The sequence below is a fragment of the bacterium genome, from assembly GCA_041649255.1.
In the GTDB taxonomy this organism is placed as follows: domain Bacteria; phylum Hydrothermota; class UBA3073; order JACQXS01; family JAQTXJ01; genus JAQTXJ01.
In genome coordinates, this window is record JBAZNK010000021.1 from 1 (window position 1) to 51,071 (window position 51,071).

57 protein-coding genes and 2 tRNA genes are annotated in these 51,071 nt (G+C 35.3%); 19 read left to right on the top strand and 40 right to left on the bottom strand.

All coding sequences use genetic code 11. The features are described from left to right. Nucleotides 1-177, top strand: a 177-nt coding sequence (locus WC614_12145) for a M23 family metallopeptidase (protein MFA5033754.1), incomplete at its 5' end; no start/stop codon positions are given. Nucleotides 178-190: 13 nt separating this feature from the next. Here the strand turns inward: WC614_12145 and WC614_12150 are convergent. From WC614_12150 to WC614_12185, 8 genes are all read right to left on the bottom strand, one after another. Beyond that, nucleotides 191-1,888 (bottom strand): ferrous iron transporter B, encoded by a 1,698-nt coding sequence (locus WC614_12150; GenBank protein ID MFA5033755.1) that lies wholly within the window; start codon nucleotides 1,886-1,888, stop codon nucleotides 191-193. Then, entirely contained in the window at nucleotides 1,885-2,664 is a 780-nt protein-coding gene (gene uppP, locus WC614_12155) for an undecaprenyl-diphosphatase UppP (GenBank protein MFA5033756.1), read from the bottom strand. The genes WC614_12150 and uppP overlap by 4 nt, the downstream gene beginning before the upstream one ends. A 17-nt stretch (nucleotides 2,665-2,681) precedes the next feature. Next, nucleotides 2,682-3,644: a hypothetical protein gene (locus WC614_12160; protein MFA5033757.1), complete on the bottom strand. Its 963-nt coding sequence runs from the start codon at nucleotides 3,642-3,644 to the stop codon at nucleotides 2,682-2,684. Nucleotides 3,645-3,740: 96 nt separating this feature from the next. After that, nucleotides 3,741-3,983, bottom strand: a complete 243-nt coding sequence (locus WC614_12165; protein ID MFA5033758.1) for a FeoA family protein — start codon at nucleotides 3,981-3,983, stop codon at nucleotides 3,741-3,743. A gap of 9 nt (nucleotides 3,984-3,992) precedes the next feature. Continuing rightward, nucleotides 3,993-4,385, bottom strand: coding sequence for a hypothetical protein (locus tag WC614_12170; protein MFA5033759.1), 393 nt, complete (start codon nucleotides 4,383-4,385; stop codon nucleotides 3,993-3,995). 37 nt (nucleotides 4,386-4,422) lie between these two features. Then, nucleotides 4,423-4,788 (bottom strand): NifB/NifX family molybdenum-iron cluster-binding protein, encoded by a 366-nt coding sequence (locus tag WC614_12175; protein ID MFA5033760.1) that lies wholly within the window; start codon nucleotides 4,786-4,788, stop codon nucleotides 4,423-4,425. A 41-nt stretch (nucleotides 4,789-4,829) separates the two neighbouring features. After that, the gene (locus WC614_12180; protein ID MFA5033761.1) at nucleotides 4,830-4,997 is read right to left on the bottom strand and encodes a hypothetical protein; all 168 of its coding nucleotides are present in this window, start codon (nucleotides 4,995-4,997) and stop codon (nucleotides 4,830-4,832) included. Between the two features lie 31 nt (nucleotides 4,998-5,028). Next, entirely contained in the window at nucleotides 5,029-5,520 is a 492-nt protein-coding gene (locus WC614_12185) for a transcriptional repressor (GenBank protein ID MFA5033762.1), read from the bottom strand. Between the two features lie 184 nt (nucleotides 5,521-5,704). Here WC614_12185 and WC614_12190 point away from each other — a divergent pair, with 184 nt between their 5' ends. The 10 genes from WC614_12190 to rpmB all read left to right on the top strand — a co-directional run bounded on the left by WC614_12190 (nucleotide 5,705) and on the right by rpmB (nucleotide 13,786). After that, nucleotides 5,705-6,859: an aminotransferase class V-fold PLP-dependent enzyme gene (locus tag WC614_12190; GenBank protein ID MFA5033763.1), complete on the top strand. Its 1,155-nt coding sequence runs from the start codon at nucleotides 5,705-5,707 to the stop codon at nucleotides 6,857-6,859. Between the two features lie 100 nt (nucleotides 6,860-6,959). After that, nucleotides 6,960-8,054 (top strand): carboxypeptidase-like regulatory domain-containing protein, encoded by a 1,095-nt coding sequence (locus WC614_12195; protein ID MFA5033764.1) that lies wholly within the window; start codon nucleotides 6,960-6,962, stop codon nucleotides 8,052-8,054. A 146-nt stretch (nucleotides 8,055-8,200) separates the two neighbouring features. After that, nucleotides 8,201-9,091: an SDR family oxidoreductase gene (locus WC614_12200; protein ID MFA5033765.1), complete on the top strand. Its 891-nt coding sequence runs from the start codon at nucleotides 8,201-8,203 to the stop codon at nucleotides 9,089-9,091. Beyond that, nucleotides 9,092-9,964, top strand: coding sequence for a glycosyltransferase family A protein (locus WC614_12205; GenBank protein MFA5033766.1), 873 nt, complete (start codon nucleotides 9,092-9,094; stop codon nucleotides 9,962-9,964). Then, a complete protein-coding gene (locus WC614_12210) occupies nucleotides 9,948-10,964 on the top strand; it encodes a radical SAM protein (GenBank protein MFA5033767.1) in 1,017 nt (338 codons plus the stop codon). Before WC614_12205 ends, WC614_12210 begins: the two co-directional genes overlap by 17 nt. A 159-nt stretch (nucleotides 10,965-11,123) precedes the next feature. Beyond that, nucleotides 11,124-11,459 carry a hypothetical protein gene (locus WC614_12215; GenBank protein MFA5033768.1) on the top strand — a complete coding sequence of 112 codons (336 nt, stop codon included), beginning with the start codon at nucleotides 11,124-11,126 and terminating at the stop codon, nucleotides 11,457-11,459. Between the two features lie 17 nt (nucleotides 11,460-11,476). Beyond that, nucleotides 11,477-11,551: transfer RNA gene (locus WC614_12220), tRNA-Glu, on the top strand. Between the two features lie 124 nt (nucleotides 11,552-11,675). Further along, entirely contained in the window at nucleotides 11,676-12,899 is a 1,224-nt protein-coding gene (locus tag WC614_12225) for a glycosyltransferase family 39 protein (protein MFA5033769.1), read from the top strand. A gap of 73 nt (nucleotides 12,900-12,972) precedes the next feature. Beyond that, nucleotides 12,973-13,605: a ribulose-phosphate 3-epimerase gene (gene rpe, locus WC614_12230; GenBank protein ID MFA5033770.1), complete on the top strand. Its 633-nt coding sequence runs from the start codon at nucleotides 12,973-12,975 to the stop codon at nucleotides 13,603-13,605. After that, complete coding sequence (gene rpmB / locus WC614_12235) at nucleotides 13,595-13,786, top strand: 50S ribosomal protein L28 (GenBank protein MFA5033771.1); 192 nt, start codon at nucleotides 13,595-13,597, stop codon at nucleotides 13,784-13,786. Before rpe ends, rpmB begins: the two co-directional genes overlap by 11 nt. An 89-nt stretch (nucleotides 13,787-13,875) precedes the next feature. Here rpmB and WC614_12240 read toward each other — a convergent pair whose 3' ends face one another. The 5 genes from WC614_12240 to WC614_12260 all read right to left on the bottom strand — a co-directional run bounded on the left by WC614_12240 (nucleotide 13,876) and on the right by WC614_12260 (nucleotide 18,603). After that, nucleotides 13,876-14,583 carry a UDP-2,3-diacylglucosamine diphosphatase gene (locus WC614_12240; protein ID MFA5033772.1) on the bottom strand — a complete coding sequence of 236 codons (708 nt, stop codon included), beginning with the start codon at nucleotides 14,581-14,583 and terminating at the stop codon, nucleotides 13,876-13,878. Between the two features lie 4 nt (nucleotides 14,584-14,587). After that, entirely contained in the window at nucleotides 14,588-15,496 is a 909-nt protein-coding gene (locus WC614_12245) for a bifunctional riboflavin kinase/FAD synthetase (protein MFA5033773.1), read from the bottom strand. A 32-nt stretch (nucleotides 15,497-15,528) separates the two neighbouring features. Beyond that, the gene (locus WC614_12250; GenBank protein MFA5033774.1) at nucleotides 15,529-16,569 is read right to left on the bottom strand and encodes a PorV/PorQ family protein; all 1,041 of its coding nucleotides are present in this window, start codon (nucleotides 16,567-16,569) and stop codon (nucleotides 15,529-15,531) included. Between the two features lie 137 nt (nucleotides 16,570-16,706). After that, nucleotides 16,707-17,429: a class I SAM-dependent methyltransferase gene (locus tag WC614_12255; GenBank protein MFA5033775.1), complete on the bottom strand. Its 723-nt coding sequence runs from the start codon at nucleotides 17,427-17,429 to the stop codon at nucleotides 16,707-16,709. Between the two features lie 193 nt (nucleotides 17,430-17,622). Next, nucleotides 17,623-18,603 carry a glycosyltransferase family 2 protein gene (locus WC614_12260; GenBank protein MFA5033776.1) on the bottom strand — a complete coding sequence of 327 codons (981 nt, stop codon included), beginning with the start codon at nucleotides 18,601-18,603 and terminating at the stop codon, nucleotides 17,623-17,625. 205 nt (nucleotides 18,604-18,808) lie between these two features. Here WC614_12260 and glmS point away from each other — a divergent pair, with 205 nt between their 5' ends. Further along, nucleotides 18,809-20,635 carry a glutamine--fructose-6-phosphate transaminase (isomerizing) gene (gene glmS, locus WC614_12265; protein ID MFA5033777.1) on the top strand — a complete coding sequence of 609 codons (1,827 nt, stop codon included), beginning with the start codon at nucleotides 18,809-18,811 and terminating at the stop codon, nucleotides 20,633-20,635. A gap of 22 nt (nucleotides 20,636-20,657) precedes the next feature. Beyond that, nucleotides 20,658-21,068: an NUDIX hydrolase gene (locus WC614_12270; GenBank protein MFA5033778.1), complete on the top strand. Its 411-nt coding sequence runs from the start codon at nucleotides 20,658-20,660 to the stop codon at nucleotides 21,066-21,068. Nucleotides 21,069-21,096: 28 nt separating this feature from the next. On the opposite strand, the gene WC614_12275 is transcribed toward WC614_12270, so the two are convergent. The 25 genes from WC614_12275 to WC614_12395 all read right to left on the bottom strand — a co-directional run bounded on the left by WC614_12275 (nucleotide 21,097) and on the right by WC614_12395 (nucleotide 43,403). Further along, nucleotides 21,097-22,608, bottom strand: a complete 1,512-nt coding sequence (locus WC614_12275; GenBank protein MFA5033779.1) for a bifunctional response regulator/alkaline phosphatase family protein — start codon at nucleotides 22,606-22,608, stop codon at nucleotides 21,097-21,099. Continuing rightward, complete coding sequence (locus WC614_12280; GenBank protein MFA5033780.1) at nucleotides 22,605-23,726, bottom strand: ATP-binding protein; 1,122 nt, start codon at nucleotides 23,724-23,726, stop codon at nucleotides 22,605-22,607. Before WC614_12280 ends, WC614_12275 begins: the two co-directional genes overlap by 4 nt. Then, the gene (locus tag WC614_12285; protein MFA5033781.1) at nucleotides 23,711-24,217 is read right to left on the bottom strand and encodes a hypothetical protein; all 507 of its coding nucleotides are present in this window, start codon (nucleotides 24,215-24,217) and stop codon (nucleotides 23,711-23,713) included. The genes WC614_12280 and WC614_12285 overlap by 16 nt, the downstream gene beginning before the upstream one ends. An 88-nt stretch (nucleotides 24,218-24,305) precedes the next feature. Continuing rightward, nucleotides 24,306-24,632, bottom strand: coding sequence for a holo-ACP synthase (gene acpS / locus WC614_12290; GenBank protein ID MFA5033782.1), 327 nt, complete (start codon nucleotides 24,630-24,632; stop codon nucleotides 24,306-24,308). Nucleotides 24,633-24,650: 18 nt separating this feature from the next. After that, complete coding sequence (rplU, locus tag WC614_12295) at nucleotides 24,651-24,965, bottom strand: 50S ribosomal protein L21 (GenBank protein ID MFA5033783.1); 315 nt, start codon at nucleotides 24,963-24,965, stop codon at nucleotides 24,651-24,653. A gap of 1 nt (nucleotide 24,966) precedes the next feature. Beyond that, nucleotides 24,967-25,299, bottom strand: a complete 333-nt coding sequence (gene secG / locus WC614_12300; GenBank protein MFA5033784.1) for a preprotein translocase subunit SecG — start codon at nucleotides 25,297-25,299, stop codon at nucleotides 24,967-24,969. A 145-nt stretch (nucleotides 25,300-25,444) separates the two neighbouring features. Further along, nucleotides 25,445-27,799: a C25 family cysteine peptidase gene (locus WC614_12305; GenBank protein ID MFA5033785.1), complete on the bottom strand. Its 2,355-nt coding sequence runs from the start codon at nucleotides 27,797-27,799 to the stop codon at nucleotides 25,445-25,447. A gap of 205 nt (nucleotides 27,800-28,004) precedes the next feature. After that, a complete protein-coding gene (locus tag WC614_12310) occupies nucleotides 28,005-30,497 on the bottom strand; it encodes a tetratricopeptide repeat protein (protein ID MFA5033786.1) in 2,493 nt (830 codons plus the stop codon). A 50-nt stretch (nucleotides 30,498-30,547) separates the two neighbouring features. Continuing rightward, nucleotides 30,548-31,933 (bottom strand): FlgD immunoglobulin-like domain containing protein, encoded by a 1,386-nt coding sequence (locus WC614_12315; GenBank protein MFA5033787.1) that lies wholly within the window; start codon nucleotides 31,931-31,933, stop codon nucleotides 30,548-30,550. After that, a complete protein-coding gene (locus tag WC614_12320) occupies nucleotides 31,903-32,703 on the bottom strand; it encodes a hypothetical protein (GenBank protein ID MFA5033788.1) in 801 nt (266 codons plus the stop codon). Before WC614_12320 ends, WC614_12315 begins: the two co-directional genes overlap by 31 nt. Next, nucleotides 32,673-33,470, bottom strand: a complete 798-nt coding sequence (locus WC614_12325) for a hypothetical protein (protein ID MFA5033789.1) — start codon at nucleotides 33,468-33,470, stop codon at nucleotides 32,673-32,675. Before WC614_12325 ends, WC614_12320 begins: the two co-directional genes overlap by 31 nt. A 146-nt stretch (nucleotides 33,471-33,616) precedes the next feature. After that, a complete protein-coding gene (gene amrS / locus WC614_12330) occupies nucleotides 33,617-34,660 on the bottom strand; it encodes an AmmeMemoRadiSam system radical SAM enzyme (protein ID MFA5033790.1) in 1,044 nt (347 codons plus the stop codon). Nucleotides 34,661-34,724: 64 nt separating this feature from the next. After that, a complete protein-coding gene (gene truB / locus WC614_12335) occupies nucleotides 34,725-35,603 on the bottom strand; it encodes a tRNA pseudouridine(55) synthase TruB (GenBank protein MFA5033791.1) in 879 nt (292 codons plus the stop codon). A 134-nt stretch (nucleotides 35,604-35,737) separates the two neighbouring features. Further along, nucleotides 35,738-35,811 (bottom strand) — tRNA-Ile (locus tag WC614_12340). A gap of 187 nt (nucleotides 35,812-35,998) precedes the next feature. Then, nucleotides 35,999-37,006 carry a tyrosine-type recombinase/integrase gene (locus WC614_12345; protein MFA5033792.1) on the bottom strand — a complete coding sequence of 336 codons (1,008 nt, stop codon included), beginning with the start codon at nucleotides 37,004-37,006 and terminating at the stop codon, nucleotides 35,999-36,001. Nucleotides 37,007-37,057: 51 nt separating this feature from the next. Further along, on the bottom strand, nucleotides 37,058-37,276 hold the full coding sequence (locus WC614_12350; protein ID MFA5033793.1) for a helix-turn-helix domain-containing protein: 219 nt from the start codon (nucleotides 37,274-37,276) through the stop codon (nucleotides 37,058-37,060). 51 nt (nucleotides 37,277-37,327) lie between these two features. Continuing rightward, on the bottom strand, nucleotides 37,328-38,437 hold the full coding sequence (locus WC614_12355) for a ThiF family adenylyltransferase (protein ID MFA5033794.1): 1,110 nt from the start codon (nucleotides 38,435-38,437) through the stop codon (nucleotides 37,328-37,330). Beyond that, nucleotides 38,373-39,389: a Mov34/MPN/PAD-1 family protein gene (locus tag WC614_12360; protein ID MFA5033795.1), complete on the bottom strand. Its 1,017-nt coding sequence runs from the start codon at nucleotides 39,387-39,389 to the stop codon at nucleotides 38,373-38,375. The genes WC614_12355 and WC614_12360 overlap by 65 nt, the downstream gene beginning before the upstream one ends. Then, entirely contained in the window at nucleotides 39,371-39,796 is a 426-nt protein-coding gene (locus tag WC614_12365) for a hypothetical protein (protein MFA5033796.1), read from the bottom strand. The genes WC614_12360 and WC614_12365 overlap by 19 nt, the downstream gene beginning before the upstream one ends. A gap of 64 nt (nucleotides 39,797-39,860) precedes the next feature. Then, on the bottom strand, nucleotides 39,861-40,124 hold the full coding sequence (locus WC614_12370) for a hypothetical protein (protein ID MFA5033797.1): 264 nt from the start codon (nucleotides 40,122-40,124) through the stop codon (nucleotides 39,861-39,863). Nucleotides 40,125-40,145: 21 nt separating this feature from the next. Continuing rightward, nucleotides 40,146-40,640 (bottom strand): hypothetical protein, encoded by a 495-nt coding sequence (locus tag WC614_12375; protein ID MFA5033798.1) that lies wholly within the window; start codon nucleotides 40,638-40,640, stop codon nucleotides 40,146-40,148. Further along, nucleotides 40,637-41,461: a helix-turn-helix domain-containing protein gene (locus WC614_12380; protein MFA5033799.1), complete on the bottom strand. Its 825-nt coding sequence runs from the start codon at nucleotides 41,459-41,461 to the stop codon at nucleotides 40,637-40,639. The genes WC614_12375 and WC614_12380 overlap by 4 nt, the downstream gene beginning before the upstream one ends. Then, a complete protein-coding gene (locus tag WC614_12385; protein ID MFA5033800.1) occupies nucleotides 41,461-42,783 on the bottom strand; it encodes a DEAD/DEAH box helicase family protein in 1,323 nt (440 codons plus the stop codon). The genes WC614_12380 and WC614_12385 overlap by 1 nt, the downstream gene beginning before the upstream one ends. A 12-nt stretch (nucleotides 42,784-42,795) precedes the next feature. Beyond that, a complete protein-coding gene (locus WC614_12390) occupies nucleotides 42,796-43,182 on the bottom strand; it encodes a hypothetical protein (protein ID MFA5033801.1) in 387 nt (128 codons plus the stop codon). After that, complete coding sequence (locus tag WC614_12395) at nucleotides 43,164-43,403, bottom strand: hypothetical protein (GenBank protein ID MFA5033802.1); 240 nt, start codon at nucleotides 43,401-43,403, stop codon at nucleotides 43,164-43,166. Before WC614_12395 ends, WC614_12390 begins: the two co-directional genes overlap by 19 nt. Nucleotides 43,404-43,589: 186 nt before the next feature. Between WC614_12395 and WC614_12400 the strand changes: the two genes are divergently transcribed. Then, on the top strand, nucleotides 43,590-44,189 hold the full coding sequence (locus WC614_12400; protein MFA5033803.1) for a hypothetical protein: 600 nt from the start codon (nucleotides 43,590-43,592) through the stop codon (nucleotides 44,187-44,189). A gap of 23 nt (nucleotides 44,190-44,212) precedes the next feature. On the opposite strand, the gene WC614_12405 is transcribed toward WC614_12400, so the two are convergent. Together WC614_12405 and WC614_12410 are read right to left on the bottom strand one after the other, a co-directional pair. Continuing rightward, nucleotides 44,213-45,877 (bottom strand): hypothetical protein, encoded by a 1,665-nt coding sequence (locus WC614_12405; GenBank protein ID MFA5033804.1) that lies wholly within the window; start codon nucleotides 45,875-45,877, stop codon nucleotides 44,213-44,215. Between the two features lie 258 nt (nucleotides 45,878-46,135). Then, nucleotides 46,136-46,339 carry a hypothetical protein gene (locus WC614_12410; protein MFA5033805.1) on the bottom strand — a complete coding sequence of 68 codons (204 nt, stop codon included), beginning with the start codon at nucleotides 46,337-46,339 and terminating at the stop codon, nucleotides 46,136-46,138. 190 nt (nucleotides 46,340-46,529) lie between these two features. On the opposite strand from WC614_12410, the gene WC614_12415 reads away from it, so the two are divergent. The 5 genes from WC614_12415 (at nucleotide 46,530) to WC614_12435 (ending at nucleotide 50,414) form a co-directional block, all read left to right on the top strand. After that, a complete protein-coding gene (locus WC614_12415) occupies nucleotides 46,530-46,955 on the top strand; it encodes a hypothetical protein (protein MFA5033806.1) in 426 nt (141 codons plus the stop codon). 97 nt (nucleotides 46,956-47,052) lie between these two features. Further along, nucleotides 47,053-47,322, top strand: a complete 270-nt coding sequence (locus WC614_12420; protein MFA5033807.1) for a hypothetical protein — start codon at nucleotides 47,053-47,055, stop codon at nucleotides 47,320-47,322. Between the two features lie 78 nt (nucleotides 47,323-47,400). Beyond that, nucleotides 47,401-48,099: a hypothetical protein gene (locus tag WC614_12425; GenBank protein MFA5033808.1), complete on the top strand. Its 699-nt coding sequence runs from the start codon at nucleotides 47,401-47,403 to the stop codon at nucleotides 48,097-48,099. Nucleotides 48,100-48,118: 19 nt separating this feature from the next. Beyond that, nucleotides 48,119-50,008 carry a hypothetical protein gene (locus tag WC614_12430; GenBank protein MFA5033809.1) on the top strand — a complete coding sequence of 630 codons (1,890 nt, stop codon included), beginning with the start codon at nucleotides 48,119-48,121 and terminating at the stop codon, nucleotides 50,006-50,008. Between the two features lie 61 nt (nucleotides 50,009-50,069). Beyond that, entirely contained in the window at nucleotides 50,070-50,414 is a 345-nt protein-coding gene (locus WC614_12435) for a DUF488 family protein (protein MFA5033810.1), read from the top strand. Nucleotides 50,415-51,071 lie beyond the last annotated feature (657 nt).

Here is a 51,071-nt window from a genome sequence, read left to right on the forward strand (position 1 = left end):
CGACATCTTTCGCGCACTAAAGTCAATCTTTCTCAAAAAATAAATAGAAACGAAGTCATAGGTTATATAGGAAATACAGGACGTTCAACGGGTCCTCATCTTCATTATGAAGTAAGAGTAAGTGGAGAATCTTCCCCTCCTGCGAACTATATAATTCCGGGTGCTACTACATATTAATCCCTCTTTTTTTTCAAAGTATAAGATTGAGCAATGCGCCTAAAATAATTGAAGTAAAAAACATAATAAAAACAATTTTTAACGTATTCTTAATTCCCAACTCTCTTGACATCGTAAAAAATGTCGCTATGCACGGAAGATATAAAACCATAAAGATAGATGCAATCATAAGCTGTTTTATACTCAAGTGATATGGCGCAAGTAATGCTATGGAAACGTCTTTTCTTAAAACTCCCAATAACATTACAGAAATTGTTTCTTTTGGAAGTCCTAAAATACTCAATATTGGCTTTCCTAAAAAATTGGCAATAAAACTCGTTACTCCCAGACTATCTAAAATACCTACTATAAATATACCAACAATTATTAATGGCATTGCTTCCAAAATAAATGCTTTTAATCTTATCCATAGTTTTTTCATTACCATCGGCATATATGGAACACGATAAGGCGGTATTTCAACAAAAAGTTCCGGCGTTTCACCCTTGAGAATCTTGTTAAGAAAAAAACCGGTTAATACGGCAATAAGACAAAGTATCAAAAATATAAGCAGTAAATATTTAATCCCGTAAGGCGCAACAAGACTTATTATCATAGCGGTTTGGGGCATACAGGGAGCTATCATAAGAATTAAAGCCGTAGCAATTATCTTTTCTCTGTTTGTTTCCAATAGGCGTGTGGAAAGCATTGCCGGTACCTTACAACCAAACCCCAGAAGCACGGGGATTGCTCCGTATCCGTGAAGGCCTATTTTATGAAGCAAAGAGTCCAATAAAACTGCTACCCGTGGCAGGTATCCCGTATCTTCCAGAAAACTTAACATAAGATAAAATGAAAACATATAAGGCAAAACTATTACAAGAGGAATATATATACCGGTAGTTAATAAACCAAAGGATTCCATAACTTCAGATGTTGTTCCCAGAAGTAAATTTCTTAAAAACTCAAATGGCAGAATTTTATCTACGATGTTAATAATCGCCGGATGATAAAAGTTTTTAAATATCGGGTCAAGTATATAATTTATTAAACCTTCTCCTACGAACCTTACTATTAAAAAAGTAACAACAAGAACTACTAAAGCAAAGGGTATTCCTGTTAACGGATGCGTGGATACCTCTTCTATTTTATCAAGAAAAGTATGGTGTCTATGCGATAATTTTTGTACCCGGTTAACAATATTTCCTATTTCCTTCCATTTTTCTTCTAGTTTATACTCATAACCTTTAACTTTCGCTTCGGGGAATCTATTTATTAGCTCTTTTATGCCCTCACCTGTTATGGCACAGGTCGGGATGACCGGAACGCCCAAAACTTTTTCCAATTCTTTCATATCAATAGAAACGCCAAAATGTCTTGTCTCGTCCCAAAAATTTAACGCTATAATAACGGGAATGTTGTATTTTAATAATTGCAGCGTAAGATTAAGGTTTCTCTCTAAACTTGTGGCATCAACTACGTTTATTAAAACGTCACAGCCTTTATTTAGCATATCAATTGCAACTTCTTCCACTTTTGAATTAGGTTCAAGTGTGTATACCCCCGGAATGTCAATAATCTCTATTTTCTCTCCGCTGATTGTTAAATAGCCCTTTGTAAACCCGACTGTCGTCCCGGGGTAGTTTGAAGTAATAACATCTATACCGGTTAAACGTGAAAATAATGCGCTTTTCCCTACATTCGGATTTCCTACAAGTAAAATTTTCTTCATCTCGTTAAGGTAAGTCCCCACATAAAAAGCAATGCAATTAAAATTCGGTATATGCCAAAAACAATGAAATTATGTTTTTCTATGTAACTTATTAAAAATTTTATTGCAAAAAGCGCAACGATAAAGGAGACAATAAATCCAACCAGCAAAAAATAAAACTGTTCGGATGTAAAATGTGATGCATTTTTAGTTAAATCATATGCTGTCGCACTTAACATTGTCGGGATTGCTAAAAGAAAAGAAAATTGAACGACAACCTTTCGTCTTAACCCCAGAGCTAACCCGCCAAGTATAGTTGCCAGTGAACGGGAAACCCCCGGAATTATTGCTGCCGATTGACAAACACCGATAATAAACGCTTGTTTATAAGTAATATCTGAAATTAGCACACTTGCGTCCGGTTTTTCATGATGTAGTAATTCAAAAACAATTAACAAAATACCGCCTGCTAATAATGCAATCAACACGATTAATTCGTTGTTAAGAAGGACATTCTTGATACATTTATATAATAGTAGTCCTAAAAAAGCAGTAGGTACAAATCCTGTGAATACAAGGGAAAATGTTTTAAAATCAACAATAAGTGAACGCCAATACAATACGATTACAGATAGTATTGCACCGAGTTGAATAATTATTTCAAAACTCTTCATAAAATCACTCTGGAGTAAACCTAATACTTTTACAGAAAGAATTAAATGCCCGGTCGAAGAGATAGGTAAAAATTCCGTTACTCCTTCTACAATTCCCAAAATGATAGCATGTAATAGATTCATCTTGTTTTTTCCCTCCCTCAATCAAACGCAAGAGATAATGCCCATAAAGCTACATGGGTTGTATGAAGATATTGACTTGCCTCAACTATATAAGCAGGGTTAAAATTCTCCACTTCTTTTTTCAATTTTTCATAGTTGCCCCACGAACCATCTAAATTCTGGCAGGAAAGTAAATAATCTATCGCTTCATTATACTGCTTTGTATTCTTTAACCCGATATAATGAAGGCATACTAACAACTCCGCAACTAAATCCGGATTATTCATCTCAATCCCTTTTGGAACCAATTTTAAAAAAATCTCTTTAAGATAACTTAAATCAGAAGAAGTTGCGCATTTAACTCCGGTAGTCCCATAATTCGTTAAATAAAAAATTTCATGGGTTAAACTGTACATATTCAAACCTTCTATATTGGGATGTGTCCGGACAATACATTCGGGATTCTGATATAATTCCATATAAGAATACCCACCCTTAAAACCGAGCTCGTCTAAATGAAGTCTTATTGCCATATTGTTAGTCAGTTTCCGTGCGTTTTGATGCTCTTTGCTGATGATTAAAGGTAAAATTTCTCCAATTTTTTCTTTATACATTTTAGTATCAAACCCCAATTTTTGTAATATCCGACCGGCATTAAGATAAGAAACCACATTGTCTTTAAACTCTTCTAATGAGGAATTAGCAAAATTATGATATTCGGAGGTATATACAGGAGCAATAACTTCTTCGACTTTTCTTTTATATAAAGTTTTTTCTTTTGTAGAATGGGATGTTTCATAAAATGTTAAATATGTACTTATGTATTCTACAAGATGTTTTTTGTAATTCATCTTGGAGTCTTTATTCATAGTTATGGGATTTATATAAACTTTTATTGAATCTAAAAATTCAATGCCATTTGCCTTAGCTGTTTCAAATTTATCTTTGCGAGAGTCCTTTGCTTCCCGTGAACAGGCAGTTAGCATGAAAACAATAATCAAAAGCCAAACCCCTGGTTTAACTGCTATATTTTTGTTTTCTATCTTGCCCCTTTTTAAATGTCCGAAAAGCATCATTAAAAAACGGCTTTCATTTCACTAAATAGTTTTTTCCTCGACCTCTACCATTATCCTTCTTGCCATACCAAAACCAATGGCAACCTGTATATTATTTATCTCTACGGTTTGAGGTCCTCGCCAGGGTTGAGAGCTTATTTTTTTTATTATTTTGCCGGGGATTATTCCTATGCTCTCAAGCTTGTTTATCACACTACATCCTCCACGAATTTCGGCTACAACCCCGGATTCTTCCGATTTCATTTGAACTAAATTTATTATCACTTTCTCCTTCTACTTTCTGAAATATCCTTCCGCTTCAGCAAAAATCTTGTTGCCAATTAGTATGTGAGATTTGGCTTTATAAAAATGCCTGATAGGTTTGTCAACAAACGCCTTAACTATAATAGTTTTTCCCACAGGTATAGCTTGCCTGAAAAGTATTTTTAATTTAACTGTTTTTAATTCCAAACCATTTTTCATATAAAACAAATTTATCATACCGCAATCTAAAATAGTGCTTATAATACCGCCATGTAGTATGTTGTCGTACCCCTGATAACTCTTATCTATTTTGAATTCTCCATAAAGAGTATCGTCCTCAAGGAGTTTAAATTTTAAATTCAAACCGTTTGCAACATTCTTGCCACAGGCAAAACAATTTTTATGAAATTCTTTTAATACCATTTCATCTCCCTATTCTATGTTTTCTAAGATGAATTATTTAATGACACTCGTGCTGCGCACAAGCATTCCCCGGAGTTAGCTCTTCTAATTTATTGGTGGCGTATTGTTTGGCGACTTCCTCAACTGTCCCTTCGGAAGCTCTGTACGCACGAATTCCTGATTCATTAAGTTTTTGTATGGCGCGCATTCCCATTCCTCCGCAAACGACCGCATCAATATTTTTGCTCTCCAAACTTCCCATCGGATGACAAGTGCCGTGAGAGTGATGTTGATTGGAATTATTCATTATTTCACAAGTGTCTTTTTCTGTATCATAAATTGTGAAATATGGAGCGCTGCCAAAATGCCCATAAACTTTGGCTGTTTTTCCCTCTTCTGTTTCTGTCGGTATACATATTTTCATTTTTCCTCCCTCTGGTTAAATTTTACTACGGTTTCTTGCCACTACCACAGAACCTTAAAAACAAATCCGAATCCGGAATTTTCCCTGAAAATGATAGGATACCTCAATGACCCTCGTATCGTAGAACGTTTGGCAACTTTAATTCTTGCCGAAAGCTTTCCTTCTAAAAAATTTGTTATTTTATCTTCCTTTCCGTTAATGAAATTCATTGTCAATAACTAAAAAAATAAAAAATAATACTTATTTGTTACATCTATCACATATCCCATAAAACTGGAATACGTGGTCTTTTATTTCAAATTTATATTTCCTTGAGAGCTCTTCTTCGGTGGCTTTAACCAGTTTTATTTCTTCTTCGATAAAATCCGTATAATCGAGTATTTTGCTGCATTTGGTACATATTAAATGATGATGGTGTTGTTTGTTTAAGCCCCCGACTAATTCGTATCTGGAATGCCCATCTCCAAAATCAAATTTATTTAATGTTCCTATTTTTACCAGCATATCTAATGTCCTGTAAATTGTAGTAAGTCCAATGTTCGGATTTTTCTTATGAATAATAAAATAAATATCCTCGGCACTCAAATGTTTGGAAGTAGAATTAAGTATATCGAAGATAATTCTACGCGGCACGGTTAACCGACACCCCTTGCTCCTTACTTTTTCTTCCAAACTACAACGCCCGGGCTCTGCTTTATGTTTTTTGCAGGATTTAATATTATTGATAATCATTATCAATAGTAAAACATATTTAATAGTTTTTGTCAAGTTTTTTTGTGCATACTGTATATATAAATTTATCTAATGTTATAATGTTAACGCGTGTATGCTTGTTGTTTTTATCAAGTGAAAAATATCTTTTAGTAATAATAAATAATTGACAAAATAAAGTGTTTAGATTACGTTAAAGGACAGAATGATATATCTTGATAATGCTTCTACTACTTATCCGAAGCCGGAGTCAGTTTATAAAGCGATGGATAAGTTTCTCCGTGAATTAGGCGTGTCTCCTGGTAGAGGCGGCTACGAATCAGCCGTTCAGGTAGGACGCATTATCTCTGATACGAGAACAAGAATCGCAAACTTTTTTGGCGGAGATTTCCCTGAAAAACTTATATTTGCTCTTAATACCACGGATGCCCTGAACATTGCAATAAAAGGAACTCTTAAAAAAGGAGATAATGTAATTACTACTCATCTGGAACACAACTCAATATCAAGACCATTAAAAAGGTTGGAAGACTCCGGCTTTATAACGGTTACAAAAGTAGATAGCCCCCCGGATGGTTTTATTGACCCGGATGATATAAAAAAAGCAATAAACAAGAATACTAAATTAGTTGCAATTACACACGCTTCAAACGTAACGGGAGTTATTCAACCTATTGGAGAAATTGGTAGAACAATAAAAGAAGTAAACGATAAAGTCTTGTTCTTAGTGGATTGTGCTCAAACCGCAGGAGTTTGCGATATAAATGTCAAAAAGTTTTGTATAGACCTTCTTGCATTTCCCGGACATAAAGCATTATTCGGGCCCCCGGGAACAGGCGGATTGTACGTTAATGGAGATATTATTTTGTCCCCTTGGCGCGAAGGCGGCACAGGTGTTGATTCTATTGCTCCTACTCAACCGACAAATATGCCTTTCTGGTTAGAAGCGGGCACTCCCAACACAGTGGGCATTATAGGATTGAATGAAGGATTAAAATTTGTAATTGAAAAAGGTATAAATACAATATTTGAACACGAAAGCAATCTTGTTGCCCATATGATTAGCCATCTGAAAAATGATGACAGGTTTATTATTTATGGCTCAAAAGATGCTAAAAAACATGTCGGGTGTTTGTCTGTAAATATCAAAGGTATGAAACCTCAGGAAGTGGAAGTCGGAATAGATAAATTAGCCGGTATTGCAGTTCGTACCGGGTTACAATGTGCCCCGTATGTCCATAGAAAAATTGGCTCGTTCCCGGATGGCACGGTGAGGTTAAGTCCGGGAATTTTCAATACAGAAGAAGATGTAAATATAGCACTCACATCCTTAAAACAAATAGCCGATAGAAAGAAATAATAGATATTCGGCAATTTCAACAAAGTTTGTTTAAATTCTTGACAAAACAAGCAGAATATTTTAGCTTATAAGTTAAATATATTAAACAGGAGGGGGAGAGATGAAAAAACTTATGTTGGGAAGTATGTTTTTGTTGAGTTTGGTGGCGTTAAAAGTAAATGCCGCTTATGTTTTACCTGCAGATGTAGATACTCAGGGAACACTACGGGGGAATTTTGACGTTAAAGGTTATGTAATGGACATGGGAAGCACGGATAATGCTTATTGGCAAAGAGACGTTGCTTTTATATACGGAGTTAAATGGGTACCTATAAATAAACTTGAAGTAGGCGTTACTCCGCCGATTATTCGTTACCATTATGGCAGAGGTGCTTGCTATGCTATGGGTTTTGGAGATATGGATATCGGATGGAAATATGCATTTCTTAACAATGCCGCAATACAAAATTTTATTAGAATACCTACAGGAGCTCAAGAACTTCCATTAGCCGACAGTTGGTGCCCAAAATTTTCTACAGGCAAAGTAGGCGTCGGAATAAAAGCTATTTATTCTCAAGCGATAGTTAAAGATTTTAACCTGCATGTAAATGTAGATTGGCTGTATAATATAGGGAGCGGAGATACTATTCCTATGAATCGTTTCCCATTAGGCATAAAACTTACGATGCCTTTTGGTATATTCTTGGAAGGGACTGCTGATGTTTTACCGTATCCCGGGGATATTAGCATAATGGGGAATCCCAAACGTGTTGTTTTGGGCGTCGAACATAAAATGAAACAGGACGTTAACTTATTGGCAGCATTTGAATACGGGACATGGGGTACAGGCGAACCACCAATGCATGTTTGGCACTATGGACTTTATGGAGAAGAAGATGTAATGCCATGGGATATTACCGTTGGAATATCTTTCCCGATTTGTTGTTCCAAAGCTCAACCTAAGGTAGTTGCCGGGATAATGGAAGGAAGACTAATTAATAAGGTTACCAACTCGCCAATTAAGGGAGTTATAAATATTAAGAAAATAGGATTAAGCGTAAATACTGACGAAAACGGAAACTATAAACTTTTCCTGCCGACAGGAAGTTATGCAATAGTTATTAGTATGATGGATTATGAAACGGAAGCTCAGGATGTAGAAATAGTCAATGGCGAAACTAAAAAAGTTGACTTTATGCTGACTCCTGTCAAATAATACCGGATAGCGATAAAAATTATTTGTTTTTATATTTGGATAAATTGGTAATCCCAATTATAATTAGTCATAAAGTTATATTAATTCGGACATAATTTTCTCAGCCAAAGGACTGATGAGCCTCTGGCTCAAAAAAATATAGACAAATGAATGTTTTAATTACTGGAGTAACCGGGCTTTTGGGGAGAAGTTTAGTCGAAACCGCACCCGATAAACATAATATATACAAGATATTCCCAAATGAACTTAATAAGAAATTTGCAAAATCAAAATATAATGTGTGTATGGATGTCAGAAAATCCGAACAGATAAATAGTGTTTTCAAATTAAGTTATCCCGACTGGATAATTCATACTGCCGGCATTACAAATGTTGATTCTGTAGAAAAAAATCCTACAAATTCCTATGAAATAAACGTAAAAGGGACAAGAAATATATTGGAAGAATGTAAAAAATACAATACGAAAATAATATATCTTTCTTCTAATGCAGTATTTGATGGAAAAACTCCTCCTTACAAAGAAGAAGATGGCGTTAATCCCGTAAATCAATATGGGATGCAGAAAGCAGAATGCGAAAATATCATAAAAAAAAGTAAATCCGATTATGTAATTGTGAGACCTATATTGATGTACGGCTGGAACGAAACCTTTGAAAGGTTAAACCCGGTTACATGGGAAATACAAATGTTAATGCAATCGGAACAAATTCGTATGGTAGACGATATATATACGCAGCCTCTTTATTCCGTCGCCTGCGCAGAAGCTATATGGAAAATTATAGAGCTGAATCAAAGTGGAACGTTTCATATTGCGGGAAAAGATGTTGTTACAAGATATGAATTTGCGTTGAAAATTGCAGAAATCTTTGGGCTGAATAAGTCTTTAATTGTCCCCGTTAAAAGCGCATTTTTTAAAAACATTGCGCCTAGGCCCGAAAACACTTCTTACGTAACTAAAAAAATGGAAAGAGAGTTGAAAATAATACCCGTAGGAATAGAAGAAGGCTTGATAAGTATGAAGAAAAATAAATTCTAAATGGATGAGCCTTTAATCAGTGTGGTGGTTGCTGCTTACAATTCCAAAGACCTCTTGAAAGATTCCTTGCAATCATTAATTACCCAGAACTTTGATAAAAAGAACTATGAAATAATAGTCGTAGACGATGGCTCAAAAGATGGGACATCCTTTTTTCTTAAAAGTTTTGTTAAAGATAAAACAAATATCCATTATGTCAGACAAGAAAACAAGGGAGTTGCCGGAGCAAGGAATACAGGCATAAAACTATCTAAAGGTAAAATTGTGGCATTTACCGACCAGGATTGTCTTGCTGATAAAAATTGGTTGAAAGAAATCGCAAAATCATTTCTTGATAAAGAGTTAATCGGAGTATCAGGATGCGTAATAACCGAAACAAAAAAAGTTAATCCCTTTGCTCATTATGTATTGGATGAAACGGCCGGAAATTTCATAAGTTGTAATGTAGCATATAGAAAAGATATATTAGAAAAATTAAACGGGTTTGACGTCGGATTTAATTATGGGTTTGATGATACAGACCTTTATTTACGGGCAACTAAATTAGGCAAGTTAACGAGTAATAAAAATGCTATCATCTGTCACAGAGTAATCCCTTGGAGCTTCGTAAAGTTTGTTAAAAGAATAAAAGTAGAATATAATTCCCAGTTTAAGTTCTCTACAAAATATCCGCATATTTATAAAAATCGAAATATAATTTTGTCTATATTGTGGGGACGAGGATTGAAAGCGTTTTTTATTGCCCTGCAATTATATAAAAAGTGGATTTTTAAAAACCCCATAATTTATGAGGCGTTTATATTTGGGTTGCTTTTACAAAGATATTATCTTCTATATCTGTGCATAGGGAATAAAAATGTGGCTAAAACATAAAATCGGTTTGTGGCGGAAAGCTTTTAATCATTACCTTATATCATTCCAGAATAACGTTTTAAAAAACAGTTTTGTAGTAGGCTTGCCGGAATATTTGGTGGTTGATGTGACGAATATTTGCAATCTTCATTGTCCATTATGTCCCACAGGGCAGGAGAGAAAAGAATATCCTACGGGAAAAATGGAATTCAAAACTTTTAAAAAAATAGTAGATGAGCTTGGAATATGGCTTTATGAAATTTCAATCGGAGATTGGGGAGAGCCTTTCTTAAATAAGGATATATATAGAATGGTGGAATATGCGCATAAGACGAACGTTAAGATCTCTATATTTACTAATCTAAACATATTAGATGAAAAAATGGCACAAGAAATAATATCATCCGGGATTGATTATTTGTATGTTTCTATTGATGGCGTATCACAAAATAGTTACGAAAAGTACAGGAAAGGCGGCAACTTTGATAAATTAATAGAAAATATGAACTTAATTTTGAGAGCAAAAGAAAAGTATAAAAGCGCTGTCCCAAAAATAATATGGCAACTTCTGGTAACAAAATACAATGAAACAGAAATAGATAAAGCAAGAGCAATGGCAAAAGAATTAAACGTTGATTTTCGATTAGGTAAAATCAGATGTGATACGGGAAGAGAGTTGTTTATGAATGATGAAGAGAAGTTCCGTAATGTGGAATATTGGTTGCCGGTAAACGAAGAATATAGCAGGTATAATTATACTACTAAAGCAAGAAAAAATAAAAAACCATATTGTGACTTTTTATGGACAACTGCCGTTATAAATTGGGATGGAGGAATAGCTCCTTGTTGTGCCGTGTATAGCGAAAACGATATGTTTGGGAACATGACAAACCAAAAGTTTCAATATATCTGGAATAATGCAAAATACAGGGTTGCAAGAAAAATAGTCAGGTCAAAAATCATAGACACGAAAATACAAACTGTATGCGAAAATTGTTTAAAAAATGGATTTATAGATTAAATAGAAGCAATAGGTGCAAGCATGTTGTTTCATCTATTTGAATAATTTTTCTTGCATTTTTATAATATTTATATTAAGTAAAGGAATCAGGGAATTGCAAGAAGTTAACAGGAGTAAAAAATACTTTGAAGAATTGTTTCCTGTCGTTTAGGAGGGAAAATGGAATTTTTATTACTTGGAGGAATGATTCTTTTAATGGGTGTTTTAAATAAAATACCTATTTTTGAAGAAGCAAATAAATCTCTTTTAGGACTTAAACTCCCGATTGGAATAGTGGTAATTGTTGTTGGGATTACTTCATTTTCCAAAGGGGGAGCTTTCCTTTTGCCTGGAGTAATGGGGCTATTGGCCGGGATGATGTTAATTATGGATTTATTAAGATTGCTGCCGAGTTCTTCGGAATCTTTAGAGAAAGCAAATGCAGCGCTTATGGGATGGCAGATTCCCATTGGAATTGTAACGATTCTTGCGGCAATTATTGGAATGATAAGGTAAAAGACGTATCGTATGATGGCGGCATCGTCTAGTCCGGTCCAGGATGCATGGTTCTCAGCCATGTGACCCGGGTTCAAATCCCGGTGCCGCTATTTTTTTAGTTAGAGTTCGCGACGAAGGAGCGTTATAAGAAGCCCTTTCCGCCTTTGGCGGATTAGGGATTCCTATCCCGCTTTGCGGGACTCTAATTAAGTAACATTTCTCTAAATTAAAAATATGAAGCTTTCAAGATTTATGGAGCGAAAAGAGCGTGCATCTTTAATTATATTATCATCTGTTTTATTCGTATTTTGTGTAATATATATATTAATTTCCAGCCCTATAAAGCTTGTAGGTGATGCAATCAGTTATGACCAATCAGCCATTGATTTACTTGCAGGAAATGGTTATATCTGGGATGGTTGGCATTCACAGGTCCCGCCTTTTTACTCTCTGTTTTTAGCTTTTATCTATGGCGTTTGCACTCATAGTCCACTATTAATATATATAATTCAAGCAATGTTTAACGTTATCACGGGAATATTTATCTTCCTGATAGCAAAACAAGAATTTAAGAATCCCAAAGCAGGATTGCTTGCTATTGCTATGATGATAATATCTCCTACTTTGTATCGCGCGGTTGGATTCCTATCAACGTATAATTTGTTTATGGTGTTAATGGCGTGCACAATCTTTGTTTTTTTTAGAGCATTACGAACGGAAAAAATAGGATTATTCATTTTAACGGGATTTTTGCTTGGCATATCAACTCTTACAAGAACTACCGCTTTTTTGTTATGGATACCTATGTTTATATACGGCTTTTTTTTCTGGTATAAGAAAAAACTAAATAAATTACTTTTATTTATTCCTCTCGTTTCGGTAATGTTTCTTGTTTTAACTCCATGGGCAGTATATAACTATAAAGTGCAGGGAAAATTACTTTTTACCAGCGCAAATATGGGATATTCTTTATGGTTAACGAGTGCGCCTAAAGAAGACAAATCTTATTCTGATTTGCCGGGTGCGGCGCAATTCAAAATATACATAACGGAATTTAGAAAATTCCCCGAAATACAGGCAAATAAAATTTTTTTGGATAGGGCGAAAGAGAATATCAGAAAACATCCAAAAGATTATTTCTTTACGGCAATAACCAATATTGGTCGGTTGTATATTCATTTCCCATATTCTACTCCCCCTTCTTTTTTTACAATATTCTTTATGTTGTTAAATTTAATAATCATAGCGTTTGCAATTAAAGGATTCTTTATTAATTGGTGTAGGAATTTATTTGTTGGATTTTATATATGTTATTTTACGGCTGTTCACAGTCTTTTTCATATAGCATGGTTTTGGTATAATATACAAACATTACCATTTTTATTCCTGCTTGCTTCATCAGGGGTAATAAGTTTGCTAAAGAGTCCCGCGTTTCATAACGTATCAGAAAGCAGTTAAGAATGCAAAATCGCTAATAGAAAAGAAATCTTGCTTGACATTTGGCATAAACAGTGTTAAATAATAACTCTTAATGATACAAATAGCGCCTTCTTTACTTTCTGCTGATTTCTCTCAGCTGGATAAAGATATAACTATGTTGGAGCAGGGAGGATGTGATTTGCTTCACCTTGATGTTATGGATGGGCATTTTGTGCCCAATATCACTTTTGGTCCCGTAGTAATTAAAGGGATTCGTAAACTTACGAAACTTCCTCTCGATGTTCATTTAATGATAGAGAAACCTGAAAACTGGATTCAACAGTTTTCGGATGCAGGCGCAGATTGGATAAGTTTTCACATTGAAGCAACAAATAAACCTGAACAAGTTATTGAATACATAAAGAAAAACAATAAAAAGGCAGGCATTGTTATTAAACCGGCGACTCCGTTAGAAAAGATTTTACCGTTTATTCATAATCTGGATTTTGTTCTGGTTATGACTGTAAACCCTGGATTTGGTGGGCAGGAGTTTATGTGCGAGCCGATTGAAAAGATAAAAAAGTTAAGTAAAGAGAATATAAAAATAGAAGTTGATGGGGGAATAAATATTTCTACTGCACCTCAAGTTGTTAAGGCTGGGGCTGAAATACTGGTCAGTGGAGCAGGAATATTTAAAACCAAAAACCCCATAAAAGCAATAAAGGAGTTGAAAAATGTCTCGTAGATGCGAAGTTTGCAGCAAAAAAAGACTCTACGGTGCAAATGTAAGCCACTCTCACCGCGTAACGACAAAGATACAGTTCCCAAATCTCCAGAAGGTGAAAGCGAAAATTGATGGCAAAACTCAGAACATTTACATTTGTGCAAAGTGTCTTAAAGCCGGAAAAGTGGAATTGGTTAAATAATACTCACTTATCTGTTTGTTGTTGAAAAGGGATATAGGGAGTATCTCTATATTTCTGCTAAACAAAAGGGTAAGCAAAAAAGCGAGAGGTTATTTCCAAAAACACATTTTGAATTTTCCTTCTTCAAATTTTCCGTAGGAAAAATGCCGTACCCAATCACCTAGTATTGCAACATCTTTATTCTTGAGATGTAACCAGTGTGGCGAATGGATATGCGCAAAAATTACAAAATCAAAGTTTTCTAAAAACTTTTGATTTACAATTCTGTAAACTTTTATCAATAGAACTTGTCCTTTTTTGTGAGATAATATTCCGCATCCGCTAGCAACTATGGCTCCTATTTTATAAGCAATATCCGGATGAACAAAATAAAAAAACCTTATGCATAGTTTATTCCGTAGTATATATCTAAAAACCTTATTCCCGGCGACAAATTCATCTCCGTGAGTTATGAAAAACTTCTTTCCGTCAAGAACCATAGATTCTGCATGCTTATATATTGTTGCACCAATTTGTTCAGAAAAGAAATCTCCTAACCAAAAATCGTGATTGCCGGCAAAATAATGGATTTTAGTCCCCGAGTCCTGTAAGGATTTAAGTATGGTCATCACTTCAAAACAAGTTTTGGGTATCTGAGTTTTGTATTCAAAAAAGAAATGAAATAGATCGCCTACTATAAATAATGCATCGCATCCTTTGATATGTTCAACAAATCTCCTGAACTTATCAAGTTTTATTTGTTCGCTTTTTTCATAAGAATTCCTGAAATGTTGGTCTGATATAAAATAAGCTTTCATTTTTTTAGATATGGAAAAACTTTCGTGCTATCTCTTTATCTTTATCTAATTGTAATTTAAGCTGCTCCGATGAATCAAATTTACGATTTTCTCGGATGTAAAAAATAAATTCTATTTTAAGTTTCTTGTTTAACAAATCTCCATTGAAATCGAAAATGTTAACTTCAAATCCAAATGGTTTGTTAAATGTAGGGAATTGTCCGATACTTGCCATCCCTATAAATTTTTGGTTGTTATATGTTATTGTTACCCCATATACGCCTGATTTGGGGATAAGTTTGTTTTGAGGAATTTCAAGGTTAGCAGTTGGATAATCTAGTTTACGACCTATTTTGTTTCCGGTAATTACTTTTGAGGATATTGAATATGGTCTTCCAAGTAAAGCGCTTGCTTCAGAAACTTTTCCGTTTGAAATTTGAGTCCTTATTAAACTGCTTGAAACCGGTATTTCGTTTACAAATACCTGAGGTATTTGAATGGTTTCAAACCCATAACATTTACCTATATTAACAAGGGAATGGAAATTCCCGGTCCCATTTTTACCAAACCTGTGGTTATAACCAACCACAACTTTAAGTGGTTTTATGTGGTCAATTAATGCCCATTTTATAAAATCATCTGCTGACATAGATAACAAATGAGAATCAAAAGTTAATACGAGTATGTTTTCTATTCCTAAATCATTTAAAATTTCTGTTTTTTCTTCTAAAGAAGTAATTCTCTTGAGGTTTTCTTTATCTTTAAAAAGCACTTCTCGTGGATACGGTTCAAAAGTTATGATTAAAGAATGTTGTGATTTTATTAATTCATTAATAATTGTAATATGTCCGGAATGAACGCCATCAAATGTTCCGACAGAAACAGATTCGATTTTTATGTCTTTTAATGCATCAGGATCTTTGAAAATTTTCATTTTAATGGAAACTCTATGAGGCGCAAGTTATACTAATAGGAAAAATGTAGAGACAAACGATAATTATCAGTAGGAAACTCGTATAGTCGACTATCAATTCCAAGATCAAATCTAAATTTTTTCAATTTTATTCCTCCTCCGAAAGTAAACCCCTGCCTTTTTCCAATGGCGTCTGCGAAGTAACCGGTTCTTAGCGTAAAAATTCCTCCCAATATATATTCTGCTCCAATTCCTTTCCATGTATCACGGTAAAGGTAGGTAAATCCTCCCTTGGAATCTCTTTGTATGCTATCCAATTCAGATTTAAAGCCAACTAGTATCTTAGTTAACTCTACTGATATCAAAAGGGCGTTTCCGTCCTTATTATTAAAAATCTCACGAGATAATCCTAACCTAAGCGTCAATGGAAGAGGATCGCCCACTCCCGCTTCTATGTATTTTATGTCCGGACCAATGTTCTGGATAGAGAGTCCTGTTCGTGTTTTTGAATTAATCTTGTAAAAAGTAGAAACGTCAAATGCCCATGAATTACCAGAACCGCCATATCTAATACTTCTTCCGTAAAGCTTTTGTATAATGTCTACAGGGGCAAGGAAACTATATATAAACTTGGCTCCTATACCAATCCCCAGAGTTTTACTTAATTTTGTTGCATAACTTATTTTAACTGAAGCATCCCAGGTTGTCCATTCGCCTATTTTATTTCCATTATCATCAGTCCCTTCTGTGTTCCCCGTAGTAAGATATATAAGGTTTCCTCCCAATATTCCATTATTAACAGGGTGTACGACCGAAAAGAACTCGTAATACATACCGGGATATAATCCTGGTAACCAATTTGCGTGCATCAAAGAGACGTCATTTTTAGTCTGGAATGCCATACCTGCATCATTATAATAAGTGGCAATGGCATCGTCCGATATGCCGGTAAATACGGCTCCCATACCGTTAGGTCTTGCTCCGGGATAAATTATAAGAAAAACAGCACCTGCTTCGGAAGTCGCATATAAATACTTGCCGGAAGGGATTAAAATAGACAAAGCAACAATATAAGGAATTAATATTTTTTTCATTTTGATTACTCTCCTATAAACCTTCAATAATCTATAGTAAGTTCCTTATATCGTCTAATGCGGATATATTATATTCTGTAGGTTAATGCCTAAAACATAATAAGTCAAGAAAAAATACTTTGAATAAAGCGTTGTTATTATTTTTTTGCAATACATAAAAGAGATGTTCCAAAAGGGAAGGATATATGTCCTAGTAACCACGCTTCTATGTAGTATAAAGACGTTAATACGTTATTTAGCATATTATTTGTTGGGACTAAATCAGAGGTGGTTTTTTTTAGAAAACAAAAATTTCTCATAACTCTTATCATACAAATAAATGGAAATAAGAAAAAACTCATATAGCTTAATTTTTCGATGCGAAATCCTGCTTGTTGTAATGTTTTTTTTAATGTGGCATACGTGTATCTTCTCTTGTGATGGGATGCTTTATCATGACTTGACCAAAGAAAATTAAAAGCAGGAACGGTAATTATTAAGTATCCTTTATTTTTTAATGTTTTTTTTATTGTTACAAGAGCAGGATTTTCAAGGTCTATATGTTCAAGGACATCCAATAAAACTATTATATCAAAAGCATTTCGTTTAAAAGGCAAATCTTCAATTGTACTTACTAGGAGCTTTTTGTTTTGGTTCTTTGCAAATTGGATTGCAACACGAGAGTTGTCTATACCAAAGACTATTCCATAATCGGCAAGGCAGGAGGAGTTTCCACCTGTTCCGCACCCACCATCAAGGATTTTAATATTTTTGTTTTTAACTATATGTTCTAGCCTTTTGGATATTATTGCCCTTCTTCCTTTAAACCAAAAATGTTTTGATTCAAGTTCAAAATGCTTTGAATACTCGCGAATATCCATAATTATTTGATACCAAGCTCTTAGAGATTGTTATCCCACATGAGGATATCAATCTAATCATATAAATTATGCACTATTTCTTAGAAGCCCTTTGGGCGATAGTCCATTGTCCGTCTCTCTGTCTGCCGACTTGCCTACCGATCTTTTGGGTAGGTTTTTTGGCAGATGGATTATTCTGCCAAGGTGGCGGGCATCATTTTGATACTTGCCCACCTCTGGAAACTTGGTTTGGTGTTATTCCTATAAGTTTATTTACTATATAAAGAGGACGGTGTTTAGTTTCTTCAAAAATTTTCTCTATATACTCACCTATAATACCTAACATAATCAATTGAATTCCACCAAGTAAAAGAATTACCATGATTGTAGATGTCCATCCTTTTACAACCTCTATGCCCGCAAATTTTGCTATTATAGTCAATACTATACCTATGAAACTAAACAAAGAGGTGAAAAACCCTATTCCCACAAATAGATGTAATGGCAAATATGAAAAGGAAGCTAACGCATTAATGGCAAGCTTTGTAGATTTGTTTATGGTGTATTTTGCCTTTCCTCCATATCTTTTATCTCTATTGTATTTTACAAAACCCTGTTTAAAACCTATCCATGGGCGAATACCTCGCAAGAACCTAACTCTTTCCGGAAGGTTAACTAAAATATCAACAATTTCTCTATCCATAAGACAAAAATCTCCGGCATCCAGGGGAATTTTTACATTACTCAATTTATTAAATACCCGGTAAAACATTTTAGAGAACACTCTTTTTTGGAAAGATTCTTTTGTGTTTTTTCTTATCCCATATACTATTTTACAGTTGTTTTTCCATTCTTTTATAAATTCAATAATGATTTCAGGCGGGTCTTGCAAGTCTCCGTCCATAGTAATAACCGCATTTCCTTTTGCAAAATCAATACCGGCAGAAATAGCTTCTTGATGCCCAAAGTTACGAGAAAGGCTAACGATTTTTATTTTAGAGTCTTTTTTGCATAACTTTTCTAATATTTCAAGCGAATGGTCGCTGCTTCCATCGTCTACAAATATTATTTCATATCCTGTTTTATCCACAGAGCTGAGAACTTTAGTTGTTCTAGAATATAGCTCAGGGATTATATTTTCTTCGTTATATATTGGTATGACTATAGAGTATTTAATTTTCATTGTTTTTTTCATCAGAGAAGTGTAATCTTGAATTTCTTAAAAATCAACTAAAAAATTGCTTATGCATAAATAGTATATAATAATGCAAGCATCTTATCTGTCTGCTACCGTCAAACAGGTTTACTAATATTAATAGTATAGATAGAAATGGGCACAAGATTACAGAGGAATCTAATTTTTTAATTGACTTCTGCTTAATCGGATATAAAATTCCCTTATGTGTGGTATAGTGGGGTATATTGGTTCTAGAGATATAAATGCGGTAATACTGGCAGGCTTATGGAAGCTTGAATATAGAGGCTATGATTCTTCAGGGATAGCAACTATTTACGATGGGGAAATTCGTATAAAAAGGGCTATTGGAAAACTGAAAGTTCTTGCGGATTTGCTTGATAAAGAACCATTAAAAGGTAATGTTGGTATTGGGCACACAAGATGGGCAACTCATGGTGAACCTTCAGAAGAAAATGCTCATCCGCAACTTGACTGTTCGGATTCTATCGCAGTAGTTCACAACGGGATAATTGAGAATTATATTAACTTAAAAGAAAAATTAATTTCCGAACATCATATTTTTAGGTCATTTACGGATACAGAAGTAATCCCCCATACTATAGAAAAATACTATACCGATTCTCTTGAGAATGCCGTAATAAAAGCAATGAATGAAATAGACGGTTCTTATGCTTTTGCGGTTATCTCAACGAAAGAGCCCGGAAAAATCGTATGCTGTAAAAAGAATACTCCTCTTGTTATAGGGGTTGGAGAAACAGACAACATTGTGGCATCAGATATCCTTGCTATAGTTGGTTTAACAAGAAAAATAATATATCTGGAAGATAACGAGATTTGCACACTAACAAAGGACAGTATAAAAATAATTGATAAGAATTCCAACGAAATCAAAAGAAAAACAGTATATTTGGATGGCAAAGTATTAGAAGCGGATAAAGGTGGATTTTCGCATTTTATGTTAAAAGAAATTTACGAGCAGCCCAAAGTAATTCATGAAACAATAGAAAAACGATTGCGATCAGAAGAATTATTCAAACCATTCCCTTTGTCCATAAAAGACAGCGAGCTTGTAAAACTTTCAAGAATATTGATTCAAGCCTGTGGAACATCCTGGCATGCAGGACATGTAGGTAAATATATTATTGAGAGCTTGTGCAGAATACATACGGAAGTTGACATATCTTCGGAATTTAGGTATCGCAATCCTGTAACTTCAGGCGAAACATTGGTTATTGCAATTTCACAGTCAGGCGAAACTGCAGATACATTGGCAGGTATAAGAGAGGCAAAATTAGCCTTTTTAAAAGTATTGTCAATTGTAAATGTTGCTGGTAGTACAATAGCAAGAGAATCAAACGATATAATAAATATAGATGCTGGCCCTGAAATTGGGGTTGCATCTACAAAAGCGTATACAGGACAATTATTTGCTCTATACTTATTTGCATTATATTTTTCAAGATTAAAGTGGATTACGAAGGACGATGAGCTTGAGTTGATATTAAAAGAAGTCCGCGCAATTCCTTCGAAGATGCAGATGATTCTGGATAGAGCTTCGCAAGTCGAAGAAATAGCAAAAAAATTTCATCAATCTTCCAATTTTATTTTCCTCGGCAGAGGTATAAATTATCCCTCGGCTCTTGAAGGCGCCCTGAAACTTAAAGAGGTATCTTATATTCATGCAACAGGCTACCCGGCAGGAGAAATGAAGCATGGGCCAATAGCGCTGGTAGACAAAAACTTGCCTATCGTGTGTATAATTCCAAAATCTAATATATACGAAAAAATGTTTTCCAACATAGAAGAAGTAAAAGCGCGTGGGGGACAGATTATTGCAGTGGCAACAGAAGGCGATAAGAAAATCAAAGAGCTTACAGAAAATATATTTTATATACCGGAATGTCCTGAAATCCTTTCCCCATTGCTTGTTGCCTTGCCGCTTCAGTTGTTAGCTTATTACATATCAACATTAAGAGGGCTTGATGTTGATAAACCTCGTAATCTTGCTAAATCAGTTACAGTAGAATAAAAAATATTGAGGTTATGCAAAAATGAGACCTAAAACTCCTGATTTAACTGTAGATATTATTATAGAATATAATAATAGCATTATTCTTATAGAACGGAAAAATCCACCTTATGGTTGGGCACTCCCAGGCGGTTTTGTAGATTACGGAGAAACCGTTGAAGGTGCTGCTATAAGAGAAACTAAGGAGGAGACTTCTTTGGACTTAACGGACTTAGAGCAATTTAAAGTCTACTCTGAACCTTCTCGTGACCCCAGAGGGCATTCAGTATCAGTCGTATTCACGGCTAAAGGAAAAGGCATTCTTAAACCGGATAGCGATGCCGCAAAAGCGAAACTATTTAATAAAAATAACCTTCCTGAAAATATTACGTTTGACCATAGGCAGATTTTAGAAGATTATTTTAGAAAAAAAGATTGGCAAATACTGCGATGACTCCGGAATAAAAAAGGTAAGCAGGGTATTATTTTTTGGGTGTCAGCGTAACGCAAGGAATAATCATTTCCTGCATAGATATTCCACCGTGTTGAAAAGTGTTTTTGTACTCTTTGGTATATTCTTGCGGATGTGTAGGATATATGAAATAATGATCTTCTTTTGCTATCCCGTATCTTGAATTTCCGGGTAATTTATAGTCTGCAGGATTCTCTATGAATAGAGCTTCTTTGGGATTGCATCTCAGCGCAGGACCATATTTATATCTCAAATTTCGGGATATTACTTTACTTCCATAAATCAAGGAAGGTTTTTTAGCGTATAGTGCACCATGGTCAGTAGTCAGGATTATAGTAGCTTTTTCCCTGCTTAAGTTTTTAAGAGCCGCATAAACGTGAGACCTGCTAAACCACAATACAGTCAACGAACGCAAGGCTTCCATATCCGGTATTAATTCATCTACTACCATTGATTCGTATTTTGCATGCACAAGATAGTCCAGGAAATTGACTATTACTGTAACAATTTTTGAATCGTTATGGCTAGTAAGGTTTTTATGTAAGTTCTCTTCGTCTTCCCTGTTTTTTACTCTTACATATTGTGTTTTTATTCCTATTCTTTGCATTTGTGCTTCAAGCAATTCCGACTCATATTTATTAGATTCCGGCTCCCACCACTCGGGATATTTTTCTGCAATGTCTTTTGTGAACAGTCCGCTGACGATTGCATTTCTTGCAAAAGGTGTAGCCGAAGGTAATATGGAAGAATAAAAAGTCTCTTTTATTTCAAAAAATTCTTCAAGAAACGGTCGTATTAAAAACCATTGGTCAACTCGCATGCAATCCATAATAAAGAGATAAACCTTTGGAACTTCCTGAACTTGTGGTACCACGTATTCCGTCATTAGTTGTGGCGAGAACATAGGTGGGCTTGATTCGTTTTTCATCCAGCGTGTATAGTTAAGCTCTACGAATCTGGAGAAAGCAATTTCGCATTCCTGAATCAGTTCCGTATGTAAATTTTTAACTTCCGTATTTTGTCCTATTTTTATTGACCATCTTGATAATTCACAATGAAGTGCTGCCCATTTTTCCCAGTTTAATCCTTGATTTACTTGCTGAATAACTTGAGAGTAAAACTTGGAGTATTCCTGAGGAATACCTTTTTGTATAAGCATATCCCTTTCAAAAATTCTTTTACAGGTAGCTATTAATTGGTTAGGATTCAAGGGCTTTATCAAAAAATCATTAACTCCGCGAATATATGCCTTGTCAACAAGTGCAGATTCTTCGCTTTTTGTTATCATAACAATAGGAACATTTAAATTGATTTTTCTTATATCATTAAGTGTTTCCAGCCCATCTTTTCCCGGCATTATTTCATCCAACAGCACCAAATCAAAGGATTCTTTTTTAATAAAATCGCAGCCTTCTTCCCCGTTTGATACGCCTTTAACAAGATACCCCTGCCCTTGTAAGATTAAAATGTGTGATTTTAGTGATTCAACTTCATCATCTATCCATAATATTTTTTTATTCATATTTCTTTGTTTCCTTTTATACAAGGTAATATTAAAGTAAATATAGAGCCTGTTCCGGATTTTTGTGGTTTATAAAGAATCTTCCCTTTATGTACAAATACAATCCTGTTTACTAAAGCAAGTCCCATTCCCCAGCCGTATTCTTTTGTAGTATAGCCGGGAATGAACATTCTTTTTGCTACACTTTTAGGAATTCCCTTCCCATTATCTTCTACGCTTACCTTAACCGATGAAAAAGAATTGTCGCCACGACGAGATGTTCCATCTTTTTGTACGATAATTTTTATCTCCGTGCTTCCTGCATCTACGGCATTTTTGATCATATTTTCCATTGCCCAACAGAATAGTTCACCGTCTACGTTAGCCGTGATAGTATCTAACATTTCAGTTTCAATTTTGACTTTACTGGATATTCTTTTGTTTAAATAGTTTAGCACCTCTTTTATTAAATCAGATAAGTTTTGATTGGTTGGCTTTACTGGGGAACCTATTTTGTGAAACCTTGATACTACTTTACTTATATGTTCGAGGTCTTCATTTATTGCTGTTTTTATATTTGGGTCTGTTATGAACTCTTTCCATCCCATAAGAGAAGAAATTGGGGTTCCAAGTTGATGAGCTGTTTCTTTTGACATACCGGCAAAAATAGCATTCTCTTCACTCCTTTTAAGTGTGTATAACCAGAATAGTCCGATTATTACAAGTAAAAGGCCTAAAGATAGGGTTGCATAAGGTGCAAGATTTAAGAGTTTCTGTAATCGTGTTTTCCCATAATGAACGGTCGCGAGAGTCTTATTGTCATATTTAATTTCTACCGGCTTATATTCTTTATCAAGCTTCCTTATTACATCTGGGGTAGAAGATTTTACATTCCTTGCAGATAAGACATTGCCGTCTGGTCCGGTAACTATAACAGGAAAAGATATTCCTTTAATTATTTCGTCAAAAATGATGGACGTTTCTTCTTCTGTAATATTTGCACAAAATCGACCATAAACTGTCGAAGTGGTTTCCGTTTCTTTTTCTATTGCCCTTGCAATGTATTGTGTATAAAGCAGAAATAGAATTGTAACTGCTAAAGCGGCAAAAATTAGATAACTTTTTAGCGGCTTGTACATAGTATTTTAATGATTTTATTTGCAACTTCTTCCGAACTGATTTTTTCTTTATTTTCAATCTCTTTTAGCTTTATTCTGTAGTTTATAAATGGCGAAAGAATGCAACCTATCCTAAGCCCTGCTCCGCTTATCCACGTTAACAAATCGTTTTCTAAGTTCAGGTCTATTGAAATATCTGCCTGTAGATTTCTTATTTCAGTTCGTAGTTTAAAAAACCTGCGGGAAAATAATTTAGGTACAGTGTCATAACAAATAACTTCATTAAATAACCTTGAGTTTCTAATAGATAATGAATGGTCTTCGCTTGTAATCCCTATTATATCGGAAGAACTAAATTTATTTTTCAGGGTAGTTATTGCAGGAACAATTAAATCACTTCTATAATGGTCTATTGGGAATAGAATTAGTATTTTATCTGGCTCTTTCAACATTTGTAAAGGTAAAATGTCCTTTTTGTAATTTAAACTTGAGATTTTCTTAAATATATTCATTTTTCATTTTCTATTCGCGCTATGGCAATCAACGTCTAAACGAAATCTCGTATTGAACATTGTCTGCTCCCCGTAGGCGAATGATTTCTTAAGCTATCACGACTACTGCCGTCGCTAATTTTTCTGTGTGAGAAATGCTTAATTTTACGTTTTTTAATTTTTTGTTTTTTAATTTAATTTCAGGGATAACGCCCAAAGACTCTACATCTTTCCAATGCAACCCTCTAACTTTTACCGCTTTGGAAAAAGCTTCTTTTGTAGCAAACCTACCAGCTAAATAAGATAACCTTTTCCCTCGCATTTCCCATTCTTTTAATTCTCTTTCGGTAAATACTTTGTTTAAAAATCTGGAATCGTATTTTTTTATAAGAATACCTATTCTTTTGATATCCACTATATCAATTCCTACTGTCATATTCAAGTGTGGATATTATTAAACGTGGGATTTTATGCTGTTAATCAGGATTTCTGTGAACCATTGGCGGTGAGAACCTTTCCTGCGATAATTCTTCTTGGATTTGTATTTGTATCTGAGTTTTTTCGCAGATTTATCCGTTCTGAGAATTTCCGCCTCGCATTCGGCATTTTTCACATAAGGATTGCCCATAGAAGGTGTATTGCCATCTATTAGCATCATTATTGGAAATTTTACCTTATCGCCTATGTTCCCTTTTAACTTAGGAACTTTTACTTTAGAGTTTTCTTTGACTTCATATTGAAACCCTGATACTTCTATGATTGCTTCCATTTTATTCCTTTCCTGCTGGTATATTTCCTGCGGGAGTTTTTCCTGCCGGCATATTAGTTTGCATTTCACCTTTTTTAATTGCTTTTTCTACTGCAGTCTCATATTTTACACGTTTGTTGCCTAAAATAGTCAAACTAAACGAGGTTATAATAAACAACGCAAGTAACACCACCGTAGTTTTTGTAAGAAACGGCGCTGCACCTCTACCACCAAATACAGATTGCCCACCTCCGCCGAACGCAGTAGAGAATCCGCCTTCCCTTTGTTGCATGAGAATCACGACAATTAATAACACTACTACCACAACGTGAAACCCTAACAAAACACCATACATTCTCACTCCTCCTTGCTAGATACTTAAACTATTATGGTATAATAATTGAATCCCCATTATTGTCAATAAGATTTTTTCTACTACCCATATGTAAATTGTATAAACTCTTGTTTTTTTGCTGTGTGCAGAGAGAATAGTATCGATCCTACCGAATTAGGATTAGTTTCCTTGTTGCTTTATAATCTCCTGCTGCAAATTTCACAAAATAAACTCCTGTAGGGACATTACTTGCATCCCATTCAACTTTGTTTTCCTTTCCGGGCGCCATAGTTTTTACTATTCTTCCTGAAATTTCATAAATCTTTAAGTCTTGTGGCTCAATTTTTAAACTACTTGAATACCTGAAAGTAATTATATTATTTCCGAAACTTTGTTCCACTCTGAAGCTGTTTCCGCTTGATTCCGTTTGCCCCTCTTCTGTTCCAACGGTTGCAACAATAACGCTATCTTCGCGAGGTTTGTAATTATGTTTTGTCACTGTCAAATACAAAACCCCGGGAGCAGAAGCAGGCGGTAAAATATCAAGCGTTACATTTCCACTTGAATTAGTGTATCCTCTAGCGTAAATTTCTCCTGATTTCATTGCGCACACAAATGCGCTTTCTATAGGGGCTTTACTATTTGTTACACTCACATCAAAATTTGTTTCCCCTGTTTTTAGCGTGTCATTATGGGCAATAAATAAGTTTCCGGGTTCGTTTGTCCACATTGGCATTTCCGGGTCGCCCAATAAATTCAACTCATATATAACCCATGCCCAGAGGTATTCGAAACTTACATTCCATTGAATTCTCGAAACAAAATTATCTTTTGATACGGCATGTGCTTCTCCTAAATGCCATCTATTATGATAAAAGGTTTCACTATAAAAGGATGTATCTAAAGCTTCTGAAAAACATAGCAAAACCTGGTCTCCCCAACCGGCTCTTGAATTCATAATCGCTGCTACCCCGCCTCCTGCAGTAGTTAAAAGATGTTCGGCAAAGGAGTCGTAACCATAAAGACTTGTCCCTTTATCAAAAGCTCCTACAAAACAACAGGAAGAATTTAATATTCCACGCTTATTTCCATTCTTTAATGTATCAATATTGTTTGAAGCCAAATAAGGACTGCTTGTATAAAGAAGCGCGCTAGAAGGATTCCCATGCCCGAATAAATGAGTAAATCCTACGCCCGAATTCAGAGTGTCAATAGTTCTTGTTCTTGTCAAGCTTCCGCTTGCTTCGTAAAGCTTTATATCTAATAACCCCGAAGGAGTAATTGTAGAGATTGCGTTGGGTGTCCTTGTCCCATCGTGTTGAGTAGATGCTCTTGCGGATGGCAGAAAAATTCGTTTTAAATATCCTGACGGAGGTGTTTTTTCGTAAGTCAATACTTTGTTCACAAAAGTCTGAACTTGCGCTTTTGTACGAACAGATGCTCTTCCTACAAATACGTCCGAATAGTAATCTAAAGTATCTCCGTTTAAAGGTTTTTCTCCCCATATGGCATCTCCATCGTTATTCCAGCTTCCATCCAGGTCGGAAAAATATAAATCACTGGGAATCGTATCTTCGTCGGTGTAACTTCCATTGCCGGAAGTCCAGTAATATACATCTCTTCTTGGCACTATTAATTGGTTGTTTTCATAATCGCATTGTCCGCCAAGAAGTACCCACATTGTTCCCCAGCTTGTATTTGCATACTTTATAAAGTTTCTTATTTTTTCCTGGTTATCCCTGCCTGAATATGAAGAATAAATGGAAGTTGTCGTTACTATTCTTGCAGGCACGCCTTTTTTTGTTTTCCAATCGGCAAGCGGCTGAAAAGATGAAACAAAAGAATCCGTTGTTATAATTACATACTCTGCAGTATCGGCTGTAAGTGACTTGCCGGAAGGAGAATAATAATTAATATCCTCAGGGTTCAGAACTTTTTCTTTTACTATATTTTGGAAAATATCTTTTTGCTCTTTTGTTTTTTGAATTACGGGAGAACTAACTTCTTTGTACCTAATCTGTATTTCCATTTTGGAATTCAGGAAAAGACTATTCTTTGTTGGATTGTATTGAATGGGATAAACGATAAAACTTGAGATTCTGTATCCTCCCATATTTCCTGTATTAGAGTGTTCAATAAGCGTTGCAGGGAAAGTGGCATCCTGATTGTATATGTTTACATCCGGCGATACCCATCCGGGAGACATTTCTGCCGACATTGTTTGCGGTAGTTGAGCAGGGCATATTTTGTATTCTCCGGGAATAGTTTCTTTGTTAGATTTTATTATTCTAACATCAGTGACGACCGCACCGTTTGGCAATAAAAATTGAACTGCAGTTTTAGGAAGCATAGGCGCACCTGCATTATGCATAAGCTCACAACCTTTTAGAGTTACGATATCATATCCTTTAATTTTTTGAAAACTCAAATCACTTGTTTTAAATACAAGTGTTTTATTTATTTGCCCACCAAATGCAAAAGAAGAGAGCGCTAAAAGTCCTAATATTTTTAAACTTTTCATGTATCTCCTTTTTTACTTTCTATACTAAACTCTGCACTTTCTACTTAATACTATTCTCTTTTCTTGTCAATAATTAATCTTTGTTTCATTGTTGTTTAAAGGTAGGTTCTTAGAGAGAGTAGAGAAAAGCGGCTATAGGATGAAAAGCAAAGAAAAAGGGCGAGATAAACTCGCCCTTTTGTTGATTTCTTTACTACACACCCAATTATTTTTTACTGGTAGCAGTAGTGTCACTAGCGCTCTTATCACCCTTCTTGTATTTTTCTTTTAATCTGTTTGCTGTTGCGGGTTCACCTAATGCATCATAGCAAACTCCGAGATAATATCCGGCATCGTTACGTTTTTCATAGTCTGGAAATTTATCAAGAACCGCCTGAAATGGCTTAAGCGCTTCCATATATTTCTTCATATTAAAATAAGTTGCGCCCAATTGGAAATAAATATCCGGGACTTTTTTATCATCCGGGAAATATCTTAAAAACCTGTTGATTTCTTCTATCTTTTTGTCGTATTTTTTCAATGTCCCATAGATACCTATTATGTAGTACTGAGATTCTACAGCGTGAGGAGATTTAGGAAAGTTTACGACTAATTTCTGGAATTCCATGATTGCCTGATCGTATTCTTCTTTATTGTAGACATCTGCAGCTATCATATATTGAGCTTCCGCAGCTAAATCAGAAGTTGGGTATTTATTAATAAGTTCTTTCCATTTATCCGGATCTTCAGCGCCAGAAATGTACAATGCGGTTTGAATTTGAGTTTTTGCCTGATTTGCAAGTGTATCTTCCGGATATAAGTTAATGAACTTATTGTATTCTCTTATAGCATCGTCATATTCTTTTGCGGCATAATAAGCAGCTCCTAACTGGAATTGAGCTTCTTTTGCTTTAGCAGATTTTTTGTATTTCTCAAGTATTAGAGTATAATTATCTTCCGCGTCACTAAACTTGCCTGCCATATAAAAGGTTCTTCCGAGGTCAAATGCGGCATCTGGTGCTCTTGGACAGGTAGGATACTCATCTAAAACTTTTTTCCAATATTCAATTGCATTGGCATATTTTCCCGTTGCCGAGAGAGCTTTCCCTCCATGGTAATAGGCATTTCCTGCAATAGCAGGTATTTTTTCGGGATACATATCACCTACACCGAATAAAAATGTATTATAGGCATCTTCAAAATCTCCACCATTAAAAGATGCAATACCCCAACCGTAAAGTGCTGAAATTGCAAGTGTCGTGTCCCATTCTCCCCATCTCTGGTAAGCATCTTTCATCATATCGTGCGCTGTTTTAGTTTCTCCCTGTTCAAGGATACAATATGCATTACCAAGGAATGCGGGAGCTTTAACTTCAGGATCTAGGAATTCATCCATAACTTCGCCATAGAATTCTTTTGCTTTTGGATATCTATCAAGGTAATAATAAAGTTCTCCAAGGAACAATTTAGATCTCCCTACCCATAATTCTCCCGAGTCGGGAGGTATTAGTTTCAATTGAGAAGTTCCTATCGAAGCCCCTTCAACATATTTGCCGAGTTGTAAATAAGAATAAAGCATCATTGCATAAGAAGGAAGGATAACCTCTGATTTCGGGAACAAATTTAATACTCTCTGGTATCGTTCAATTGCTTCTGTATATCTTTTCTCTATAAAAAATGCGGATGCGGTTAAGAAATCTCCAAGTCCTGCAAAATTACCGGTCGGATACGCGGATATCACCTGCTGGAAAGAAAGTTGAGCACCTGTAGTATCGCCTCTGTCAATAAAACATTGTCCGTATCTTACGTGTGCAAGTGCGGCAACTCTCATTGTAGGATAATCAGCTTTGGTTGTCTGGAAACAAGTTATAGCATCCTCTATTCTCTTGAGTTTTTTTCTTGCCATACCCAATTGATAGTAAGAATGAGCGGCAAGCCACTGGTCTTCAGATTTTATAGAATACTGGAACATCTGAATGGATTTTTCATAATTTCCTGCATCGTAATAACAACATCCCATTTTATATCTTGCATATTCTTTTAATTCGCTCCATGCGAATTTTCGCATAAAGTCTTCATATTTTTTTGCGGCACCCGGATAATCTTTATTGTCAAACAGAGCGTCACCCATACAGAAAGTCGAGTATTCGGCTAATTTAGTTCCCGGGTAACGATCAATAGCTTCCTTATAAGTTTCAATCGCTCTTAGCGGGTCACCCATAGCAGCATAACATTTTGCCCGATAGTATAAACCTTCTTTGGTGTGTAATTGTTCAAGATAAACTAGCGCATCTTTATATTTTCCATCAGCATAAAGGGTAATCCCCTTACCGCATAGAGTTCGTTTTTCATCTACATACCCGGGGAATTTATCTATTTCATCAATAAGATATTTCCTTGCCATTTTTGTGTCGCCAAGAACAAGCCAACACAATCCAACTCCCCATATTGCTTCAGGAGCAAGATAAGATTTCTTGTAGGTATTTAACAAGTATTCAAATGTCTTAATCGCTTCTCTATAATCGTGAAGATTATAGTAACATTCCCCTATTCTATAAAGTGCTTCTTCGGCAGTATCCTCATATTTTACGAGGACTTTATAACCAGCCAGAGCTTCTTTGTACTGCTCTCTCATAAACAACTTTTCAATAACTTCAAAACTATCTGTCGGCGCTTTGACGACCCGTAACATTAAAAAGCTTGCAAGGAATAACCACACTGTTATCTCCTCCTTTTAGTTTATATTCTTAAATTATAAAGATTAATTATTTATCTTTTGTAAGTTTTGCCTCTTTGTTTTCCAGGAACGGAAGATTTCTGTCTTCTTTCTTCTTGTATATAATCAGGAGACTCGCCTTTAGATTTTATAACAACTGTTCCTGCTGGTCCTACTGTGTACATTGCGGACAAGAAGCCTTCATATCCCCATTTCCTACCACCTTGTTCTATAACAGTAAGTTGGTAGTAATATCTCCCATCGGGAACGATTAGAGCATTGTCGTCTTTTCCATCCCAGGATACTCTATATGGAGGTTCTCCCCATGCGCCGATCTTTCTAACAACAGTTCCTGCTTCATCTTTAATAAGGACCTGCCATTTTTCTACTTTTGTACGAGGATTTATATCAAAATATATCCAAACAACATTCTTTCCTTCGGAAGGTGAAGTTGGTGAGAATGCAACTGTGGGGCAAAGAGCCTTGGCTCTGTAGCCACCAAAAGCAAGGTTAAGAGAAATATTATGCCCTGCGCCATACATTCCACCTGTTTGGTAAGGTAACATCCATGCATAATCTAATCTAATTTCAAATCTTTTCATGTCATGCCATAAACCAACACCTGCCGCTAGTGCTCCGGAATTAATCCCAGTTCTTAAATAGAACATCTGTATTGGTCTATATTCCATACCGAAACCGAAAGTAGGAGATCTGTATTCAGGCCAGACTAATTCTGCGCCGATTATAAGTCCACGGAAAGCTTTTACACTGAGTCCGAATCTCGTGGTAACAGGAAATTCACAAGCTTCTTCAGCAAGTGTTATTTTAGGTTTCCATGCATTTTGCACTGCTAAACCAAACGAAACCGTTTTTTCAGGAAAAGCAAAAAGTCCAAGGTCAGCCCCATACCCTAAACCATTCATAGCTGACATCTGATGACTATATACTTTACCATTTAAGCCGATCCATACTGGTCCAACAAAACGCATAGCGTAGGTAAGCAGAACGGCAACTTCCCTATTTGAAAAAGTAGCGTCGCCTCCAACACCGGCCTGATTCATTCCGCCGGTATAAAAATGCATTACAGTGGCGGCAAAACCGGAAGTCGCGGATGTTGGACGTCCATAAGTTAACATTTCCATAGACGTTCCTGTTCCGGCAAATACTATGGAATGCATCATAGTCAATTCTTGCGTATTTAACTGGACAAGACCGGCAGGATTAAAATACCCTGCACCGGCATCATCTGCTACGCCCGAAAAAGCGCCTGCCATACCAAGAGTCCTTGCGCTGTTACCCCAGTATGTAAGCATAGGGGCGTAAGTTCCTGCATCTGCAGCTGCATAAGAATTATTCAAAGAAACACACAAAAAAGAACTTATTGTGAAGATTTTTAGTAAGGTATATTTTACCTTGAGACTGCAATTTTTCGACGCCATATTTCTGCCTCCTCTCCTTTTATCATTTGAGCACAAATTTGATAAACTCCATTTGATACTTTATTTCCTTTTTCGTTACGACCATTCCAATAAACTACTCCATATAAAGAATCATTAACCTGATAATATTTCATTATTTCTTCAGTTGAAAAAGCTTTTACAAGGTAACCAAAAGCATCAAATATTTTCACCACAGGAACTTCTATCCCCTTAGGAATAGGATAAATAGTTATTTTTATGCCAGATCCCTTATCAAAATCTTTAGATGTAATAGGATTACAATCTACTTTTATTCCTTCATTATCAAAATTATTAACTACTATATCTACACTGTCTTCTACTATTACATTCCCCGGACAAGAAGTCCAAATAAAAATCCTTATATAATCAGTTTTCTTCCCGTATGGCTTTTTGTATTCATAAGATACATAACCTGCCCATTTATTTAGTTGTGCTGGATCTAAAACCCCATTAACTACTCCGAATTGTCCGCCGGCAGGAACTAGTTGCCCCAGTGCGTCTCCTCCAAAAGTGCTTCCGCCATCAAATGACCTTTTGGTTTTAAAGGTAAAGGGTCTCCCATCAGCAAGCGGGTTAGTTGTAGTTATTACCATGTTAAATAATTTGCCACCCCTCACATTATATAGGCATACAATATTTACGGCGCTTATTTCTGTGGAGACAAATAGCATAATAAAAGCGAAGAGCATAACCTTTGCTTGTTTAACAGAAATCAAGTTTACCATGCGACTCCAATTTTCTTTTTCCATATGCCCGCCTCCTTTCCAGTTTCAAAAATTTTCACGCAAATTAGATAAACTCCATTTGATACTTTCCTTCCGCTCTTAATTGTTCCATCCCATTTTACGTACATATATCGGTCTTCATGGTTTACATGTTGAACGTCAGGAAGAAGGTCTCTTACTAAATAACCAAAAGCATCAAAGATTTTTATTTCATATTCGTCATTTCCACCAATTGGTCCATAAATTGCTATTTCTGTTGGACCTGATGCACCCATCGGATTGGGATTGGCCGTTATAAGATAGCGTCCGGAATCAATAGGGCTTGCCAATGCCAATATTGGTTTAGATGTATCCAAAGCGACGCTTGTATCAGCAGTATTCATAACAATTTTTATCCATACATCTTTAAATGGACACATATAGCCTTGAGCGTCATCAGTCCATGCAAATCTGTAATAAGCCGCATCTGTCGTAGAGTAGCCTGCAGTTATAGTGTCTATTCTTGGTTGAATACGGTTTGTGCTATCGTTTACCCACATACCAAAAGTTGGGGATGTTACGGACTCATCCAATTTAACAGTAGTTAACGCGTAAGTCATAGTTGCCATACCCCCGGTCTCATCCACTATTCTAATCCCGAAATCCACTCCTGGGCGTATTGTATCAATAGGAATGCATAGCGGTGGGTCGCCGGACCCTGCTTTAACTGCGGTTATAATGAATGCGGAACTGTACACAGGTAATAAAACGACAAATAAACATGTGAATATTAAAAAGGAATGTTTTTTCATAATAATAACTAAATATATTTATTACGAAAATATGTCAAGTGTTTTTTTTATTTTTAATTTCAATTATAGGAACTTTAAGTTGATTGTTTGTGAATGTCAATAAAAAACTATTGTAAAAAAAGTATAGAGTAAACAAAATAAATCGTCTAACAACTAATTATGTCTGTTTGTCTCCCACACTTTGAACACTTGTTCCCGGTCGGGTAAGTTGAAGTTTTCGCTTTCCCTTTCTGTTTATTCTCGGTAATTCCTAGTACTTCGGCGTTAAAATTATGTCTTCTTATAAGCAAATTGTTACATTGCGGGCAATAAGTATTGGAAGCGTCGGGAAGTTCAATGTTGCCCGCATATACATAATATAGTTTCTCTTTTGCTAATTTATATGCAAATTCAAGAGTAGTTGCCGGCGTGGGAGGGACATCAAAGTTATAATGAGGAAAATATCTTGAAAAATGTAAAGGAGTATCTACCCCAACCTCAGCAACAAAGTCTATTAGCTTTGAGATTAATTCCGGGGAATCATTATGTCCGGGAATTAAAAGATTCGTTATTTCTATATGGAATAACTTTTTGCAGGATTTTATAGTTTCTAAAACCGTTTTTAGATTTCCTTTCAACAATGTTTTATAAAAAGATTCGTCCATTGATTTCAAATCTATGTTTGCCGCATCAATATAAGGCATTAATTCTTGTAAAGGTTCGGGGTTTATCATCCCGTTTGTAACGAGAATGTTTTTCAGCCCTTTATTGTAAGCAAGTTTTGCCGTGTCCATTATGTATTCAAACCATGTTAACGGTTCGGTATAAGTATAGGCAATCCCTATTGACTTTTCCGATAATGCTGTTTCTACCATTTGCTCCGGGGAAACAAATTTAGTTGGAGTTTTATATTGAGAAATCTCCGAATTTTGACAAAACGGGCAAGCAAGGTTGCAAGAATTGGACGCTGTTGATAAAACATAACTTCCCGGGTAAAAATGGTAGAGGGGTTTTTTCTCTATGGGATCCACAGCAAGCGATACACATTCCCCATAGTTTATTGCGTATAATACGCCTTTTGTATTTTGTCGGCTTCTACAAAAACCTGAATCTCCCTCAGCAATTATGCAAAAATGTGGGCATAAAATACACTGAGTCGAATTGTTGTTTAATTTTTTGTAATACCGCGCTTCATAACTTGAATTACGCATAATAATTATTTTATTATCCGATAAAATAAAGTCAAGAATTTAATAGTATTCTGAATATGTCTGCTCAAACAAAAACCTTTTCGGGCAACAATTCGCTGGTTCTGGAAGAATACTTTGCGATAGCTATAACTTCTTCGTTTTCTGAGATGCAGGCAATTGCTATATCTTTTTCCCCGCCTTTATCATAATATACGGACAATCCCCTTTTTATCAACGCTATCTGTTGAATATCTAAAATAACTTTTGGTAAAGAATTCACTGCCAGAGAAAAGGGTAATAAAAATTTTTGCCAGTTTTCTTTGTTTATATAGTTTAAAGGTGTAGACTCTTCTATATTAAAATTTCCTACACCGGTTCGTGTTAAATCATCTACATAAGCTCCCGTTTCTAATTTACTTCCGATATCGTTTCCGATAACGCGAATATACGTTCCGGCAGAACAGGATACTTTTATTTTAACGAGAGGGTATTTATATTCCTGCAATTCAATGTCATAAATATTGATTTTCTGGGGAGCCCGCTCTATTGTTTCTCCATCCCTTGCATAGTGATAAAGTCTTTTGCCTTTTATTTTTTTGGCGGAATACATAGGCGGTAATTGAAATTGTTCGCCTGAAAAACTTTCTATCACATTTTCTATTTCTTTTAAGTCGGGTTCCTTTTGGGAAACGTTTTCCTTAATTCCGGTTTTGTCGTAAGTATCGGTAACTGTTCCTAATATTATATCGGCAATATAAGTTTTCTTTTCATTTTTTATGTATTCTGCCAACCGACAAGCTTTGTCGAGACACAAAACTAAAACTCCGGAAGCAAAAGGGTCCAAAGTTCCGGTATGTCCTACTTTTTGTATGCCGGTTACTTGCTTAATTGTCTCTACTGCTTTATAAGAACTAATTCCCGCGGGTTTTGTTATGTTTAAGAGTCCAGATAATTGATTTTTCATTTTTATTTTTTTCAGAAGGATTTGATTTTTTATTTTTAATATTTAATATTTGATATTAAGGTAAGACGAAATTCTCACTACCTTTTGGGAATAGTTGAATATTATCTTTTTTGGAATTGCGTAACTATTTTAACTGGGCCCGGTAGGATTTGAACCTACGACCTATTGATTATGAGTCAATTGCTCTAACCAACTGAGCTACAGGCCCCTAAAGGGTTTACAGATTTCCGTTTTTTCTCTTGTGCCAAATAGTGCCAAATTTTGACATAAATGTTTTCAAAGAGTGATAAAAAGCAACCCGAATTTATAATGTTCTTTTTCATAAAAATAGCAAAATATTATGAAGATAATCTCAAATTTCAGGAAAATGTCAAGTTTTTTATAGGGAGGGGTTATCAGGCGTTGTTTTTGTATAGGCTTTCTACTGCTTTTTCAAGATAGGATTCGCCCAAATGGGCATAGCGAAGTGTCATATTGATGTCTTTATGACCCAAAAGAGTCTGGATAGTTTTAATGTTAGCCCCTTTCATGGCAAGGTGCGAAGCGAAGGTGTGACGCAAGTCGTGAAACCTGAAATCATCAATGCCTGTTTTTCTCAATGCGGTCTTGAAAGATTTCTTGCAGTCATTTATATCAAAAAGCCTTTTATTCAAGGAGTAGTCTTTGTAGTTGTCTTTTAATGTCTCATAGATGATTTTATTCATCGGGATTACTCGTTTCTCGTTATTTTTGCTGTTCTGGACTATTATGCGATTGTTGCTGAAATCAATATCACCCCATTTTAGCTTCAGTATTTCCCCCCTTCTCATTCCCGTATTCAGGGCGATAATGACTATGGGTTTTAAGTGTTCTGCACAATTATCTATCAGCTTGTTTATTTCTGAAATTGTAAGATACCTTAACCTCCCGGGAGGCTCTTTCATCATATCAACTTTTTTTACGGGATTGTCTTTGGCATAGCCCCATTTTATCGCCATAGTATAGAGGTGTTTGAAACAGGCCAATTCCCTGTTTACGCTGGCATTGGTTACTTGTTTTGCCCTTGATGCTTTGTAATCTTCAATCTCTTTCGGATTGATGTCATCAAGATACTTGTTTTTGAAAAACGGTATAATCTTCTTGCTAAGAACGCTTTTCTCCAATTTGGAATACATCGGCGTTTTATTTGTTTCCGAATATTTCATATAGTCCTGAGAGAATTTTTCTAAAGTCACCCTTTCCTTTTCTTCCTGCTCTTTTATTTCAGGAGTCACTCCAAGCTCCTTTTTTAACCGCTCAAGCTTTATTTCTCTCAGGACTTCTTCTGCCTTTTTCTTGGATGTGCCGACTTTCTGCCTTACCCTTGCCCCATCTTTTGAGACGAAGTCAACATACCACGATTCTTCTCTTTTATAGATTCTCATATCGTTATCTACTAAATTCTGTTTTAAGCATTGCGCTACTTTAAAGGCTCATTATAACTTGTCCGATAATGCCTTATAATCAAAGTCCTGTTTCTTGCGACTTTTACAATGCCTTGTTTCAAGCCATTCGGCAATTTCTTTGGGATTAAACCGCACTAAATTTCCGACTTTATAAAAAGGGATCTCGCTATAATAAACCCAGCCGTAGATTGTCGCCGGCTTGACTCCGAGCAATTCCGATAATTTACGGATATCTATTAAGTTTTCCATTTGTCCCCTCCCCTTTACAAATTTATTGCAAAAAGGAATGAAAAAATTCCCCTAAAACCTGATTTTTTTCATCTTCTCTATCTCCTCTAATGCTTTTGTTTCTTTGCTCTTTGATAACGGCTTGTTTTGACAGCATCTACAGTCTTTTCTCTGCCCTTTGATTAATGGTCTTATTATCTGAAACGGCTTCTGGAATATGTAAAATCCTTCTGCTAATGCACCTCCAATAAGGATATAATTCCGCTGAGGCTCTATAAGCTTTGCAAGTTGGCAATCTTCATTCCTTAAAAGCAATGCTATTGCAAACTGTTCTTCTATGTCTGTTATAAAATTGATTGCGGCGTGCAGTCCCGGTTCTCCTTTATAATCCTGTTCGTCTCTTGCCCGACTATAATCTATCTTACCCCGTTTTGGTTGCTTCAATCCGCCCCGTAAACATTCCAAGCAAGATGTTTCCTTATCCTGCAAAACATAAAATACTTCTCCGCCTTTAGCTTCTTCATAGCAACCGCCAAATAATGCCGGAATTTTTCTTTGCCATGCTTCATGATTTATTGCAAGCTGAACGCTTGTGTTATCAGTAGAGCCAATTACCAAACTGACATTTTCAAATGCTTCATTTAATATTCCTTCATTGCCTGATTTGAATATATCAATATGATAAGAAATTACCTTAATGAATGGGTTTATTTTTAAAACCCGCTCCTTGACTGCATCGGATTTATATCTGTGCAAATCAAGTAGGTCGCACTCGTGTCTTGAACAGTTTTCAATGGAAAACCTGTCAATATCGGCAAGTTTCAACTCTCCTATGCCTGCTCTCGCCAGACCAATTGCAAGCCTTGAACCACCTGAGCCACAACCAAATATCAGCACCGATGAGGATTTTAAGGTATAAAGTAATTTAGGAGAAAAAGGCGTTCTCTTGAAAGTGTCTTTTGAATCTACAAGTTGCAGTTCAGTAGAAGTCCATTCATTGCATATCTTGACGAAAAAAGAGACATTCTTGTTTCCCGATATCCCCACGACCTGCACTTCACTTTTTATAGAATGCATATTCTCTACCATCATGCCAATCTTAGGTAAAGATGGATGTTCATGCCCAATATGTAAAATGTTTATTATTTCCTCTTCCATCCGTACCATGCCATATATATTCATTGAGCGTGTTTTTGACAAATTTAGCGTAGTCAAAAGTTCCTCGTAGGAGTGTTTTAATAATATCGTTTTCATTTTGCCCTCCTTTTTTTACAGGTTTTGTATCAGACTTTTTATTTTCCCTTAATATCTCATCTAAAACTTGTTTTATGGTAAAATCTGAGTTCCAGTTGCAGAGAGTTGTTAATTTGATTATTTCCTTCCCTGTGGGTTTATCAATGAATCTCGGAGCTCCGAGAGGATATTCAACAGGAGGAATAACGATTAGAGATAAGTTATCTTTCCGGATTTCCAAGAACAACCTCTTGTCACTCTGCCTTCTCAATGTTTTTGCTTCATATCCTGCAAGCTCAAGCTCTTTTAATTCCTGTTTTATCCTTTCCCTACCCCTTGTTGTAAAATAAAACTGGAAACCAGAATCAGTCCAGTAATCGCTGGATTTTGTCTGAATAGCTACAGGCTCATTTTTAAGGGCACAATTTACTTCTTCAGAATTATCGTCTATTAAAATCAGTTTAACCGGCTCAAATTCGTTAGCTCCATAATTTATGCAATAAGCATAAATTCTTGCATTACCTGCAATCACATTGGAAATAAAAATAAACAAAGGTTTCTTATCACCCGATTGAGCTACGCGTTTTACTATTTCCTGTGCTTGAATAAGGTCACCTCCGCTTGGCTGAAACATAGTTCCGGGATGTTTATGCCAATATCCTATTAGAGAGACTTTTCCGTGATATTTTCTGACGATATTATCCAGCGTTAACGTATCTTCTTCTACATCGGCAGTAAAATGGCAGTTTCCCAGCTCAGCATTTCTGCCGGGAGGGGTTGCTTCAACTACAATCAAGCTATTCAGGCAACCAATTAAAAGTCCTCCTGTTTCAGTATTACAATTGAGACTTTCCTGCTCAATTGTTTTATAAGCCTTATTTGTTATCTTAATTTTATCCATTGTTCCTCCACTTTTTTTTCAGGAAAATTTCTTCTACCTGAGGCAAGCCAGACCTCATAAGCTTTTAGCCACCGTACAGACCAATCGCAAATTACTTTACCCGTTGTTTGATGCCCCACTTCAGCTGAATCATAAAGACAAGGTTTACCATTTTCATTTTTTTCCCTATTTGGAAATTGATGTGGGGAGATTTCAATATGTGGACTGAGGATGTTAACATCTGGAGGCGTATATGGAAAATTATGAGGATAGACTATTTTCACAAAGTAGTTGTTAAACTTCCCTAAAAATTTCTTATAAACAACAACTGTATTGTTGCTTATGCCGGTTTTTGCATTAGGATAATGTCTTTTAATCAATTTTACTTCAAGCAAAAACCTTTCCTTGTCTCTTTCATACCATTCCATCTGTTCCTCCTTATCACTGGGGTTGCCCCGAGAGTATTATCCCAGGGCAACCCCTTTTGTAAGGCTACCTATAGCTATGCCATGTATTCTCTTTTATTACATTCCTGCCATCGTTAAAATCCAACGCTTCAATACCATTTCCTAAATCTTTTTGAATTTCCGTAGGAGCAATTTCTCCATCACAAGTTCGAATGCTGTATTCGTCATGAGAAGACACTGGATAATTCCCGGCTTGGGTAGAGCCGCTCTGACTACGAGCCCCCAGAAGTTGTATTAATTTTTCGTCTGAGACCTCGTATGTTTTACCCATGATACTAATTTGTGCCATTTGGCACCTCCTTTTTAGCTTTTATTGTTCAAAAATTTCACCACACTCGTTAATCATATACCTTTTATGATTCTGCCTATCATCATTATTAGTTTGCCTGTTTTCTCTGGGATGTGCCTCTGTAGGCTGGACATTATACCATGTATAGTTTGTTCTTGGAGTTACCCTTGGTGTTGGCATTGGAAGAGGCTCTTCCTCATCTCTATTGAAATGCTGGAGATATTGCTCAGAGATAATCGGATGGTTAGTAAGATGCGTTTGTCTCGGGGGAGTAATTCGTGGAATGTTAATTTTAGGCAAGACAACAGGATAATCTGTGTCTTCTGATGAATAGTTGAAAGTTTCCCTTTCGGAATCATTCTCTGCTTCTGAATGAGAATTGTTATAGGCTGATTTTATTGCCTTACCACAAAAATAACCGCCTAAAGCAGCCAAAAAGCCTATGGGACCTCCTGCCAATAATCCTCCAACTAAGCCTCCGACCATAACAGTGCCAAATTCACTATCTTCGCTCATAGCGCACCTCCTATTAATTCTTCCACACTCTTGCATTTTAGCACCTGAGGCAGTAAAACTGCCGATGTTTGCTTGCCTTCAGGGTCGATTTTCGCCAGGATTTGTTCAACACTTGCTAAAACCTTGGCGTTTTCACAAACAATAATAACTGCCATGCAACCCGCTTCTAAATCTTTAATCGTATTGCTATGCTCATTAACGCTACTCATTGCGACTTCTATTGCAATATATTTGCCATCCTGCATTCTTATTAAAACATCTACGCATTTACTATTGTTGCCGAGAGAGCCTTCAATTTCAACTTTGATTACATTCGGCAGTTTTTTGAAATGCCTTGCGATTAAGTTCTGGAAACAGGTATGGGGATAGTTTGCTCCACGCGTATAAATATGGGGCGAAGCATTCAAGACAATATATCCTTTTGCACTGATTTCCAAGAATCTCGTAGCTCGCCCCTTTATGGTCGTCCTGATATCCCACGGGGTTACGAATCCTTTTTTGATTAAGCTGTCAATTGTACGAGAACCAGCTCCTATGCTCAAATTCAGTTCCTTGCATCTTTCAACGATGCCAATCCATAGATTAGAATAAATGTTCATTAATACTTCTTTTTCCTGCTGGCTTATTTCTATTCTGGTTTTTTCAGAGTTGAGATTGGGTTTCGGATTTGGTTTTAGTGTTGCTTTAGGCTCAGAGATAGGGACATAAGGCAATGCTATTATTGACTCCTGTTGTGGATGTGCCTCTTGTTGCGGTTTTGCAGGCTGTAACCGCTCAACAATCTTCATATTATGCCTGCTGATTTCTTCATCTTTTATCATTATTGTCCCCCATAATTTTTTAAATCCGGAACTCTTGCTAGGAATGGCGCTGTATAGCGGCCAGAAAACTTTACAACTATTTCCCGCTCTTTCAGCCGATGACAGTATTCCCGCTGAGCCTTGTCAGTTATGCCCATACTATTTATCATGCAGTCAATATCCTTGCCATTTGTCAGGCTGAACATTATTTTAGTGAAAGCATTTGAATGGATTGAAGCTCCCATCTGATGAGGGATTTGTGTACATGCCCATAGGTAGATTTTTGCATGTCTTGCCATTGAAACCAAATGGGATATTTCCGGCAATCCTCTGTCTGGTCTGTGTTCGAAACTTGCATCAAAAAGGGCATTGCCATCATCCAAACCTATAAAATGTATTTTTTCCGTTTCAAGATGGAGTTTGTAGTGAAAGAGCCATGCTGTTAGCAGATTCACGATAAACACTTGCTGTTCAATCGTTAAATACTGAATCTCCCAGACAATATTGATGGAACTTTCCACTAAATTTACAAGCTCTACATCGCTTGGTTCTAAGGTTTTACCCAATCCGCTGCTTAAAATTCCCCCCAACCTGTTCAGTGCCGATTCACGATAGCGCGCTTCCCTGCTCATCAAAGGATACTTGCTGTTCTTAATCTGATTATACAAATCCAAAAGAGTAGGATTCGGATTCAGGGCATAGAGTTTATTGAGATGCTCAATCAAGAAATTTTTCGTTCCGTCATATATCGCAAAAGCCTGACAAAAAATATCTGCCCAAATGTTAGCCCATGCGCTTCTGGGTAAAAAAGGATGTGTAAGCAGAGAACCGATTTTCTCAAGTCCCTGAAAACGAACAAAGAAAATTCTTTCTGTAGCATGCAATAAATTCCTTATCTCTGTTGATTTTGTAAAAAGCCAAGTATTAATCCCTTTAATTATTGCCTGCACAAATGACAAGAGCATTACAGTTGTTTTTCCGCTTCCTGTCTGCCCGGCAAGCAGTACATGAGGCTCATAGGGATAAATGCCTACCGGCTTATTTTGTTCATTTGAAGCAATTCTTATTGGACCGTCTACACTATCATCCGGTTCCTGAAAAGGACTGCAACATAGCTGTTTCCAAAGTATTTTAGGCTGTATGCGGCGTAGAAGTATCGCTATTTTTGAGGTGTCTCCAAGTGCGATTGCTCGAATCAGGCCAAGATTGATAGGGTCTGCATCAAGCCTATTATCGTGGATTACTTTTATAAGTTCCATAACAGTGGGTAGTTGTGTAGAGACAAGGGAAACAAAAGGTAAAATGAAATTTATAAAATTTCCTATACCGTTATCTATAATCATGTTTTCCTCCTTCTATTTTATAAATGCCGGGAAGAATTTTTTCTTCCACCAGCACGGGCCGCAGTAGCACTTCCCGTTTATGACTCGAACTGTCAGGCTTGAAAGCGGCAAAAAGCAGTGGGCACAACGGTAGAAATGCCGCCGGCAAACTATATTTCCTTTCCAATCTTTTCCCCCGATATCTTGGCGGCTCTGGGCAATACAACCACAGTCAAGGGTATGCAGGCTGTATGTGGTCGTATCTTCGATTGCTCCGTCCTGTCCCAGTATTGAGTTTTGTTGAATTTCGATTATCTTACCGCTTTCCCTGACAGTAGTCCCGTCGATTTTCTCAACTGTATTTTTCCGTTCAATTCCGGACAGGATTTGCAAAAGTTGCTCTATATTTTGTTCTGGCATATTATCCCCCTATTTTTTTGTTTTTTTATTATCTGCTGAACAAATACTGATGATGTTATTACGTGCTTTGTGTGAATTTTTCTTCGATTTGTAGTTTCCCATACTTTTGCTACCACCGGCTCATGCCAGTCGATAGATCTCGGCACAACGGCATTTAGACAAAACAGGTAGATGATGAAGCCAAAGTATATTATTCTAACTGAAAAATTCCTTCTGTTCATATTTCCCCCTTTTAGTTTAACTGTGACATTCTAATACTTAATTACTTATTAATAAAGATTTTAGGGGTTATGTTTTGTTAAAATTTTAACAAATTTTAACTTCAGAAGCACAAAACTTAAAAACTCTTAAAAGCTACTTAAAACATGGTAAGAATAAAAACGAATTGGGGACCGTTGGAAGCAATTATGATAGATGGATATATCCCTGAACATTCGGAACTAAGGAAAGTTGATTGGGAAAATTTAAATAAATCAGGCAAACTACCAGATTACGATTTTTATACTACACAAGGATATTTGCATTTGTCTAAATTGCCAGAGCAACGCCGATTAGGAATCTTTACGCGGTCAATGTTTCATCTTATAGATAATTTTCGCTCTTCTGTAGAAGGACATAGACATGTCATATACAAGCCATGTTATTACGGATTTACAACGGGGGAAAAAACAGGAAGTATTGAAAATTATGAGAACAACCGAAAATACAAAAAACATCTTTCTTTGCTTACTCAAGAGTATAGGATTGACGAAAATAAAGGGAAAAAAGGGTATATTCAAAATGTAGTGGTATATTTTCCCAACAGTCATTTATGGGATCATAGGAAATACATGAAGGAATTAGAAAAATATTTCTTCGATTCGTTAAGGATAGTGAATTTTCGAGAAAAATATGAATATAAAAATTTACAAAGATTTAAAGAATGTTGGAAAAATATTTTAGTTAAATTTATGAAACAAGGCTATTCTGATGGTTTTTTAACATCTGACAAAAAGGCACTATTTTGATTAAATACCATATCATAACTCGGTTACTTAATTATACAATATAAAAAATCTCCGTTAATCTTATATTCAGAGTTCCCAATTCTTTCTATATATTTATTCCTTTCTTTAATATTGTTTGTTGAATCATATCCCAACAAGTTACGAAGTTCTTTAATTATACCTCGAGCGAGGCTTTTGCTTTTTCCTTTTCCTACAGGAAAGTCATTAGTGCTGGTCGGAATGTTGAAATAAGATAAAAGGAGGGAAAGCGTTTCTATTACATTTTTTCTGGTTTTGACAGGTTTTCCATTAATATAAAGTTCTGTATGAACTTCATCTACACATACAAGATACTGAGAGTCTTTTTTAAAATCTTGTATTTCTTGCTCAGTGCAAAATTTTGGTTCCCGAGGTATCGTTCCGTGCCCGATAAAAACTTCATAAGATTTAGTTTCAACTTTTGTCTCCTTTGTTTTTGAAGGTTGTGCTCCGAGTTTTGATTCTTCAGTGGTTGATATTCTTGATTTTAGTTCTTCGACTGTCTTTAATATTTGGTCTTGCCTTACTTTTATTGTTGTTGTTCTTTGCGATATATTTTCATTCCTAGTGGATATTTTCTTTAACTCCGACACTATCATAGAAAGTTTGCCATCGAAATCACGAAGAGGATATATGTCTAACTCATTTAGTAAATCTCTTTCTTCTATTCCTGATATTTTATTTATATCTTTGTACCCCTTCATTTCAACAAGCATTTTTAGTTTTATCTGAAAATTATCTATCTTATTTATTCGTATACTAATATCAACCTTAGTTTTGCTGGGAAACTTACGTCTATTTATTGTATATTTTATTACTTTCATTATTTTTTGAACCTCAGCGAAATCAAGGTTTAATAATTTAAGCATTACTTTTACAATATTTTTTTTCAGCGGGATAAATTCAAAAGCTTCTAAAAGAACAGGTTCACCGTCAAAGCGCACAGCAGGTCCAAGCGCTATTGCATTCCATGACTTTTCAGGAATCTCATCTATCATTTCATTTAATTTTTCAATTTGTGAATATAAGGAAAATAGTGAGTCGGCAGAAAGGTTGTATAGTTTTTCATCTATTTCTATGATTTGTGGAATAGCTGGATGAGGCCATGCTCGTGCAATGTCTTTAAAACTGTCTCCATGTTTTGTAGTGGATGCCTTGTACCCCCATGTTTTTTCAGAATCTTCATCTTCTTTTTGTATGGCAATAAGCATATATTTTTTTGCATTTCTGAATTCACTTATACTCCATTTATATAGACTTAGCGAAATATAAAACTCTATTTCGGACGTTGTTTTTAGAGAATCGACGAATTCTTTACTACCACCGTAGCGTTGCACTATTTGCTCATAATCTCTCTTTAGTGCAAACATCATCCCGACCATCAAATAAAAAAGTTTTTCATATTCTCCACACGTTAAAAGAGTTATGTAAAAATGTGCATAATAGTCAAACAACAAATGATTTTTTCTTATAGATTTGCTCATAGTACGAATTAATTCTCCTAATGGTAATTTATAGTCCAAAAAGAAAAAATCATATACCTTTTCTATATCCTTTTCTAATTCTTCGTCACCAGAAGTTCTGATAGGAGGGTCAATATTTCTCTCTATATATTTTTTATCTTTTTCTCTCCACCGCCTTTTCTTTTCGTCTTCTATGTAATTTTTCATTTTAATAAATATAATTTAACATTATTAAAAGGCAAGTTTTAAAGTATTTTTTATAAATCATTTAGTAAATAATACCGCACTTAATATTGATTTTGCTAAATACAACTTTACTTATACAAGTAAGTATGTTACTTTCGTTTAATCAAATTTTTCTGATTTCGCATCTTTCTTAAAAAAGACAAACCGCAAAGACAACCGATGTTTTCTCTATGGTTTTTCTTTTGAACTTTTTCTACTCTTTCTATTTCTCCGAACTCGTTAAACTATTACAAGTTCAGCCAGCCACTCCAGCCCTGAACATATAATAATTTTTGATGTGTCCAAGTCCCCATCAACCACGAGTTCGGTTTTGCTTCTTCTGTAAGAAGCACGATTGGGAGCAGGCAACCCAATCTCGCAAGAACCCGCAAAAGAGCTTGAGGGCTTATGCACTTTGGCATCGAGGTTCCGCTCTGATACCAAAGCAAAAGCAATAAAAGTCGCTTCCCTTATCGCTCAGCTTGCCTTTTAATTCTTTTGGTCTTTCAGACTTACAAGGGCTTACAACCTCTTTTTCTCCCCCTTTGATATAATGTTAAGCCCGAATTCAAGGGTGAATCAGACCAGTCAGGTCTGGAACTAAATCGAAGTGGAGGGTAAATTCAAACAAAAAATGGAAACTGAAATCATAGAACAAAACGGTATGAAGCTGATGACAGAGAAACAAAAACTGTTGATTGAGCAGTTGCTGAAGTCAGAGAGAATTGAAAAAAGGTATAAGCAGTTTGTAGAAAAAACATTGCAAAATGAAGTTACAAGCTATTCGGCGAGCAAACTTATAAGCTTTTTGACATCGCTGATTGGCTTGAAGAAAAACTTCGTCAAGCAACGCAAGAGCAACGGCAACAGCAGTTGCAGAAAAATCAGCAAGAGAGTTTCTCTGGACAAGGTGAAAAGCTACATGGAAAACGTGAGAAGCGAAGTCGGATACGCAGTAAGAGCTTTGGATAACGAGGCTTTTGACGCTGTCCATAAATGCCTTGAAGATTTGCATCGGGAACTATGGAACTCCGAGTTTGCTGATATGTCATTAAGATGACAATAGCAAATCCGGCAAACTTGTTTATTTTTTTGTTTTTTTATTACGCCTCGAATTGCGAGGTAATTTCAAATAAAATTGGCAGGAGGTGATTAAAATGAAAGCAGAAGAATACATAGAGCTGTTTGAAAGCATTCAGCAGAAGCTTCCGGAAGCTAAGGACAAGGAAACGATAGCATTAGCGATAATGCAGGAACTTGCCAAAGACAGAAGGATGGAAGAGATAAAAGCCAACGGCGGAAACGGCGATAAGCCGGCAACGCCCAAACAGATTGCCTATATGAAAAAATTAGGCATAACGCCGGACGAAGGGATGACGAAGCAGGAAGCTTCCAAGCTGATTGACGAGGCAGTGGCGGGCAGATAGCCCACTACTGCTTTTAAACGATGATTTTTTTTATTTTTTACTTGCTTTTTAAGATAACAATTATATTCATTATAAAAGATGGATTATTCTATATTTGTAAATATTTTAAATTGGCCAAAACTTACGTGGATTCCAGTACTTATTTCCGGAGTAGTTGGTTTTTTAGGTGCGTATATTATTTTTAGAATAACTCAATCTAAGGAACATAAAGATAAAAAAGCAAAAGAGTTTAATTTGTTGTTCGTTATTTGTACTGAAATGAGGAGAAATATAAATCGAATTTTTATTTTTATTAGAAAAAAACAAGGAATTCATACAATAAATTTACGACAAATTGTTTTGGTTGAAGATGCCAAGAACAACTTACTGCCAGAATTTGTTAAATTAACAAGTAAAAGCTCTATTCTACCCTACATTTCAAAGTTTTATAACAATTGTAACCTTATACTCACTTGCCAGTATATAGTTATAAAATTATGTGAATCCATTGAACAAGATATTAGTTTGTCAGACACAAAAACTCCCGCACTTCTTAAGGCTAAACAGGATAAAGTTCAAAACAGTTTCAAAATCGCACAAAAATTATGTTTAACTTATTATGAAGGTATGTATAAGGAATATTGTCAGATTTATAATACGTTAGTTACCTTATCTAAAGAAATATCTGGTATTACAATTCCTAATTTTCTTAAACCTCCTCCCCAAGAAAGCATCTCTAAGGTCAATGAGATGAAAAGTAAGATGAATTCAAATTCTATTGAAATATCTAATTCGTAATTCAAAGGTTTAAAAAACAATGAAAGATAAGAAATTATTAAAAACTATAGCAAGGGAGTATCTATTTGAAATATTAGATATCTATGATAAAGTATGTTCCATTGAACCGAATAATTATATAAAATTAGTTAATATTAAAAAACAGTACTTGGATTTTAATGAACGTCTTGAAATTTATAAGGTTCTTTATACTGGATTAAGTAATGAAGAGATTGCTTTTCTAAAAAATCAAAACATTACAGATTTTAATAAGGAACATATTGAACTTGAGGGACTAATTTGGTTCCACATAATGTACGGAGTGCTATCTACGATATGGAGCAAGAAAGAATATGAAGAGTATATTAAAAGTAGTGTAGAATTATCAAAATATAAATTTGCTAGAACTTATGGAAAACTATTTTACTATTCTTATAGTTTGAATGAAAAATCTAAAATTTTATCCCGAGAAGAAGAAACAGATAAAAATAGTATAGAAAAAATTATCACAGAGAAGGTAAGAATAAATAATAACTTAAAACAAAAATTACCTAAAGATAAAAAATTATTAGCACAAGAAATAAAAAACATTGAAAAATATATCACATCTCGCTTAAATCTTTATAAAAAAACTGTTGAAGAGAATTTTTTTGAAATCCGGAATTTATTTCGATGGTATAACAAAGACATCAGAATTTATATTACTGATACTTTCAAATCCAACGGATTTTTAGTTCAACTTTATCCTTCACAGGATTTTAATCTAACAATATATCCTAAAAGATTAACTATTCATAACACGATGAACTTTAATATGGAAGAAATTAGTAGTGAACCGTTATTTGCATTTTTTACTTTTGTACCCGAACAATTTACTGAAAAAATGGAGGAATTACATATTCTATCTGAACTCGATAATATACTGCCCTTCAAAGAATCGTTAGAAATCTTTTGGTCAACTTCTACTTTTGAAGATAAACTGTTTTTTATTAAAAAATTATTTAGAATTTTAGGTTATAAGCTTGAAGAGATTAATAATTTAAAACATATTTTTTCTATCAAAGATTATAATTATAACATTTTTAATCGTAAAACTGAATATAAGGAGAATAATAAGAAATATTTTATTTTACCTCAAAAAGCATTTTTAAACAAATCAGATAGTAAAAAGATAGTTCAAGATGCTAAATCTAACCTTTTTGAAGAATCTAAAGATAACATCTATACTATTGCAAAAGGTTATACTGACGATATTAAAGTTTTGGAGGAAAATAACATAAATAAATTTGATTTAAAAAAGATTGCTTCCGATTTAGTTACCTTAGATTTGTTTGATTTCATAAAACCTTTTTTAATTGAATCAATTTTAAAAAAAGATGATATAAATCTAAAAAAACAAATAAAAGGGAAGCAATTAATTGATAGTGTTGCAGATTTTGATGAATCAAAAAAAACATGGAAGCAATTTGAGGAGTTAATGGAAAAGGTTTTTGAATATTTATTTAAAGATTCATTTAAACATTATTTTGCCAAACCTCAATTGCTTGATTATGAGGGACACAGAAAACCAGATTTAGTTGTATCAAATGCAACTCCTATTTCAGAATTTTGGAAATATAGAAAAAGCGAACAAAAAGCGAAGAGAATAGTTATTGATTTTAAAAACTATTCTAAAGAAATATCTTCCTCTATAATAAATGATGTGACAAAATATCTAAATGATAAAAAAGGAAACTTCGCAATTATTATTTCAAAGTTTGGTTTTGACTCGCCGGGTAAGAAAGAACAACAAATAAGGTATTTTGATCATGAGCAATTAATTATTGATATTGACACTTCAGATATAATTGAAATGATAAATTATACAATTAATAACAAAGAACCTGAAGAAGTGTTAGAGCGAAAAATTACGGCATTGGCATTGATATAAATATAAAATACTACTACAATAATACGGTCTTAACATAGGCATTTTATTCTAAAAAAAATTGATGCTGAAAACGAAATCAGTTTATGCAGATAAAGTCCCGGAAGATGGTATAAGAATATTAGTTATGAGAAAATGGCCAAGAGGTGTACCGAAAGCTAATATAGACAGATGGATAAAAGAACTGGGGCCAAGCACAGAGCTATTAAATGATTGGAATGAACACAGGGTTGACTGGATAGAATACGAAAAGAGATACAGGCGGGAAATGGAAGATCCTGAAAGGCAGCAGGCAATAAAAAAGATAGCCGAATTGTCAGAGAAAAAGACAGTAACCTTGCTTTGTTGGGAAGAGTCCGATGAATATTGCCATAGAAGACTGTTGAAAGAGTTGATTGAGAAGGCGTAGAGATGGATTATGCTATAAAAAAAGCATAAAAGGCGCTTCACGATTTGTTCAGCTACCCATTTAAGCTTTTTGCACTTTGTGCGTTTGGGCTATCGCCCGACAGCATTCGCTTCGCTCAGCTGTTAGTGCTCGCTGAGGCTCGCAGATTGATATTGATAGAACAAATAAGAGTAAAAATAGGACAGGGTAGAATAGGATAAAATAGCAATGGCTAATAATAGAGGTAAACGAATAGGGTAAAAAAGGGGGAAGAAAATAAGTAGGGGAAATAGAGCCGGCGGCAGAAAAAAAATAGAATAAAAAGGTAGAAAAAATAGAAAAAAAGAAGAGGAAAAGAGGGGGAAAAGAGAAAAGAGAAAAGAGAAAAAAGAAGAAAAGAGAACGGCGGCGGTCTGATGACCGCCGAAGGGTGTGTTCGTGGAACGTGATAGAGGAGTAGAATAGAAGGGCGTAAAGTGAATATAGACAAGGGATTGAATTAATTCCAGAAGGGGAGGAGAGAGATATATGAGCTATGGAATTGGAATTAGATAATCAGTGGAATTTAATCGTTTACAAATGTCAGCATCAGGCTTAAATTTTCAGGTTCAATTCCAAATTTTTCGATGTACTCCATAGCGGTTGGAGAGTACTGAATGGAATTTAACGGAAATAAGA

Coding starts and splice junctions, on each gene's coding strand:
- WC614_12285 (MFA5033781.1), bottom strand. CDS start 24,217: ATGAATATATTTAAGAAAATCTCAAGTTTAAATTACAAAAAGGACATT.
- acpS (MFA5033782.1), bottom strand. CDS start 24,632: ATGACAGTAGGAATTGATATAGTGGATATCAAAAGAATAGGTATTCTT.
- WC614_12150 (MFA5033755.1), bottom strand. CDS start 1,888: ATGAAGAAAATTTTACTTGTAGGAAATCCGAATGTAGGGAAAAGCGCA.
- WC614_12200 (MFA5033765.1), top strand. CDS start 8,201: ATGAATGTTTTAATTACTGGAGTAACCGGGCTTTTGGGGAGAAGTTTA.
- WC614_12395 (MFA5033802.1), bottom strand. CDS start 43,403: ATGAACAGAAGGAATTTTTCAGTTAGAATAATATACTTTGGCTTCATC.
- WC614_12215 (MFA5033768.1), top strand. CDS start 11,124: ATGGAATTTTTATTACTTGGAGGAATGATTCTTTTAATGGGTGTTTTA.
- WC614_12345 (MFA5033792.1), bottom strand. CDS start 37,006: ATGAGAATCTATAAAAGAGAAGAATCGTGGTATGTTGACTTCGTCTCA.
- WC614_12185 (MFA5033762.1), bottom strand. CDS start 5,520: ATGATTATCAATAATATTAAATCCTGCAAAAAACATAAAGCAGAGCCC.
- WC614_12210 (MFA5033767.1), top strand. CDS start 9,948: ATGTGGCTAAAACATAAAATCGGTTTGTGGCGGAAAGCTTTTAATCAT.
- WC614_12365 (MFA5033796.1), bottom strand. CDS start 39,796: ATGGAATGGTATGAAAGAGACAAGGAAAGGTTTTTGCTTGAAGTAAAA.
- WC614_12270 (MFA5033778.1), top strand. CDS start 20,658: ATGAGACCTAAAACTCCTGATTTAACTGTAGATATTATTATAGAATAT.
- rpmB (MFA5033771.1), top strand. CDS start 13,595: ATGTCTCGTAGATGCGAAGTTTGCAGCAAAAAAAGACTCTACGGTGCA.
- WC614_12390 (MFA5033801.1), bottom strand. CDS start 43,182: ATGCCAGAACAAAATATAGAGCAACTTTTGCAAATCCTGTCCGGAATT.
- WC614_12190 (MFA5033763.1), top strand. CDS start 5,705: ATGATATATCTTGATAATGCTTCTACTACTTATCCGAAGCCGGAGTCA.
- uppP (MFA5033756.1), bottom strand. CDS start 2,664: ATGAATCTATTACATGCTATCATTTTGGGAATTGTAGAAGGAGTAACG.
- WC614_12350 (MFA5033793.1), bottom strand. CDS start 37,276: ATGGAAAACTTAATAGATATCCGTAAATTATCGGAATTGCTCGGAGTC.
- truB (MFA5033791.1), bottom strand. CDS start 35,603: ATGAAAAATCAATTATCTGGACTCTTAAACATAACAAAACCCGCGGGA.
- WC614_12260 (MFA5033776.1), bottom strand. CDS start 18,603: ATGAAAAAAACAATGAAAATTAAATACTCTATAGTCATACCAATATAT.
- WC614_12385 (MFA5033800.1), bottom strand. CDS start 42,783: ATGATTATAGATAACGGTATAGGAAATTTTATAAATTTCATTTTACCT.
- rplU (MFA5033783.1), bottom strand. CDS start 24,965: ATGGAAGCAATCATAGAAGTATCAGGGTTTCAATATGAAGTCAAAGAA.
- WC614_12180 (MFA5033761.1), bottom strand. CDS start 4,997: ATGAATTTCATTAACGGAAAGGAAGATAAAATAACAAATTTTTTAGAA.
- WC614_12370 (MFA5033797.1), bottom strand. CDS start 40,124: ATGGCACAAATTAGTATCATGGGTAAAACATACGAGGTCTCAGACGAA.
- WC614_12375 (MFA5033798.1), bottom strand. CDS start 40,640: ATGAGCGAAGATAGTGAATTTGGCACTGTTATGGTCGGAGGCTTAGTT.
- WC614_12305 (MFA5033785.1), bottom strand. CDS start 27,799: ATGAAAAGTTTAAAAATATTAGGACTTTTAGCGCTCTCTTCTTTTGCA.
- WC614_12175 (MFA5033760.1), bottom strand. CDS start 4,788: ATGAAAATATGTATACCGACAGAAACAGAAGAGGGAAAAACAGCCAAA.
- WC614_12280 (MFA5033780.1), bottom strand. CDS start 23,726: ATGTACAAGCCGCTAAAAAGTTATCTAATTTTTGCCGCTTTAGCAGTT.
- WC614_12195 (MFA5033764.1), top strand. CDS start 6,960: ATGAAAAAACTTATGTTGGGAAGTATGTTTTTGTTGAGTTTGGTGGCG.
- WC614_12245 (MFA5033773.1), bottom strand. CDS start 15,496: ATGAAAATTTTCAAAGATCCTGATGCATTAAAAGACATAAAAATCGAA.
- WC614_12205 (MFA5033766.1), top strand. CDS start 9,092: ATGGATGAGCCTTTAATCAGTGTGGTGGTTGCTGCTTACAATTCCAAA.
- amrS (MFA5033790.1), bottom strand. CDS start 34,660: ATGCGTAATTCAAGTTATGAAGCGCGGTATTACAAAAAATTAAACAAC.
- WC614_12315 (MFA5033787.1), bottom strand. CDS start 31,933: ATGGCGTCGAAAAATTGCAGTCTCAAGGTAAAATATACCTTACTAAAA.
- secG (MFA5033784.1), bottom strand. CDS start 25,299: ATGTATGGTGTTTTGTTAGGGTTTCACGTTGTGGTAGTAGTGTTATTA.
- WC614_12420 (MFA5033807.1), top strand. CDS start 47,053: ATGAAAGCAGAAGAATACATAGAGCTGTTTGAAAGCATTCAGCAGAAG.
- WC614_12415 (MFA5033806.1), top strand. CDS start 46,530: ATGGAAACTGAAATCATAGAACAAAACGGTATGAAGCTGATGACAGAG.
- WC614_12225 (MFA5033769.1), top strand. CDS start 11,676: ATGAAGCTTTCAAGATTTATGGAGCGAAAAGAGCGTGCATCTTTAATT.
- WC614_12405 (MFA5033804.1), bottom strand. CDS start 45,877: ATGAAAAATTACATAGAAGACGAAAAGAAAAGGCGGTGGAGAGAAAAA.
- WC614_12250 (MFA5033774.1), bottom strand. CDS start 16,569: ATGAAAAAAATATTAATTCCTTATATTGTTGCTTTGTCTATTTTAATC.
- WC614_12240 (MFA5033772.1), bottom strand. CDS start 14,583: ATGAAAGCTTATTTTATATCAGACCAACATTTCAGGAATTCTTATGAA.
- glmS (MFA5033777.1), top strand. CDS start 18,809: ATGTGTGGTATAGTGGGGTATATTGGTTCTAGAGATATAAATGCGGTA.
- WC614_12435 (MFA5033810.1), top strand. CDS start 50,070: ATGCTGAAAACGAAATCAGTTTATGCAGATAAAGTCCCGGAAGATGGT.
- WC614_12325 (MFA5033789.1), bottom strand. CDS start 33,470: ATGAAAAAACATTCCTTTTTAATATTCACATGTTTATTTGTCGTTTTA.
- WC614_12400 (MFA5033803.1), top strand. CDS start 43,590: ATGATAGATGGATATATCCCTGAACATTCGGAACTAAGGAAAGTTGAT.
- WC614_12275 (MFA5033779.1), bottom strand. CDS start 22,608: ATGAATAAAAAAATATTATGGATAGATGATGAAGTTGAATCACTAAAA.
- WC614_12360 (MFA5033795.1), bottom strand. CDS start 39,389: ATGGATAAAATTAAGATAACAAATAAGGCTTATAAAACAATTGAGCAG.
- rpe (MFA5033770.1), top strand. CDS start 12,973: ATGATACAAATAGCGCCTTCTTTACTTTCTGCTGATTTCTCTCAGCTG.
- WC614_12425 (MFA5033808.1), top strand. CDS start 47,401: ATGGATTATTCTATATTTGTAAATATTTTAAATTGGCCAAAACTTACG.
- WC614_12170 (MFA5033759.1), bottom strand. CDS start 4,385: ATGGTATTAAAAGAATTTCATAAAAATTGTTTTGCCTGTGGCAAGAAT.
- WC614_12380 (MFA5033799.1), bottom strand. CDS start 41,461: ATGATAAAAGATGAAGAAATCAGCAGGCATAATATGAAGATTGTTGAG.
- WC614_12255 (MFA5033775.1), bottom strand. CDS start 17,429: ATGGATATTCGCGAGTATTCAAAGCATTTTGAACTTGAATCAAAACAT.
- WC614_12320 (MFA5033788.1), bottom strand. CDS start 32,703: ATGGAAAAAGAAAATTGGAGTCGCATGGTAAACTTGATTTCTGTTAAA.
- WC614_12355 (MFA5033794.1), bottom strand. CDS start 38,437: ATGAATATATATGGCATGGTACGGATGGAAGAGGAAATAATAAACATT.
- WC614_12430 (MFA5033809.1), top strand. CDS start 48,119: ATGAAAGATAAGAAATTATTAAAAACTATAGCAAGGGAGTATCTATTT.